Origin of the sequence: Microcoleus sp. w2-18bC1 (assembly GCF_036700365.1) — a bacterium.
Classification (GTDB): Bacteria; Cyanobacteriota; Cyanobacteriia; order Cyanobacteriales; family Microcoleaceae; genus Microcoleus.
The window spans coordinates 115,343-167,436 of record NZ_JAUBOS010000007.1 but is presented as its reverse complement, the minus strand read 5'-3'; the positions used below and the strand labels follow the sequence as shown (position 1 = coordinate 167,436).

At 45.5% G+C, this 52,094-nt stretch carries 50 protein-coding genes and 2 riboswitches (1 of these 52 cut by a window edge); of the genes, 34 read left to right on the top strand and 16 right to left on the bottom strand.

Going from position 1 to position 52,094, the window contains the following annotated elements:
• Positions 1-214: 214 nt before the first annotated feature.
• The 7 genes from QT979_RS07335 (at position 215) to QT979_RS07305 (ending at position 7,505) form a co-directional block, all read left to right on the top strand.
• Complete coding sequence (locus QT979_RS07335) at positions 215-2,023, top strand: HlyD family efflux transporter periplasmic adaptor subunit (protein ID WP_333308959.1); 1,809 nt, start codon at positions 215-217, stop codon at positions 2,021-2,023.
• Between the two features lie 60 nt (positions 2,024-2,083).
• Entirely contained in the window at positions 2,084-2,548 is a 465-nt protein-coding gene (locus QT979_RS07330) for a HetP family heterocyst commitment protein (RefSeq protein ID WP_333212837.1), read from the top strand.
• 404 nt (positions 2,549-2,952) lie between these two features.
• A complete protein-coding gene (locus tag QT979_RS07325) occupies positions 2,953-3,228 on the top strand; it encodes a hypothetical protein (RefSeq protein ID WP_333212835.1) in 276 nt (91 codons plus the stop codon).
• 610 nt (positions 3,229-3,838) lie between these two features.
• Positions 3,839-4,165, top strand: a complete 327-nt coding sequence (locus QT979_RS07320; protein WP_333308957.1) for a TonB-dependent receptor — start codon at positions 3,839-3,841, stop codon at positions 4,163-4,165.
• A gap of 498 nt (positions 4,166-4,663) precedes the next feature.
• On the top strand, positions 4,664-4,852 hold the full coding sequence (locus QT979_RS07315; RefSeq protein ID WP_333308955.1) for a hypothetical protein: 189 nt from the start codon (positions 4,664-4,666) through the stop codon (positions 4,850-4,852).
• A 684-nt stretch (positions 4,853-5,536) separates the two neighbouring features.
• The gene (locus tag QT979_RS07310) at positions 5,537-6,679 is read left to right on the top strand and encodes a hypothetical protein (protein ID WP_333308953.1); all 1,143 of its coding nucleotides are present in this window, start codon (positions 5,537-5,539) and stop codon (positions 6,677-6,679) included.
• A gap of 85 nt (positions 6,680-6,764) precedes the next feature.
• Positions 6,765-7,505, top strand: a complete 741-nt coding sequence (locus QT979_RS07305) for a peptidylprolyl isomerase (protein WP_333308951.1) — start codon at positions 6,765-6,767, stop codon at positions 7,503-7,505.
• 596 nt (positions 7,506-8,101) lie between these two features.
• On the opposite strand, the gene recQ is transcribed toward QT979_RS07305, so the two are convergent.
• Positions 8,102-10,297 (bottom strand): DNA helicase RecQ, encoded by a 2,196-nt coding sequence (gene recQ / locus QT979_RS07300; RefSeq protein ID WP_333308949.1) that lies wholly within the window; start codon positions 10,295-10,297, stop codon positions 8,102-8,104.
• 97 nt (positions 10,298-10,394) lie between these two features.
• Between recQ and QT979_RS07295 the strand changes: the two genes are divergently transcribed.
• Positions 10,395-10,679, top strand: coding sequence for a DUF427 domain-containing protein (locus QT979_RS07295; RefSeq protein WP_190738299.1), 285 nt, complete (start codon positions 10,395-10,397; stop codon positions 10,677-10,679).
• A gap of 332 nt (positions 10,680-11,011) precedes the next feature.
• On the opposite strand, the gene QT979_RS07290 is transcribed toward QT979_RS07295, so the two are convergent.
• Entirely contained in the window at positions 11,012-11,674 is a 663-nt protein-coding gene (locus tag QT979_RS07290; RefSeq protein WP_333308947.1) for an L-threonylcarbamoyladenylate synthase, read from the bottom strand.
• Positions 11,675-11,749: 75 nt separating this feature from the next.
• Here QT979_RS07290 and larC point away from each other — a divergent pair, with 75 nt between their 5' ends.
• Positions 11,750-13,234 carry a nickel pincer cofactor biosynthesis protein LarC gene (gene larC, locus QT979_RS07285; protein WP_333212821.1) on the top strand — a complete coding sequence of 495 codons (1,485 nt, stop codon included), beginning with the start codon at positions 11,750-11,752 and terminating at the stop codon, positions 13,232-13,234.
• Positions 13,235-13,597: 363 nt separating this feature from the next.
• Here larC and QT979_RS07280 read toward each other — a convergent pair whose 3' ends face one another.
• Positions 13,598-15,949 carry a PhoX family phosphatase gene (locus tag QT979_RS07280; RefSeq protein WP_333212819.1) on the bottom strand — a complete coding sequence of 784 codons (2,352 nt, stop codon included), beginning with the start codon at positions 15,947-15,949 and terminating at the stop codon, positions 13,598-13,600.
• A 174-nt stretch (positions 15,950-16,123) separates the two neighbouring features.
• The gene (locus tag QT979_RS07275; RefSeq protein WP_333308945.1) at positions 16,124-16,591 is read right to left on the bottom strand and encodes a hypothetical protein; all 468 of its coding nucleotides are present in this window, start codon (positions 16,589-16,591) and stop codon (positions 16,124-16,126) included.
• Positions 16,592-16,880: 289 nt separating this feature from the next.
• Here QT979_RS07275 and folK point away from each other — a divergent pair, with 289 nt between their 5' ends.
• From folK to QT979_RS07255, 4 genes are all read left to right on the top strand, one after another.
• A complete protein-coding gene (folK, locus tag QT979_RS07270; protein WP_333212817.1) occupies positions 16,881-17,369 on the top strand; it encodes a 2-amino-4-hydroxy-6-hydroxymethyldihydropteridine diphosphokinase in 489 nt (162 codons plus the stop codon).
• 163 nt (positions 17,370-17,532) lie between these two features.
• Positions 17,533-18,081: an NUDIX hydrolase gene (locus QT979_RS07265; RefSeq protein ID WP_333136399.1), complete on the top strand. Its 549-nt coding sequence runs from the start codon at positions 17,533-17,535 to the stop codon at positions 18,079-18,081.
• A 135-nt stretch (positions 18,082-18,216) separates the two neighbouring features.
• Positions 18,217-19,668 carry an FAD-binding domain-containing protein gene (locus QT979_RS07260; RefSeq protein WP_333308966.1) on the top strand — a complete coding sequence of 484 codons (1,452 nt, stop codon included), beginning with the start codon at positions 18,217-18,219 and terminating at the stop codon, positions 19,666-19,668.
• Between the two features lie 114 nt (positions 19,669-19,782).
• Positions 19,783-20,430, top strand: a complete 648-nt coding sequence (locus QT979_RS07255; protein WP_333308943.1) for a Uma2 family endonuclease — start codon at positions 19,783-19,785, stop codon at positions 20,428-20,430.
• A 102-nt stretch (positions 20,431-20,532) separates the two neighbouring features.
• Here the strand turns inward: QT979_RS07255 and QT979_RS07250 are convergent, their stop codons facing one another.
• Complete coding sequence (locus QT979_RS07250) at positions 20,533-20,982, bottom strand: hypothetical protein (protein ID WP_333085546.1); 450 nt, start codon at positions 20,980-20,982, stop codon at positions 20,533-20,535.
• A 97-nt stretch (positions 20,983-21,079) separates the two neighbouring features.
• On the opposite strand from QT979_RS07250, the gene QT979_RS07245 reads away from it, so the two are divergent.
• From QT979_RS07245 to QT979_RS07235, 3 genes are read left to right on the top strand one after another with little or no spacing between them, the layout of a single operon-like run.
• Positions 21,080-21,406, top strand: a complete 327-nt coding sequence (locus tag QT979_RS07245; protein WP_333212814.1) for a hypothetical protein — start codon at positions 21,080-21,082, stop codon at positions 21,404-21,406.
• 15 nt (positions 21,407-21,421) lie between these two features.
• Positions 21,422-23,554: a pentapeptide repeat-containing protein gene (locus QT979_RS07240; protein ID WP_333308941.1), complete on the top strand. Its 2,133-nt coding sequence runs from the start codon at positions 21,422-21,424 to the stop codon at positions 23,552-23,554.
• Between the two features lie 57 nt (positions 23,555-23,611).
• Positions 23,612-23,944 carry a DUF2834 domain-containing protein gene (locus QT979_RS07235; protein ID WP_333308939.1) on the top strand — a complete coding sequence of 111 codons (333 nt, stop codon included), beginning with the start codon at positions 23,612-23,614 and terminating at the stop codon, positions 23,942-23,944.
• Between the two features lie 439 nt (positions 23,945-24,383).
• Here the strand turns inward: QT979_RS07235 and QT979_RS07230 are convergent, their stop codons facing one another.
• The 3 genes from QT979_RS07230 to QT979_RS07220 form a co-directional block, all read right to left on the bottom strand.
• Entirely contained in the window at positions 24,384-25,958 is a 1,575-nt protein-coding gene (locus tag QT979_RS07230; RefSeq protein WP_333308937.1) for an FAD-dependent oxidoreductase, read from the bottom strand.
• A gap of 9 nt (positions 25,959-25,967) precedes the next feature.
• Positions 25,968-26,117 (bottom strand): hypothetical protein, encoded by a 150-nt coding sequence (locus tag QT979_RS07225; protein ID WP_333308935.1) that lies wholly within the window; start codon positions 26,115-26,117, stop codon positions 25,968-25,970.
• Between the two features lie 89 nt (positions 26,118-26,206).
• A complete protein-coding gene (locus tag QT979_RS07220) occupies positions 26,207-26,968 on the bottom strand; it encodes a Uma2 family endonuclease (RefSeq protein WP_333212804.1) in 762 nt (253 codons plus the stop codon).
• 174 nt (positions 26,969-27,142) lie between these two features.
• Positions 27,143-27,289, top strand: a riboswitch (cobalamin riboswitch).
• Positions 27,290-27,350: 61 nt separating this feature from the next.
• Between QT979_RS07220 and QT979_RS07215 the strand changes: the two genes are divergently transcribed.
• The 12 genes from QT979_RS07215 to QT979_RS07160 all read left to right on the top strand — a co-directional run bounded on the left by QT979_RS07215 (position 27,351) and on the right by QT979_RS07160 (position 39,889).
• Complete coding sequence (locus tag QT979_RS07215; protein WP_333308964.1) at positions 27,351-28,067, top strand: energy-coupling factor ABC transporter permease; 717 nt, start codon at positions 27,351-27,353, stop codon at positions 28,065-28,067.
• A gap of 6 nt (positions 28,068-28,073) precedes the next feature.
• The gene (locus tag QT979_RS07210; RefSeq protein ID WP_333212802.1) at positions 28,074-28,406 is read left to right on the top strand and encodes an energy-coupling factor ABC transporter substrate-binding protein; all 333 of its coding nucleotides are present in this window, start codon (positions 28,074-28,076) and stop codon (positions 28,404-28,406) included.
• The gene (gene cbiQ / locus QT979_RS07205; protein ID WP_333212800.1) at positions 28,403-29,203 is read left to right on the top strand and encodes a cobalt ECF transporter T component CbiQ; all 801 of its coding nucleotides are present in this window, start codon (positions 28,403-28,405) and stop codon (positions 29,201-29,203) included. Before QT979_RS07210 ends, cbiQ begins: the two co-directional genes overlap by 4 nt.
• Positions 29,204-29,446: 243 nt before the next feature.
• Positions 29,447-30,517 carry a DUF2207 domain-containing protein gene (locus QT979_RS07200; RefSeq protein WP_333308933.1) on the top strand — a complete coding sequence of 357 codons (1,071 nt, stop codon included), beginning with the start codon at positions 29,447-29,449 and terminating at the stop codon, positions 30,515-30,517.
• Positions 30,518-30,917: 400 nt separating this feature from the next.
• A complete protein-coding gene (locus QT979_RS07195) occupies positions 30,918-33,011 on the top strand; it encodes an SPFH domain-containing protein (protein ID WP_333212797.1) in 2,094 nt (697 codons plus the stop codon).
• A 337-nt stretch (positions 33,012-33,348) separates the two neighbouring features.
• Positions 33,349-34,194, top strand: a complete 846-nt coding sequence (locus QT979_RS07190) for a M48 family metalloprotease (RefSeq protein ID WP_333212795.1) — start codon at positions 33,349-33,351, stop codon at positions 34,192-34,194.
• 105 nt (positions 34,195-34,299) lie between these two features.
• Complete coding sequence (locus tag QT979_RS07185) at positions 34,300-34,686, top strand: DUF1523 family protein (RefSeq protein ID WP_333308931.1); 387 nt, start codon at positions 34,300-34,302, stop codon at positions 34,684-34,686.
• Positions 34,687-34,969: 283 nt separating this feature from the next.
• The gene (locus QT979_RS07180) at positions 34,970-36,418 is read left to right on the top strand and encodes an ABC transporter substrate-binding protein (protein WP_333308929.1); all 1,449 of its coding nucleotides are present in this window, start codon (positions 34,970-34,972) and stop codon (positions 36,416-36,418) included.
• Positions 36,419-36,666: 248 nt separating this feature from the next.
• On the top strand, positions 36,667-37,245 hold the full coding sequence (locus QT979_RS07175; protein WP_333308927.1) for a Uma2 family endonuclease: 579 nt from the start codon (positions 36,667-36,669) through the stop codon (positions 37,243-37,245).
• A gap of 38 nt (positions 37,246-37,283) precedes the next feature.
• A riboswitch (cobalamin riboswitch) is annotated at positions 37,284-37,428 on the top strand.
• 157 nt (positions 37,429-37,585) lie between these two features.
• Positions 37,586-38,026 (top strand): hypothetical protein, encoded by a 441-nt coding sequence (locus tag QT979_RS07170; protein ID WP_333308925.1) that lies wholly within the window; start codon positions 37,586-37,588, stop codon positions 38,024-38,026.
• Between the two features lie 19 nt (positions 38,027-38,045).
• Positions 38,046-38,912, top strand: coding sequence for a methyltransferase domain-containing protein (locus QT979_RS07165; RefSeq protein ID WP_333212784.1), 867 nt, complete (start codon positions 38,046-38,048; stop codon positions 38,910-38,912).
• A 128-nt stretch (positions 38,913-39,040) separates the two neighbouring features.
• A complete protein-coding gene (locus tag QT979_RS07160) occupies positions 39,041-39,889 on the top strand; it encodes an ABC transporter ATP-binding protein (protein WP_333212782.1) in 849 nt (282 codons plus the stop codon).
• A 3-nt stretch (positions 39,890-39,892) separates the two neighbouring features.
• On the opposite strand, the gene QT979_RS07155 is transcribed toward QT979_RS07160, so the two are convergent.
• The 3 genes from QT979_RS07155 to QT979_RS07145 all read right to left on the bottom strand — a co-directional run bounded on the left by QT979_RS07155 (position 39,893) and on the right by QT979_RS07145 (position 41,722).
• Positions 39,893-40,462 (bottom strand): dihydrofolate reductase family protein, encoded by a 570-nt coding sequence (locus QT979_RS07155; RefSeq protein WP_333308922.1) that lies wholly within the window; start codon positions 40,460-40,462, stop codon positions 39,893-39,895.
• A 78-nt stretch (positions 40,463-40,540) separates the two neighbouring features.
• Entirely contained in the window at positions 40,541-40,717 is a 177-nt protein-coding gene (locus tag QT979_RS07150; protein WP_333216521.1) for a hypothetical protein, read from the bottom strand.
• Positions 40,718-41,023: 306 nt separating this feature from the next.
• The gene (locus tag QT979_RS07145; RefSeq protein WP_445304756.1) at positions 41,024-41,722 is read right to left on the bottom strand and encodes a diacylglycerol/polyprenol kinase family protein; all 699 of its coding nucleotides are present in this window, start codon (positions 41,720-41,722) and stop codon (positions 41,024-41,026) included.
• Positions 41,723-41,892: 170 nt separating this feature from the next.
• Here QT979_RS07145 and QT979_RS07140 point away from each other — a divergent pair, with 170 nt between their 5' ends.
• From QT979_RS07140 to QT979_RS07125, 4 genes are read left to right on the top strand one after another with little or no spacing between them, the layout of a single operon-like run.
• On the top strand, positions 41,893-42,084 hold the full coding sequence (locus tag QT979_RS07140; RefSeq protein ID WP_333144515.1) for a hypothetical protein: 192 nt from the start codon (positions 41,893-41,895) through the stop codon (positions 42,082-42,084).
• A complete protein-coding gene (locus QT979_RS07135; protein WP_333308920.1) occupies positions 42,077-42,421 on the top strand; it encodes a type II toxin-antitoxin system PemK/MazF family toxin in 345 nt (114 codons plus the stop codon). The genes QT979_RS07140 and QT979_RS07135 overlap by 8 nt, the downstream gene beginning before the upstream one ends.
• 44 nt (positions 42,422-42,465) lie before the next feature.
• Positions 42,466-42,747, top strand: coding sequence for an antibiotic biosynthesis monooxygenase (locus QT979_RS07130; RefSeq protein WP_333216526.1), 282 nt, complete (start codon positions 42,466-42,468; stop codon positions 42,745-42,747).
• 53 nt (positions 42,748-42,800) lie between these two features.
• Positions 42,801-43,307 (top strand): DinB family protein, encoded by a 507-nt coding sequence (locus QT979_RS07125; protein ID WP_333308918.1) that lies wholly within the window; start codon positions 42,801-42,803, stop codon positions 43,305-43,307.
• Positions 43,308-43,768: 461 nt separating this feature from the next.
• Here the strand turns inward: QT979_RS07125 and bicA are convergent, their stop codons facing one another.
• The 3 genes from bicA to QT979_RS07110 all read right to left on the bottom strand — a co-directional run bounded on the left by bicA (position 43,769) and on the right by QT979_RS07110 (position 47,327).
• A complete protein-coding gene (gene bicA / locus QT979_RS07120; protein WP_333308917.1) occupies positions 43,769-45,442 on the bottom strand; it encodes a bicarbonate transporter BicA in 1,674 nt (557 codons plus the stop codon).
• 372 nt (positions 45,443-45,814) lie between these two features.
• Positions 45,815-46,762: a glycosyltransferase gene (locus QT979_RS07115; protein ID WP_333308962.1), complete on the bottom strand. Its 948-nt coding sequence runs from the start codon at positions 46,760-46,762 to the stop codon at positions 45,815-45,817.
• A 94-nt stretch (positions 46,763-46,856) separates the two neighbouring features.
• Positions 46,857-47,327, bottom strand: coding sequence for a tetratricopeptide repeat protein (locus QT979_RS07110; protein WP_333216533.1), 471 nt, complete (start codon positions 47,325-47,327; stop codon positions 46,857-46,859).
• A 76-nt stretch (positions 47,328-47,403) separates the two neighbouring features.
• Between QT979_RS07110 and QT979_RS07105 the strand changes: the two genes are divergently transcribed.
• Complete coding sequence (locus QT979_RS07105) at positions 47,404-48,747, top strand: glycosyltransferase family 4 protein (protein WP_333308915.1); 1,344 nt, start codon at positions 47,404-47,406, stop codon at positions 48,745-48,747.
• Between the two features lie 34 nt (positions 48,748-48,781).
• Positions 48,782-50,704, top strand: a complete 1,923-nt coding sequence (locus QT979_RS07100) for a hypothetical protein (protein ID WP_333216537.1) — start codon at positions 48,782-48,784, stop codon at positions 50,702-50,704.
• A gap of 409 nt (positions 50,705-51,113) precedes the next feature.
• Here the strand turns inward: QT979_RS07100 and QT979_RS07095 are convergent, their stop codons facing one another.
• Positions 51,114-51,320 carry a hypothetical protein gene (locus QT979_RS07095; RefSeq protein WP_333207029.1) on the bottom strand — a complete coding sequence of 69 codons (207 nt, stop codon included), beginning with the start codon at positions 51,318-51,320 and terminating at the stop codon, positions 51,114-51,116.
• A 260-nt stretch (positions 51,321-51,580) separates the two neighbouring features.
• Positions 51,581-52,094, bottom strand: partial view of a uracil phosphoribosyltransferase gene (upp, locus tag QT979_RS07090; RefSeq protein ID WP_333214988.1) — the 3' portion only. Its footprint extends 122 nt past the window's final position; 514 of the gene's 636 nt are visible here — the last part of the coding sequence; its start codon lies off the right edge, out of view — the gene reads right to left on this strand; the stop codon is at positions 51,581-51,583.

The following is a 52,094-nucleotide window of genomic DNA, read 5'->3' as shown; positions in this document are numbered from 1 at the left end:
TCATTAGTCATTAGTCATTAGTCATTAGTCATTAGTCATTAGTCATTAGTCATTAGTCATTAGTCATTAGTCATTAGCAACCAATACAAGACTAAATATCATTTTTACTGACTCCTGACTCCTGACTCCTGACTACTAATTTCTGACTCCTGACTTATAGCTCCTAACAACTGCCAACTGCCAACAGTCAACAGACTAATTTGGAGGAAATAAAATGTTTTCAGAAGATGCCAAAGAATTAGGTCACGCTCCTAACGAAATAGGTGAAGTCTATGGGGGCGTAGCTTCTAGGCAAGAAAACGAAACCAGAAAAAAAGACCGATCTTTAGAAGTTGTCGAATCTCAAAATCGCTCTTCTCAAACTCATGACGGTATCAATATTGCAAAATTACAGTTACGGCAGCCTGATGCCAATAATTGGTCTACTTCTTTGCACTCGGTACTCGACCAGCCACCAGTATCTTTTCCGCAGCGGTTGATATTAGGAGGAATGGTTTTTTCCGTAGCTTTTGGAACGTGGGCAACTTTGGGAAAAATTGACGAGGTTGGTCATGCTCAGGGCAAATTAGTTCCCAAAGGCGCTGTTTACAAAATTCACCCTACGGAGACGGGAAAAATTATTAACCTCGCTATCAAAGAAGGTCAAAAAATCAAAGCTGGACAATTATTGGCCGAATTAGACCCGTCGAATGCTCAGAGCGAGGTGGAGCGTCTTGATAAAATTCTGGACTCTTATCGGATTCAATTGGTGCAAGAGATGAGTTCGATCGAGAGAACTAAACTGGAAGTTGAAGCGAGCCAAGCTATTGCTGCTGCAGACCAGCGGGGGGCTGAAGCTGCGATCGCCCGTGCTCGCGCTTCAGCGGCCACCACGCAGTCTCAAATCGAGCAATTGCAAGCAGATTTAGTGTCTCAGCAAGCGCGTAAGCAACAGCTCAAACCTCTGGAAAAGAATGTGCAAGACTTGCTCTCGCAACTGAAAACAGATATTAACTCCCAGCAAGGGCGGCGCGATCAGGTGAAACCTTTGCAACGCAAGACTCAAGAATTGCTGGGTCAATTGCAAGCAAAAGTAGCCGCTCACAAAGAGCGGATCGCGCGTCTCAAACCTTTGGTAGATGAAGGAGCTCTGTCAAAAGACGTATTGTTTCAAGCTGAGGAAGCTCTGCGAGAAAGCGAAAATGCGGTGATTAGAAGCCAGTTGGGGGAGACAACTCAGGCTGACGATCGCGCCTTTGAAGTCGAGCAAACCGTTCGCGACAGGCAAAGTGCTGCCATTAGGAGTCAACTGTCTGATGCAACTGGGGTTAAGGAAAGGTTGTTTGAAGTCGAGCAAAATTTGCGCGATCGAACTAGCGCCATTTCTAGATCTCAAGGTGAATTAGCCCAACAACTGGCAGAAGTCGATCGACTGCAAGCCGAAGCCGCCAGCAAACAAGCCGCAGCGCGCCAAATGCAGTTAGAAAAAGAGCAAAAAATTCAGCAGTTGGAAATGCAATTAAATCAAGTCAAATCCAAAATTGCCGAAACCCAAACCCTGCTCGATCAAGCAAAAAATAAGCTCAAACAAAGATTTCTCTACGCACCCGTCAGCGGAGTGATTTCCGCACTCAACATTCACAACACCGGCGAAGTAGTTCAACCGGGTCAAACTATTGCAGAAATGACTCCGAATCACGCTCCGCTAGTGCTGGAAGTCAGTTTGCCGAACCGAGAAGCGGGATTTGTCAAAACCGGAATGCCGGTGCAAGTCAAATTCGATGCTTTTCCTTATCAAAATTACGGCGTGATTCCGGGAAAAGTTTTATCTATTTCGCCCGATGCCAAAACAGACGAGCGATTGGGTGTTTTTTACCGGGTGGAAGTGAGTATCGATCGAGACTCAGTGAAAGCCAAAAACCAAACCTGGAAACTCAAAGCTGGCCAAACAGCTACTGCGAAAATTGTCATTCGCCAGCGCAGCATAGCCGACATTTTGCTTGACCCTCTCAAGCAGCTACAAAAGGGCGGCATGAGTTTGTAGAACGTTAGTTAAGTGGTTGTTGTCCTTTGTCACTCTCTATACACAAAACAGGATAAAACAATGAATTCCCAATTTCACCATTCTGCCAATCATTCTCAAATTGGAATCAAACCAGAACAATTGGATGAGATAATTTCAGCCATCCTGGCAGGAAAGTATTCTTGGGCTTGTTTTTTACTTTTGCGGTGCACGGGTTACAATCCTCTGGACTATATCCCTTACCGTACTTCCAACCGCTTGCTTAAGGAAAACAGTCAAATCAGCAAGTCGAGTAAATCCGAAACTAAGCCTGCATTGGGGAAAATTGCGGATTTAGATTATGTGGAAGTGGTGAGGGAAAAACGAGCCGGAGTTCGAGGGGGTGATGCAATTCCGATGGGTAGCGAGTTGCACTCAGATACCGCAGGTTTTGTAGCTGAAGTCGCAGGCGCAGGTTCACATATCTCGGCGCCGGGGGTTGATGTTCACAATCAAGGATTTTGGGCTGGATGTAAGACGCGCTGGTTTAATTGGGCGGGTAAGTAATTTAGTCGATTGACCGACAACCCGATTGCGGGCGTTGGGTGTACCAATTTTTTGGTTGACTCACCGCGGGCGATCGGGTTTTTGAGTATCTAACATCCGCGCTTTCGATAAATCTGCCAAAATGGCAACCTTAGCCAAATTAATTACTTTATACTCAGAAACCCGATTTTAGCTATTGTGAATTTATCCTGCTTTGCGATCGAGTCTAATACAGTTATTCCTCTATTTCGGCAATGCCCGTCCTACTCAAGTTGATTGAGTAGCCTACCTTTTACGTTTTCAGTACCTGTCAAAATTAATCTGCCAAAATGGCAACACAGGTCTGATTAGCCTAGCTATATTAAATACAGAACAACCAAAGGTTGCTTCTAGCAAAAAACTCACAAGGAAAAAGGAGAAAAGCCATGATTATTTCCGATCTGAACTACTTGGAAACTGCTGAAACTTCTGATGTAGTTGGTGGTATCTTTTTCGGCCGCCTCAACTCCCGTGTCAAAGCCGAACTCGATGTTAAGGAACGTTTTGACGTTGACAAGATTTACACGCAATTTGTTGACATCAAGAACAATCTAGCGACAGCTCAATCTGAAGCTTTTGGGAAAAACACCTCGACCCAAATCTTTACTACTGTTGTAGAAGGTGAGTATTCTGCTTCCACTGGATTTTCTGCAGCTAGCTAGCATATAACTCCAATTCATCAAGTCACTTGGCAATTGGAATAAGTAGGTGGGCAGGAACAATTCTAACTATGTGGTTTCTAGTAGGGCTTCATTGCTCAAGCCCTACTAATAACTTAATACATAGACTTGAGGTTTTATTACAGAGTTGGGTTGATTCTGACCGCCTTACTTAGGTAATTTACGTAGTTGATTAATTTGCTTTTAAACAAGTAATCAACTGACGAGATCTATTTTCAAATAGAGCCGTAAGTGATTACCATTTACGACTTACAGATTTAGGATTTATCCAATTTTTTTATAATCAATAAAAATCGGTGTTCAACCCATGGCTGACTCTAAACTTGTTGTCAAACGCATAGTCTCACCCGATGGTAAAGTTATTGCTGAGGCGAAAAGCGTAATCGAAGCATCTGGCGATGATCGAGGTGAAATTAGTCAAAGCATTTCTGTAAAGGTTTCATCTGCTAATAGCTCCAGTGGTTACGCCAAATCGAGTTATAGTAGGTCTTCTTCATCGAGTTTTAGCAGCACTTCATCAACATCTAGTTGCTCTAGTATATCTTCAATTTAAAATGAATTGAGTCTGCTAAAAACTTCTCGTGATCCTGCCATGAAATATTGCTTAATCATCTCTGACTTAAGTTATTTAGAACCCATTAACGAAAGCGAAAGCACAGTTGTACAAGGTGGTAGCAATGTTTACGCTGATACATTCGCCACAACAACAGCCGAGCCTGGATATGCGATAGCTGTTGCAGGTGGACTAGCTATTGGTAATGAAACTTATACAAATGCTGTAACCAACACAACGGTTAAAGACTTGGGTAGTCTTGAGTATAGTAGAGCCAATTCAACAGCCAGAGCCTATGCAAGGACTGGAAACCAAAGTGCTTCATCTACACTTCGCAGTACTTCTATTTCATTTTTTGGGCGTTAATAGTCTCACCCGATAGGAAGATGATCGATAATACTGGGTTTCAGAAATCCTCTCAGGAGGATTAGGAATATCTAGTCTTAACCGACAAATATGGGAGTATAATTGGTGAGGAAAAAATTATATGCAGAGTGAGAAAATTGATAATTTTGAAACATTTAAGAAAATCAGAGAAAATTGAGATTCTGTATACGCCGCAGATCATCAGGCTCACTTCTTCTTATCCTGGATTTGGTTATCTGGATGGTTGCAGAGGGTTCATGAGCCGTGGTTCCTATTAGCTGCAAAACCAGATACCAAAAAAGATTCATCCTATGTTGCTTTTTTCCCTCTAAAAACTTTATTAGCCCACCAGGATGGAGGGGGCTTTGAAACTGAAATCTCCATGGCAGGAAATATTATAGCAGATTACACAGGACTTATTTGCCTGCCTGGTTATGAAGAAGAGGTAATTCCTGCTTTTGCTGCTTACATCCAGCAAAAGTTAGTACAGATACACGGATGTCTCTCTTCTTGAGTAATTTTTCTGCCGATAGTTTTGAACTCAGTCAACTCCGCATTCAAAGTGTGAATGAAGAAGAACCCGATATTTATCTTGCTCCTTATGTTTCATTACCAGATGACTGGGATCAATATCTGCAAAACTACGTCGGTGTCAATACCAGGGCGATCGCCCTGCACCTGCCATGAGTCCGCATCCCTTTGATCGCGATCATATTCAAATCGGCCAAATCCGTCGCCTTCCAGGCTGATGCAAGCCCCTCCAACCGCCGTTCCAAGTCCCCTCCCATCCGCTCAACCACAGTCATCAAACTGTTGCCAAACCCCGCTCTGTTAATCACAATTCAGGAACGGGAGCAGCGGTGTGTCATCGGTTCTCAACACCAGCAAGCGCGCGCCCGGATACAAAGAGTATAAAAATTGAAAACAGGCGTAAGTCTGATAATTTCAAACAAATCTGCCAAATTGGCAACATACCTCTAATTAGTCCAGATATATTTAGGCAAATCGAAATAAAACACGGTTTTTGCTCATCTTTAGCAGTCCGCCCTAATATTTTTTCAGTACGGGCGATTGCAAGGAAGGTGCAGTTTAAATTTATACAAGCCTTTTGAGAGTGATGGTGATGGCTAAATCAAATGCCATTGGCAATCAGTACCGATCGCCCAGATTGGTGTTGGTAACAGTGTTGTCCCGTCCTACTTTCGGAATAGACCAAGGTTCATTTATGAAAAACATTTCGGTCTTTAGTGTGAAGTCAAGAGCAATTGCTTCACACTTTTTAAAATTATACATTTGCATTCATTGAAATGCGGAGTGTCGGCGATCGTGCAAGTGCTTTTCGTGTTGATAGGTCAAAGGAGATAAATCGCGATGCCTCCATTAGATTTATTAGCTCCTGATCCCTTAAATAATATTGTTGGAAACAGCAATAGTTTAAACACCTTGTATTCGTTGGCGAATAACCCTGGTGGTGGCAGCAGCAGTTCCAACAAGTCTAGTTCCTTTGTAGATAGCAGCGGTGCAGGCAGTACCAGCAGCGCGACAGCAACTTCCCCGACGGGAAGTAGTACAAGTAGTGAGACTGCTTACGCTGTGGGGGCTACATCTAGCAGTGGCAGCGCGACAGCGAGTGCTTCCACAGTGGCGCCCCCAACTACTAACGCCACAGCGCCAGCACCTACGCCCACACCCATACTGTCAAATAATGACGGTGCAATGCTCACCCCGCTAACTGGCGGCACTTCTAGCAATTCAAGTCCTTCCAATTTCTCTCTAGACGGTACGGGTACTGGCGACGAGAGTACGACAATTTCTGATCCCACAAATAACAGTAACAGCAATAATTCGATCGCACTTCCCGGTAACAATGCCAACAGCAATGCTGAGACAACGCCGCCTCCTGAAATTACCGCCCCAGACAATAATCCTGCGGTATTAACTGTCACCTACGACAGTAACGGCGACGGATATTGGCGGGGCACCAGCGATAGAGATGTCATTACTTGCGGTAGCGGGAGTGATCAAATTTTCGCAGGAAGCGGCGACGATATTGTCCAAGCTAACAGAGGTGATGATGCGATCGATGGAGGCGATGGAAACGACACTTTGCGGGGAGGGAAAGGTCAAGATTTGCTGATTGGTGGCAACGGCGACGATTTTCTTTGTGGCGACTTCGGCACCGATACATTGATTGGAGGTAGCGGCGCTGATACCTTTGCATTTCAACCCGAAACAGCGAGTGCAGCAGCTAATCCATTTTTAGCCGATCGAGTCGTTGATTTCAATCCCGCTCAAGGCGATCAAATTGGGCTAATAGGGGGACTTTCGGTAACAGACTTGACACTCGTCGCGTTTGATACTGATGGTGACGGTACGATAGACGCCACTCTGCTCAAGTTTAGTTCCAATAATGGCGATCGAATTTTAGCTGTTGTTTTGGGAACAGTTAACGCAGCGGGTGCAACAACTTTGAGCAATGCTGATTTTATTAGTTTGCCAAATGACATCTTGTAGCTAACCGTTAACCGTTAACCCCAACTACCCCGCAGGAAGCGTCGGGGGATGAACTTAATAAAGTCATATAGGTGGAGAGAGAAAGATGAAGGACTTTTACGGGCCATTGATTGAAGCAAGTGAAATCATTGAACTACTCAGACAAGAGCAGCAAATAAAGACATTTAGTCAAAAGGTTTTGCAGAAAAAAGTTATTGAGAAAGCAGCCCTGGAACGGGGGTTAACTGTGACTCCCGACGAAATTCAAGCTGTGGGCGACCAACTCCGCCGCGAGAAGCGTTTGGAGAAAGCGGCGGATACGATTGCTTGGCTGGTCGATCAGATGATTTCGGTAGAAGATTTAGAAGCCGGAATTTGCGATCGGCTCCTCAGCCAAAAACTAGCCGAACACTTGTTCAGCAAAGAAGTAGAAAAGATTTTTATTCAAAACAAATTGCAATTCGACCAAATAATTCTTTATCAAATAGTTGTTGCAAACCCCCAGCTTGCTCAGGAACTATTTTATCAAATTCAAGAAGGAGAAATCAGCTTTTTTGATGCTGCTCATCTTTACGACATTGACGAAAATAGCCGGCATTTATGCGGTTGCAAAGGCAAGGTTGATCGGTGGGGTTTAAAACCAGACATAGCCGTCGCCGTATTTAGCGCTAAACCCGGAGAAGTAATTCGTCCAATTGAAACAGAGCTAGGATATCACTTGTTCCTGGTTGAAAAGTTTCTCCCGGCGGAATTAACCCCTGAACGGTATCAAGAAATATTGCACAATCTGTTTAACGAATGGTTAGCTAACGAAGTCAACTATTTATTGTACACTGCTAAAGTTTAGAAACTTACTTTCTCGCCCTCAAAAACCCCTCTATATAATTTTCCCAACACCAAATACCATGCTAAAATTTAGGGTGTTTATGGCTGCACAGAGACACTTAATATCGTTTCCGGCTGCATCAATATAATTCAATCATTGGAGCGGGGCGTAAGTGTAAAGAGTCTCCTGCGTGTGGATTTAAAGATTAATCTCTCTCACTCTACTACTTATATAAAAAGTGGTTTGACTAGGGTAGTTATACCTCAATAAGGTTCAGTTAAAAAGGTAATTTCTCGCCCTCCTCACTCACTAAAATTGAGAACAGAAGAAAGTCTCGACGATTGCTTCTTACCCTCGCAACGGCACGAACCATAGCGAACAATGAGACGGTTAGCCAACTCAAGCTTACTGACTTATAGCAATTTAAAAATTACTTTTGAAATTTGAGTTTTGCCAACCCCACATCTGCCAGCTAGCACAGCCAAATGGAAAAAATATATCGGTTAAAAACGCTACTTTAATATATTATCCCCAAAAGCTAATTTATTTATTATCATTTGTCCCTCCTATCTATTAATTATCTGCGCCCACCAGCGTTCATCAGCCTACATCGGCGGTTAAAAACCTACATAATTTTGCCGCCACCAAGCCCGCACAAACTTAATCTCCTCAAAAGTATAACGTTCTTCCAAAAAATCATAAATTGCTCTCAGTTTTTCATCTCCCATAACTTCAATAGCGTACACTATCGCCTGCTGGCGTTCCGATTCAACCAACAAATTTATATCAACTTCCCTGCCCATTTCCATCAATTCTATCAGATGCCCAGAAATAGTATTAGGACTCATCCCCCGCGCATTCGCTATTCCTTGAACTGTCAAACCTTGTCGGTATAATTCCCAGGTTTGCATCTGCGAATAAGACGCAACGTTGGAAAGATTGGGAAGATTAGCGACCTCAGAAGATGCAGCACTACTTGACAATCCTTGTTCTTGGCAAAAATTGCGAATTGCCTCCAAGAAAACTTTACCGTACTTATTTCGCTTGTTGCTACCAACGCCGTAAACTTCCTCGAACTCGGTGAGATTTTGTGGGCGTTTTTCTGCCATATCTCGCAAGCTTTTATCGGCAAAAACTACGTAAGGTGGTACAAATTGTTCGTCGGCAATTTGTTTGCGTAGTGTCCGCAGTATGGCAAATAAACCTTCTACTTCTACTGCCAAAGACCGAACTTTACCCTGTACTTCTCGCTGGGGTTCAATGGCGATTTCAACTATGCGCTGACGTTTCATGATTTCCCAACTTTTTTCATTCAGTTTCAAAATGGGAAACCCGTCTGTTCTTTCCTCTAAAAAACCTTGATTTAACAGCGAACGACTCAACTTTTTCCATTCCTCAGCACTTCTATCTTTGCCAATTCCGTAAGTAGAAAGTTGGTTGTGCTGGTATTGCAATATTTTTTGATTTTTTGAACCGCGCAGCACGTCAATAATGTGATTCATGCCGAATTTTTCTTGGCATCTGGCGACGCAAGATAGAAATTTCATTGCCTCAATCGTCCAATCTTCTACTGGTTTTTGGTTGCAACAGTTATCGCAAGTACCGCAGTTTCCGGGGAATGAATCGCCAAAATAACTTAACTGGATTGTGCGACGGCAATCGCTGGATTCTGCATAGTTGATTACTCGACGTAATTGTTGGCGGGCAATTCGTTGTTCTTGCGGATCTGGTTTTTGCTCGATGATGTATTCGATGGTTTTGACATCGCCGTAGCCGTAAAATAAGCTGCAATGGGCGGGTTCGTTGTCTCGGCCTGCGCGGCCGGATTCTTGATAGTATCCTTCGAGATTCTTGGGTAAGTCGTAGTGAATTACAAACCGCACGTCGGGTTTGTTAATGCCCATACCGAAAGCAACTGTGGCTACCATTACTTGCACGTCGTCGCGAATGAAGCGGGTTTGATTGGTTGTGCGATCGACATCGTTCATGCCGGCGTGGTAGGGTAAGGCTTGGATGCCGCTTTGTTGCAATTTATAGGCAACTTCGTCAACTTTTTTGCGGCTGAGGCAATAGATAATTCCCGAACCGCCTTTTTTTTGGATAATTTGCAAAACTTCGGCAAAACTGTGCTTAGTTTTGGGGCGAACTTCGTAGTATAAATTGGGACGGTTGAAACTGGCGACGTGGATGTAGGGATTTCGCAGAGTTAGCTGCTGGATAATGTCTTGGCGGACGCGCTCGGTGGCGGTGGCGGTTAGTCCCATAATGGGAATGTCGGGATATCGATCGCGCACTCGCTGCATTTGCCTGTATTCTGGTCGAAAGTCGTGCCCCCATTCCGAAACGCAGTGGGCTTCGTCGATCGCAAATGCCGAAATTCCTAACTTATTTGCTACTATATCTAAAAATGGTAAAAATCTCTCACCCAGCAAGCGTTCGGGTGCAACATAAAGCAATTTAATCTTACCTTCGAGAATCGCAGTTTCGCGCGATCGGGTTTCCTGACTGCTCAAAGTGCTGTTGAGAAAAGTCGCCCCAATTCCATTATCCTGCAAAGCTTCCACCTGGTCTTGCATCAGAGCAATTAACGGTGAAACAACCACTGTCAATCCCGGTTTCAACAGTGCCGGTAATTGAAAACACAAAGACTTGCCACCACCCGTCGGCATGACAATCATCATATCCCGTTTTTGTAAAGCAGCTTCGACAATTTCCTGCTGTCCCGGACGGAAAGAGTCATAGCCAAAAAAATGTTTAAGAGCTTGTTCCAGGGACAGTGGCACAGAAGATATTGGCGGATGAGACGCTGGCATTTGCAGTAGTTGGTTGTTGGCTTCTCAACTATTCTATGCCTTTTGAGCACAAATACAGTTACAATAATTGAGAATCTCAATTTAAGCAGAAAAACTGATGCCGAAAGCAATTTGGAATGGTGCCGTTTTGGCCGAGAGCGACAAGTGCGAAATTGTAGACAACAACTATTATTTCCCCGCCGATGCCATTAACCGTGAGTATTTCAAGGATAGCAGCACTCACACTACTTGTGGTTGGAAAGGTGTTGCTAGTTACTACAGTGTCGAAGTCGGCGGACAAGTTAATAAAGATGCTGCTTGGTACTATCCTACTCCAAAAGATGCTGCTAAAAATATTGCCGGATATATTGCTTTTTGGAAAGGAGTTAAGGTAGAGGCTTAGGTTTTCTCCGCAGGTTTGTTAGCTGGCGATTCCGACAGGCCGCCAGGGAATTAATTCCCTGGCTCATAGCTGAAGTCGTCTTAAGACGACTGTGGAAATTAGGGAGGAATAACATAAGTTGCGATGAGTTCAAATAGAAATAATATCTAATATCTACTGATAGCGATTGCTCCTCTGATAATTGTCAATCCTTTAAAATATAGGACAGAGCTTAATTAAATTCAATACCATAACCGCTATATTTAACAGTCCTCTTTGAGAGGACTTTCGCTATGAGACGGGGGTTTTGAACCCCCGGCGGACTGTTGGAGAAGCGAAAGCATCCTCAAATTTTAATCTTCCCAAACGGCGACAGCTTCCGAACCCAAACCACGGCGAACAACAATCGGTTCGCTTGCGGTCAAATCGAGAATGGTGGAAACTTGATATCCCGGATCGGAACCGTCATCGACAATGACATCTACTAACTTTGAAAAACAGTCAAAAAGTTCAGCTTTGCCAAAACTTTCTGCTTTTCCTGCTGGCACGGGTGCTGAACCTTCATCATCCGTGGTAATGTGAGCGGATGTTGAAATAATTGGATTTCCCAAGGCTTCCAACAGTGTAAAACAAAGCCGCTGGTCGGGCACGCGAATTCCAGTAGTTTTCCGTTTTGGGTTCATTACCAACCGTGGCACTAACTTGGTAGCTGGCAGCAAAAATGTATAAGGCCCCGGTATTAACCGCTTGATAATTCTGTATGCTTCATCGCTGACGGCAGCATAGTCGGTGATATTTGACAGAGAGGAACAGAGGAATGTTAAAGGCTTATCATTGGATAGTTGCTTGATTTGCCGGACTCGTTCTACCGCAGACTTGGAGTTGATATCGCAGCCGATCGCATAAACTGTATCTGTCGGATAAAGCATCACTGCCCCATCTTTCAGAGCTTTGTTAATTTTCTCTATCCGGTCTCTTTGGGGTGCAACTGGATGCACTTCGTAAATAGTTGCCATGTTAAGATATTGCAGGCTAAGTGGGCGCTCGAAATATCGAGTGAAACAATCAATGTTGAAAATTAATTGTTAACAATGAATAAAATAGCTTATTTTGACTGTCCAACCGGCATTGCTGGCGATATGTGCATTGGAGCTCTCATCCACGCTGGCGTTCCTTTAGACTACCTAATCGAAAAACTCAATTTGCTCGGCATTTCGACAGAGTACCAGTTGCGGACGGAATTAGTCCACCGGAATACTCAACAAGCCACTAAATTTTATGTCGATTTAGCTGCGGATTTGTCGTTAAAACCCAAAAATCCCGCTACCGAACTCGATCCCTCGGAAACCGAATCCCCGACTTTTGACGCCCGCCACCACCATCATCACGGGGAAGAACATTCTCACAGTCACGGCGAAGCAGATGCAGAAATTAGTCACACTCATCACCGCAATTTACCCGAAATTGAGCAAATCATCGTCTCTGCAAAATTGCCTCCGCGCGTGGAAGCTTGGAGTTTGGCCGTATTTGGCAAATTAGCAGAGGCAGAAGGTGCCGTACACGGTATCCCCGCAAGCGAGGTTCACTTTCACGAGGTGGGGGCAACCGATGCAATTATTGATATTGTCGCTACTTGTTTGGGTTTGGATTGGTTGGATATTCAGGAGTTTTACTTTTCGGCGATGCCGACTGGTGGCGGTACGGTGAAGGCTGCACACGGCAGATTAGCGGTGCCGACGCCGGCGGTGATGCGGTTGTGGGAAACGCACCGAGTGCCGGTTTACAGCAACGGGATCGATCGCGAATTGTGTACTCCTACGGGAACTGCGATCGCCTGTACTCTCGCCTCTGCTTTCGGCCCGCCACCGCCGATGCAAATTCAGGCGATCGGTTTGGGTGCAGGTTCTCGAAATCTGGCAATTCCTAATATTTTGCGCCTCTGGATTGGGGAGAAGTCAGAAAGAAGTTCGGCAACGGATTCTGTAACGGATGTAACGGATAGAAGAAATAGGGAAGAAGGAAGTTCGGCAACGGATTCTGTAACTGATAGAAGAAATAGGGAAGAAGGAAGAGAGAAGTTTTTAAACAATTCCCCATTCCCGATGCCCAATGCCCAATTCCCAATGCCCAATTCCATAGAAACTATTACGGTGTTGGAAACGCAAATTGATGATTTGAGTCCGCAGGCGATCGGCTATGTTTTTGATGCTTTGTTTGCCGCCGGAGCTCTGGATGTTTTCACTGCCCCAATTGTGATGAAAAAGTCGCGGCTGGGGGTTTTGTTAACTGCGATTTGTCATCCAGAATTTGAGGATGCTTGCGAAGCTGTGATCTTTCGCGAGACTACTACTCTGGGGATTAGGCGATCGACTCAACAAAGAACGATTTTGCACCGAGAAATCCAGACAGTTCAAACAGAATACGGCGAAGTTAAGATAAAAGTTGCGAAGTCTGGAGAAACGATTGTTAATGTACAGCCGGAATACGAAGATTGCGCGGAAATTGCCCGACTTAAAAATATTAGCTGGCGGGAAGTTCACCGCTTGGCGCTGCAAAGTTGGTACGATCGCACTTAATCAATTACAGTGGCTTACAAGAGGAATTTAGTCCCTGACAGGCTGACAACCCGTCAGACTCAGCAGGCTTGAGGAATATCTAAATCAGAGGAATCCAAACCTCTGATATCGGCTTTAAGATGGCGAGGTAAATTCAGCTTTTCCGTCAATTCAGACGTAGTTTAGTTTTTGGCTACTTAAACTAATATTTAAGCACACTAAGTACGCAACCCCCAAGAGTACCCGTCCCCATCACTTGGGGCAACCGCAGCAACATCTCAATAAGCTTTTATGAACAGGCAAGATGCCTGTTCCACAAAGAGTGAATTGTCTTGTGGAACAGGCATCTTGCCTGTTAAGCGAGAATGGTGCAAGATGTGAGATTTAAACAAACTGACCCGTTGGAGTCGATCGCACCCGACGAATTCCAATCACCGACGGCATAGGCGAACGACGCCGATCATTCTCAATATTACTCGGCCACAAACTCCCGCGAGAAACACTACGAGTCTGATTGAAAACAGCACCGTTCAAATCCAACATTTCAATTTGCCGACTGAGTACAGTACCATCATCGATCGGGCAATCTTCCCCCGGATGCTGCACCGCAAGCAATAGCGTATCTCCCACAAAAGTCGGCCCCGTCATTTCGCACCGATTCGGGCCGTAAGCAAACGGAATTACTGTTCCTGCATTCGGCCCAGAACTAGGAATATAAAACAGCCAATTGTTGCCGAAAACTCCAGTAAAATCTGACACATTTCCAGTCTTCTTGTGGTCGATCGTCGTTGGCTTTCCAGCCGCACCCACATCAAAACCGTTATGCGTGCTCGTAGACATATCAGTCACACCCCAAACATTGCCTTGAAGGTCAAAAGCCAAATTATCTACACTAGCAAATCCCGCCCCAGCTACCGAACCCGCTTCTCCACCTTGGGCCAAACGCTGCCAGCGGAAAGTCAAACCTGCACCGTCTGGACTGTCTTCAATTATTTTGTAAAGTCCTCCCGACTGCTGGGTGCTGTTGACGGCGCTACCGTATTTAGCAACAGTAAAAATGCGAGAATCTGGATAGCCGTCGCTTCCGGGTGCGGCGTCCGTATAAGCAATAAAAACTTCCTTAGTAGTAGGATTAACTTCCAAATCTTCCGGCCGCGCCGTCGGAGTGCCACCAATCAAATTAGCAGCTAAGAAAGCATCAACTAACACCGCACCTTGGCTGCTGTAGAAATTAGCCAGAGTTTTATTTTGGTAGCCCGGAATTGCATTTGCTTCATTGGTTGTATCTACTACAAAAGAACCGCCGTCTTCGGTTTGACCAGCAATTCCGGCGCGTTTGGGTAAGCGAGTATTTGCATCTCTTTGAGCTTTGCCAAAACTTGCTAATTCCGCCTCGCCAACTTTAGAAGGACGCACCGGATTGGTCGGGGTATTTAATGCCAGTGGCAGCCATCTTCCAGTACCGTTGCGGTTATATTGGGCAACGTACAAAACGCCGTCTTCAAACAATCGGCTGTTGGTTTTATCTGCGGGATTGGTGACAGTACCGTTGCTGACAAATTTCCAGGTGTGTCCGCCGCGCCGATCGTCCCCCATGTACCCTATTAACTTGCGGCCTGCTTCAGCGCGAATCCCGACGTTTTCGTGGCGGAAACGGCCCAACCATGTGTGCTTCCGGGGGCGGAAACTCGGATCTTGGGGATCGACTTCTACCATCCAGCCGTATTTTTCGCCGACTAAGCCGAATTCCTCACCGATAGTGCCCTTGGCGTAGCCCGTTTGGCCACCGTTGGGTTTGATGTTTTCCTGAACTCCGACGAAGAATAGTTCGCTACCTTGGAAGTTTTCTTCGGCGGAGAGGATTGTTCCCCAAGGGGTTGTGGCGCCGGAACAGTTGTAAGCTGTACCGATGATGCGGTTGCCGAGTCCGTCGGTGTTGACTTGCGCGAAGACTTGGGTGGCTGCGGGGCCCGTGCCCGTGAGGTACTCGTTATCCCCTTGTCTGGTTCCCCAGGAGGTGACATCTTTGTATTTGTCGGTACGCTGGCTGTTGATTCCTAGCCCTGAAAGTCCGTGAATGCGTCGGTTGAGGGGGTCGCCGGCGATCGCCCCAAATCTACCGTTAGACTGTTTGGTGATGCGAACGATCGAACCACCAAGATTGTACAGAAATTCGCCGAGGGTATCGCGATTTTTTACCGATAAGTCTATACCGAGGACGGCGCGATCGGTGGTGGGAAATGGTGCCAGATCAGACGGCGCTTCCGGCGTCACTTTCGACATCGGAAAGCCTACATACTCGTGGTTAACCCAAAGATAACCGTCGTCACTGCTGCCGCGAAGGCCTACGAAGCCGGTGTAGTCGTTGTTGTAGCCGAAATAGTCTGCTGGATTGGGGAAAACTCGATCGCCCCAGCGGAGAATCACATACCGTTCGTATTCCGGCGGTACAACCACATCGTCAACAACGTTGTAGCTGGTTAATTTAGTATTCTGCGAGGCCGCCATCACGGTTCCCTGTCCGTTTAAGCCCGTCGGCATAAAGCTAGACAATTCTTGATAAACCGGCAGCGGGTGGGGAAGTCTTAACGGAGTGAAAGAGAGCGGCCCTACCACAGCTTCGGTCGAGGTGGAATTGATGCCAAACAGTGTTTGAGTTAGTTGAGGGGCAAGCACAGTGGTAGCTGCGCTGCTGCCGAAGAAAATTAGCAGTTGTCGGCGAGTTATTTTAGACATAAATTCCTGTTCAGCCCAACTTCCCTAATCAGATGATTCTGTATGAAACTCTATCACTATTAAATTAAGGGAAGTTAACCTGAAGGTTAATTAAAGTGGAATTATATTTGGGTTAATAATTGGTTATTTGTTGTTTGCTACCAATGCCCAATGCCCCATGCCCGATGCCCGATTTCAATCATCTCGAAAACCCGGATCATTTTCTCGGAATGTCGATCGACTCGGCGCCGGTACATTAATCACTTGCGAGAACCCAGAATTTGGGGACGAAATATTGCCGTTTCGGAATCCCAGCAGCAATTGAGCATCGGCAAAATATCTAGTCCACTGTTCAATTCTCGCATCTTGTTGCCAGTCGTGGCGGGATACTCTCGATCGCAAAACTGGAACTCTTTGTCGGCTGCGATCGGCTGTAATGATGATTGTAACTTCTGTTAATGCCGGATTTTCTTGAAACTCGCGGGCGATCGACTCTTTCGCTAAATCTTCCGCCTGCTGCACTAAACTCGCAAAAGATTGACTGCCGTCCGAATCTAGGGTAAGGTAGCGCTCTTTTGTTTGAGCCAAACCTATTGATATACTTGCTGTTAAACTGATAATTGCTAGAATGACAGCCGACAATAAGCGTAGGTACAAATTCATTATGTTTGAAACTAAATACTAACACTTGTCAATGATAGTTAATAAAATTTAACACTTGGTTAATATTTGATTAAAATAATATTTTGTGTCCTCACATTTCCCTAAAAAAATGTCCTGTAGGCTCAATTTACCACCAAAAATTAGGCTTTTAGGGTCTGGTTTTACTCGAAATATTTGTCGGTAGTAAAGGATATCGCTCAAGCAGCCCCCGCATTACTCTTCTTCCTTCTTCCTTCTTCCTGACATCCGTTACATCCGTTACACAATCCGTTGCCGAACCTTCTTCTTTATGAAATCAACAAAATGTGCGATCGCCCTTGGTAGCAACTTAGGCGACTCCCTCGCCACACTCAAAAGCGCGATCGTAACCCTCAACAACACCCCAGGAATAGCAGTAAAATCTCATTCAAGCTGGTATCAAACCGCCCCCGTTGGCCCGCCGCAACCCGATTACATCAACGCTTGCGCCATCCTAGAAGTTGCTTTAGAACCCGAACAATTGCTAGCAAAATTATTAGAAATTGAAATAAAATTTAATCGAATTCGCCGAGAAAAATGGGGGCCAAGAACCCTAGACCTAGATTTGCTGCTGTACGACAATTTAGTCCTAGAAACTCCGACACTGACTCTACCTCATCCCCGGATGACCGAAAGAGCTTTTGTATTAGTACCTTTAGCAGAAATTGCTCCGGATTGGGTGCATCCGGTGACGAAAAATGCGATCGTCCAACTCCTGCAAACCGCAGACTGTTCCGGAGTGCAAAAATTTCCCTTGTAAAAATGGAGCAAAATTCACGGATCGTACCAGTAAAAAAATGCAACCGTAGGTAAGCTCCCAACTGTGATAATTATCAGTCATTCCCCATCTAAAATCTAAAATCCTATGATATCGCCTATGATGTCTTAAATCGGTGCACTCAAACATTATTCGCTTGTCGCTTATGTCGATCGGTCAAGAACTACCCCAACTCCTCAAACAACGCCTATTTTACCAAGGGCGCAAATTTAATTTTGACGTGGCTACCCTCCGTCTTCCCAACGGTTCCGAAGGCGAGTGGGAATGTATTCGCCACCCAGGCGGAGCACTGGCAGTTCCCGTCACACCCGAAGGTAAACTCGTCTTGGTGCGACAATACCGCTTTGCCACAAAAGGGCGAATTTTAGAATTTCCCGCTGGTACGGTAGAAATCAATGAAAGCCCCGCCGAAACTATCAAACGCGAAATCGAAGAAGAAACCGGATATCGCGCTGGAAAATGGCAGAACTTAGGGCAATTTTTTCTCGCCCCCGGTTATTCTGACGAAATCATTTATGCTTTCTTAGCCCAAGATTTGGAAAAACTGGAAAAGCCGCCAGCACAAGACGATGATGAAGACATTGAAACAGTTTTATTCACCCCTGAAGAATTAGAAAAAGCTATTTTAGCTGGGGAACCAATTGACGCAAAATCCATTTCTAGCTTTTTCTTAGCCCGTCCATTTTTGACTTAAATAGGACTGACAGACAAACCCGGTTTCTTATAAAAATCCTGCGTCAAACCGATAAAAGTTAACTTAGAAACCGGGTTGTTGAACCCGCTTGTGTCCAGGACTGTAAAATCTAAAATCTAAAATCGAATGTCCGATATATCCAATCTCATTTTATTTTGGCACCGCCGCGACTTGCGTATTTCTGACAACATCGGACTGGCAGCAGCGCGCCAGCAAAGCCCGAAAGTTGTCGGAATTTTTTGTCTCGATCGCAATATCCTAAATCGCGATGACGTAGCGCCAGCTAGAGTCACCTACATGATCGGCTGCTTGCAAAAACTCTCCTCGCGTTACAGGGAAGCAGGCAGCCAATTGCTGATAATTCAAGATGATCCGATCCTAGGAATACCAAGATTAGCAACAGCTATAAATGCTCAAGCAGTATTTTGGAACTGGGATGTAGAACCCTACGCAAAACAGCGCGATCAGTCCGTATCAAACGCCCTCCAACAAGCAGGAATTCAAGTTCAAAATTTCTGGGATCAACTGCTGCACGCCCCAGATGAAATTCGCAGCGGTACAGGGACTCCCTACACAGTTTATACACCATTTTGGAAAAAATGGAACAGTAAACCTAAAGCCCAACCAGTAGAGACACTGCCGATAACTTATCTGGAATTAATGACCGGCTTAACCGCCGAAGAACAAGCAATCGCCAACCAAGCAGGTGCAATGGAAACAGTGCCAACAGCGTTGAGTTTGGGATTTATTTGGGAAAATCCATTAGTAATAGAACCCGGAGAAGATGCAGCGCAACAAAAATTAGAAGAATTTTGCGATCGGGCAATTTACCAATATCAAGAACAGCGCAATTTCCCCGCCATTAACGGCACATCCCAACTCAGCGCAGCCCTCAAATTTGGTGCAATTGGCATCCGCACTGTTTGGCAAGCTACCCAGATAGTAATGGACACTTGCCGCAGCGAAGAAGCGTGTACAAGCATCCGCACTTGGCAACAGGAAATAGCGTGGCGGGAATTTTATCAACACGCCATGTATAATTTCCCAGAAGTAGCAGACGGCCCCTACCGTCAAGCATTCAAAGACTTTCCTTGGGAGAATGATGAAACACTTTTTCAAGCTTGGTGTAAAGGCAAAACAGGGTATCCTATTATCGATGCAGCAATGCGACAGTTAAACCAGACAGGTTGGATGCACAATCGCTGCCGCATGATAGTCGCCAGTTTCCTGACCAAAGATTTAATTATTAACTGGCAGTGGGGTGAAAAATACTTCATGCAAAAATTGATAGATGCCGACATTTCTGCTAATAACGGCGGCTGGCAGTGGAGCGCATCGAGCGGTATGGACCCGAAACCTTTGCGAATATTTAATCCCGCGAGTCAAGCTCAGAAATTTGACCCGGAGGGGGAATATATTCGGCACTGGGTTCCAGAATTGCGCCGTGTTGATACTAAAGTTTTGCTAACAGGAAATATTTCGTCTTTAGAACGCAGACTTCTTCATTATCCCTCTCCGATCGTAGATCACAACGAGCAGCAGCGCAAGTTTAAGGAACTGTACACGCAGCAAAAAAACGCAGATTAGACAGCTCGATTTTTGGCTATAGTTAACAGTAAATTAAGTTGAGATAGCGCTGTCAACCCCTCAACTTAAAAGATGGTATCAGTTATAATAAACTTAAATAAATCGGAGGTTGAAATGGTAACGCTGCAATTAAGACAAATCAGTGTACCCCCAGGACATAGAGTCCTGTTCAATGATGTCAACTGGCAGGAATTTGAAGCAATTTTAGAAGAGTTGGGAGAACACCGTGGGTCTAGAATAGCTTACAGTCAAGGAACTTTGGAGATTAGGATGCCACTACCAGAACATGAGAAAGCTAAAATCATTATTAGCTATTTAGTTAAAATTCTGTTTGAGGAACTAGAAATCGACTTTGAACCATTTGGTTCGACGACTTTCCCGCGAAAAAGTATGTTACAAGGAATTGAGCCTGATGAATGTTTTTACATTCAGAATCACGCTCTAATGATTGGCAAAAAGCGGATAGACTTAACTGTCGATCCGCCACCTGACTTAGCAATTGAAGTCGATCTAACTTCCAAAACTCAACTCGATGCTTACGAAGCTTTGGGAGTACCTGAAATCTGGCGCTATGAAAATAACAAGCTTCAGATTAATGTGCTTCAAGATGGGAAATATGTTGAATCGGAAATTAGTCCAACTTTTCCCAATCTGCCAATTATTGAAGCTATTTCTCAATATTGCGAACAAAGCCAAACAGTGGGCACGAGTCCAACTCTCAGATTGTTTCGGAAGTGGGTTAGAGAACAAATACAAAATTGATATGAAATGGCTATTCCACGCACGGGCTGTTAGAAATCCGGCTTATTTACGATCGCCAAAAAGCCATTTTCTCACAGCAAGCGTCCTAATTCCGTTGTATTTTTAATTTCGCTTTTGGGAAATAGAGAGAGAGTAAGGGTGTTGACCTTGAGCTCGATCGCCCACAAAAATAACATAAGTCCCCTTGTCCCCATAACCGGAAAATTCTACATTCCCCGCCGCAGCATTCGCCGGCAGGACGCAGAAACGCCCCCTCGGCCCCTGAATCATCAAACTCGGAGCTCCAGCGGTTTGTACTGCAATCCGCCAGTAAGGCAAATCCTGCGTTACTTCAATGACGTGGTTCGGCCCTTGAGAGACAAAACCGCAGTCGCCGCTATTGTTCGGGCCGCCGGAAACTCCAGAAACTCCCAGCGGTTCGGGAAATCCGGGAGCAATTTGTAGCGGTTGGCTCCGAACAGCACCCGCATCCGCTAAAATCATTGCCAAGGCTAGGGTCACGATCGAGCTAAACCACAGTTTGCCGCGATCGCCCAGGTAATGGATCTTCATGTTTCCTCACACAATGGCATTTGGTTCTAGTTCTTTGACGGTAGGGGATAATGGCGGTTCCAAACACATTAATCTAAAATAACTTCGGAATTTTTTTATGAATCCTCAAAATAATTTCAATTGGCAGCAAGCGTTGGGAGAACTAAAAGCTAAAGTAGAACGATCGCCACTCATCACACAAAATCCAGACAGCTATCAAGCCGTCGGAACCTTCTACAATCAATTACTGGACAATTTTCAAAGACTCCCCAAACCTGGGCAGGTGGCAGCCTTTGCCGTCGGAGCGATAATTGTCCTGACAGTCTTCAATAGCATCGTACAGCTAATTTCAGCGCTGATGACTCTTGCCGTTCTCGGAGTGCTAATCTACATAGCGTATAAATTGGCAATTTCCCCCCAGTCCTCAAATACTAACGACAAATAATAGGAATTTCTAAATATGGCTAACCCCACCGCGCCCAGCGGCATCAATCAACCCGATCCGTCTTGGCAAACACAATCCAAGCAAATGCCACTGCTGGTTCGCAGGTGCGGCGCTTGGGCTGTGGAAATTTCGTTAATTGCGGCCAGCGCCCTCGTTCCCTTCAGTATCGGGGCATTAGTCAACAATGAATCTCAAACCGTGCCGCTCAATTCCTCCATAGCAGCAGCATCCGAAACCGTCGCCCGTACCTTGGGCATACCCGTGCGCGATCGCAGCCCCAGAGTCGCACCCCTAACTAATCTATTCTGGTCAGGGGCACTGCTGGCACCGGCAGTTTTAGCGGGGTGGCAACTGTTTTTGCTCGCCAGAACAGGTCAAACTCTCCCCAAACGCTGGTTCGGCGTCAAAGTTGTCACAGCGTCGGGTACTCCTCCGGGTTTTGGACCCGTGCTAATTCGCGAAAGTTTGGGGCGCTGGGGAGTGCCTCTGGGCGTCGCTTACGCCATTTGGCGCTTGAGCGGTGCGTTTCCTGATTTGCTGATTTTAGGGGGGCTGAGCGGCTTGGCAGTGCTCGCAGACGGCGCGGTTGCATGGCGTTACAAACGGCAAGCGGGACACGATCGCCTCGCGAATACTTTGGTGGTCAATGCTCGATCAAATCAACTGTCTGCCGATCCTGTCAAGAGTCCAGATTGGACGGAGGAAGACGCGCAGATTGCGGCTTTGGTGGTGACTCCACAAAGCGGCCTGAAAACAAATGCCAGTTTGTGGAATTGGATGCGCCAACACCCAGGCACAACTTTAGTGATAGTTACCGTCGGCAGCGCGGGATTGATTTTAACTTTGTTTGTCGGCACTCTCATCTACACTCAAAGTCAAGCAAATTTGCGGGATTCCCGGCAGCGGAACGACGAATTATTTGTAGCTTTAGTCAGCAAATTGTCTCCCACATCGGCTAGCGGGGCATCGGGCAGGCGATCGGCTATTTTGGCTTTGGGGGCCGTGGAAGACTCCCGCGCCGTACCCCTGCTAGCGGATTTGCTAGCTCAAGAAGACAACCGCGCCATGCTGGACGCGATCCAGCAAGCTTTAGTCAGTAGCGGGCCGAAAGCTTTGCCTGAGTTGCAACGGTTGAATCAAGCCCTGAGTAACGATCTCGATTCCCTGCGCTTTGGCGGCAAGGCCCCGGAACGCGAGTTAGCGGCCGCCCGCCAGCGAACAGTACAAAGGGCGATCGGCAAAATTCTCACAGTGTATAGCAGCCAGCTCAACGGCGCGGATCTCAGCCGCACCGATTTAGCTCAAAGTCCTGCCGGCCCGTCTCAGTTTACTTTAGTTTTAAACAAAGTTGACTTGTCGGGAATTAAGTTGAGAAATGCCAATTTAACCAATGCCAGCTTGCAGGGAGCTCGCTTTTACGGCACCGGCGAAGACAGGCGTCCGGGTACATTTGACGATTGGATTTCTGACTTGAGTGGCGCTAATCTGGAAGGAGTAAATTTGGTCGGGGCGTCTTTGAACAGTGCTGTAATGAACCGCACTACTTTTGTGCGTGCTGTCATGAACAAAGCTAATTTGTCAAGCGGCAATTTGAATTCAGCTAATTTCAGCAGTGCTATTTTAATTGGAGCAAATTTACAGGAAGCACTGTTAAAAAATGCAAGTTTTACCGGGGCAGATATAGGAAGCGCGAATTTGTCGCGAGCGGATTTGTCAGGCGCGCGTTTGGCAAAAGTGAAGGCTCAAGGTGCTCAGTTGTCCTTGACAAATTTGTCTAAATCGGAATGGCAAGGTGCTGATTTGTCCGGTGCTGATTTGAGCGGCGCCAACTTACAAAAGGCAGATTTGACTTCGACTAAACTCGCCAACGTGAATTTAAAAGATGCTCAGTTGCAAGATGCGAATTTTCGGAATGCGGAGGTGAGTTCGGTTGATTTTAGGGGCGCGAATTTAGCTAGAGCAGATTTTAAAGGCGCTGTGTTTCTGGGTAAGGCAGCTTCGGATCAATTTATTCAAAATCCGACTGGTAGTAAATCCGGTCGATTCCTAGGAGTTGATTTTGCGGAAGCTAAAAATTTAGATAAAACTCAAATTGCTTACATTTGTTTGCAGGGGGGGATTCATCCGAAGTGCCCGCAGAAGAAGTAAGGATTGGTTGTTAGCGAGTAGGGTAATACAGTCGCTCAAAGAACAGGTAGGGTAATTATGAGCGTTAAGCGAACCATTTATCTCATCTTAGCAATTTTGGGGCTGGTGCTGCCTTGGTACTATAACTTGCAGTTTTTTAGCAATGCTGGCTTGCTGGACTTTGTAAAGGAGAGTTCGGCTAATCTGGCTGCGAAATCGGTAAGTTTAGATTTGTTTATCGCAACTGTAGCAGGAAGCACTTGGATGTACGCTGAGTCAAAACGATTGGATATAAGTTTTGTAGGGCTGTATATACTTCTGGGTGTGCTTGTTTCGTTTTCCTGTGCTTTCCCGCTTTTCTTGTTTGTGCGGGAAACCAAGCTGGAAAAATCAAGCGAAGTCTCAAGTTGAAAAGTTGTTTCACCGGTTAGTGCCGCGCAGCACAATAATTCGGTGCAGGCGATCGAGCTATTATATAATTTCCGGTAAAATCACCGTTATAGGTTTGTAGTGACGACGGAAGTGCTCAGAATTTTATGCGGATTAAATTCCTCACTACAAACCAACGTGATTGTTGTCGATCGAAGGGACATAATATTAATAGCAATTTCACTCATTTCTTGCTAAAAAATTTTGGGGTGAGTTTCGTTCCACCTGCCCAACCTACTACTGAATTGTTTATTGAAGTTGCTATTAAATCGTTCCCGGTTGCATCGGTATTTGTTCCAATTTCCAAACAGTCCGTTATCCCGAAAGCATAATTTTAGTCAACAGCCAACAGCTAACAGTCAACAGTCAACAGTCAACAGTCAACAGCCAACAGTCATGAGGAGTGCAACCGGAATTTATATTACGCAATAGCATCCGAACTGGCAAGATTCTCAAATTGCGCCAATAGCATTGCCTCACCATTATTTGGAACTCCAAAAATTTTAGGTAACTGGCCTGTTTCAGCGAGAACTTGTCTCACTTCTCGATTAGATACATCAGCTAGATTCTTGTTATTTAGAATGGCATTAACCGCAGCGATACCCACACCTTGACCCACTGCTGCATTGAATTCCACAATTCTGCCGACAGAACAAGCAAACCCTTCAAATCCAGAACACGGACTGACCACTGCCAAGTTAGGAACGTTTTTAATTAATGCGTGGCGGATGCCAATATTCAAGATAGGCTGTTTAAAACTCAGACTTTTCAACCATCCTACGCTAGTTGCTTTGTCGCGAATACCCGGAATGCCTCCGCGGACATCAAAATGATAGCTAAATGTTGCCAGGGCTTCATTAGCAGGTACGCCACCTAACAGCATTTGTGTGCCAGTTAAAGGTTCTACAACTCCCGTCACATTGCCGGCGTGTCTGATATAAAGTTCTGAGGCATAAGTAACAGAAGTAGCCCCCAAACTCCTCAGCCAACTTGTAATAAATAACATCTCTCTTTGCATATTAGCCGTGGGTTTGCTCCCGCTTCTCGCTAAGGCTTCTGCTTCGCTGGCGGTGACTGCAAATAACAGCGCATTCCACGAAAGTCTATCATTGGGAAGTATTGCTATATTTCCCTCATCTAAAATTACGCCAGTTTCAGGAAAAGATAGTTTTATTCCTCTAAAGGAGTGGTAAGCTACAGACAGAGCCGGGGAGCGAACATCGATGTGATCGTTTCCCGCCCACAGAGTTTTGAGATTGCCTCTAGTGTCGGTCATTTCCAGGCGGAGTTCTCCTGCTAGTTTGGCATCCTTGGCGGCAGCGTGCAGCAAAAATTTTTGACCCTCTGAATCTGCCAGGTTTGTGAAGCGTTTTAGATAAATATAATCGAATTCTTTCAGTGCTCTTGCACTGAGTCCTTGAGTTTCAAAAACGAGGGTGACAGGAAGTTCTGAGTTAGGCAGACCAAATGTTTCAAATCCCTTCAGCTTTCTCACACCGGCAGCTTGAGCTAATTCGGCATTGACAGTGGCATCAATAAATTGCTTGCCGGCATAAACTAGGCCTTGAGAGGTGGTTATACTGACAATTTTTTGACCTTCTTTACTGACTGATTTAATTTCTACTTTGCTGAGGAGATCAGCCCCAGCTTTTACCAGCATTTCTTTCAGCGCTGCACTGGCTTTGCGGGGGTCGAGTGCAATTGCTTTAACGCCGGATTTTTGTAAGAATTCTTTATAGATTGTCGCTGGTGAACCAAAGGTATCTAACTTTAAAGATTGTTGAAGTTCTTCACTAATCTGACTTCTATCTAAATAAGCAAGACCGCCTCTTACCAAATGCCCGCCAATTCCTTCTTGCAAGCTTGCTTTCGACATCAGTAGAATTCGCGGATAACGCTTTGTTCGGCGAAGATATTCTCTGGAGGCAGAGATAACAGCTAGAACTCCTGGAACTTCATCACCAAAACAGATGATATCGTAAGAACGCAGATTCATGACCATTATTTAATAACCTCTGTTGATTTTCATGTTTTCGAGCTCGATCGCAATGTTTGCCGTCCAACTCTCTGTTTTTCCAAAATCTAGCTCGATATTTCCTGATTTTTGCGATAAATATTCACACATTCCTGGAGGCAGCAACCGGGTTTTTTCCAAAAAATCCTCGGTTGAGGACGATCGAACTCTGTTGAAAAACCCGGTTTCTGAGCGTCTAGAGTCGGTCAGTCTGGTACTCTTGATTGCCATCAGGTCAGATTATCAGGATCTATCCCCAACTCCCGCAATCGCTGAGCTAGTCGATCGGAACGTTGGGCCAATCGATCGGCGCGCTGCGATTCCTGTTGGGCGCGCTGCGATTCCTGTTGGGCGCGCTGCGATTCCTGTTGGGCGCGCTGGACTGATTCTTTCACCTGTTCTTCAGGAGTCAGATAACGTTTTCCATCGGCATCATACCAATACAACCACTCTCTTGTCACTCCAGAATAACTTCCCCTTTCACAACCAATTCCCAAACCAATTTCAGGCATCCAAACTGGATGTCCTGGCTGTAACTCGTACTTCCCATTGACTAACTTGTGTACTTCCAAATGAGGTTTACGACGGCGGCGGGAAGAATAAATGACGTAATAAAGTACGCCTAAAGCTTGATAAGTGTCTAATTTTGTGCTGTATTCCTTGCGATAAGTTGGGGAAACAACTTCTAGGACGAAAAGTGGCATGACATTTTCATCCCACAGCACGTAACTAGGACGCAATTCTTCGTCGTAAAATCGTTCTACTCCTAAACTTAAGAAAGCATCTGGGACAATGGGCGGTTCGTCAGGGTGATGATAAATACCCATATCTATGCCAAAAAACCAGTCCATGCGTTCTGCCCAAAGTATGAGCAATATTGCTTTTAACAACCCTGGTATTAGTTCTTGTAGTTCGTTATCCACAGGCGTTTCATCTGAGTCTGGTAGTTCATCGGCTGAGGGCCAGTGCCTCGGAAATTTGTAATCTAACATGGCGGCTTTCCTCAAAACTCACTAATATTATACCGTTGATTTGTTTGGCAATAGTATTTATTGAACGAACCGCGAAGACGCCAAGGAAGAGAAGAGAAGATGATAGGTAATTTTGACTTATTTAATCTGAATGAATTTTTGTAAAAGATTTGCTGAGACTTACGCGATCGACTAAACTATGTCTAACCAGTCGGTTCTAATGGGGAGCAGCCGTTAGAGGAAACGGGGAAAGTTCGGTGCAAGTCCGGCGCTGTCCCGCAACTGTAATGAGAGTCTTGTCGCTTTCTAAGTCAGGATGCCCGCCGATGTGTTAATTTACATAGTCTCATCTGCGAGGTTCAGCGTGAAGGCCAGAAATCGGAAATTGGTCAGCTTGGGATTGATGGCTGGCTTGAGTTGTTATATTGTCTTGGGTTCAGCAACGCCCGCCGCAGCTATGCACATTTCGGAAGGTTTTTTGCCGGTGCAATGGGCTGCATTTTGGTGGATGGTGGCGTTGCCTTTTTTTGCAGTAGGTTTGCGATCGATTACTCGTATTACAAAAGAACACCCCGAACTTAAACTATTGTTGGCTTTGGCGGGTGCGTTTACTTTTGTGCTTTCTGCTTTAAAAATTCCCTCGGTAACGGGCAGTTGTTCTCACCCAACGGGTACCGGTTTGGGTGCAATTTTGTTCGGCCCTTCGGTGATGGCGGTACTGGGGGCTTTAGTTCTGCTTTTTCAAACGTTACTGTTAGCGCATGGTGGCTTGACAACGCTGGGAGCGAATATGTTTTCGATGGCGATTGTCGGCCCTTTTGCTGCGTATTTTATCTATCAATTGCTGTTGCGAACTGGTAGCCAGCGGGCGGCAATTTTTTGTGCTGCGGCTTTGGCAGATTTACTGACTTATGTGACGACTTCGATTCAATTAGCATTAGCTTTCCCAGCAGCTAGTGGCGGTTTTATGGCTTCGTTTCTCAAGTTTGCTGGCATCTTTGCTATCACTCAAGTACCTCTGGCTATCAGTGAGGGATTGCTGACTCTATTGGTCTGGAACTGGCTGCATTCTTACGGGAAGCCGGAGTTAGAAACTTTGAAATTATTGAGACAGGAGTGAGGCGCCGTGAGTCAAAAAACTACAAAAAATCACCAATCTACTTCGCGACAAAATTGGCTTTTGGCTGGCGCTGTGATTGTTCTGGCAGCGTTTCCTCTCGTTTTTGTGCGGGGTGAATATGGCGGTGCCGATGACCAAGCTAAGAAAGCAATCACCGAAATTAAACCGGGTTATAAACCTTGGTTCAATCACTTGTTTGAACCCGCTAGCAGCGAAATTTCAAGTCTATTGTTTGCGTCTCAAGCGGCGATCGGGGCTGGCGTAGTTGGGTACGTCATTGGGTTGTATAAAGGCCGATCGCAATCTCGGCAGCAGTCTGATCATAAATCGTCGGAATGAACCATCAGATTGATAGTCTGGCTTATACAAATCGCTTGCGGGGGTTGCCGCCATCTCACAAGTTATCCTTTGCGATCGCCCTTTTAATTCTGTCTCTAGTTTCTGGGGCGATGGTCCAATTGTCGATCAGCCTTTGGTTGGCAGTCTGGATCGTCGTCTATGCGGGTATTCCGGGGAAACTGTATTTGCGGTTGCTGTCGCTACCGTTGATGTTTTTGCTGACAAGTTTGCCTGCTTTGGCTATGGGTGCGGTTGCGGGCGATCGTATCCCTGCAATTGGGTGGGATATTTGGCAAGGTTGGGGGATTAGCGTCGGCACTTTTTATCTGTATGTGAGCCGCACTGGAATATACCAAGTGAGCTTGCTATTTGCCCGCGCCTTCGCATCCACAAGTTGTATGTATTTCATCCTCTTGACGGTTCCCTTTACCGAAATCTTGCAGATTCTTAGACAACTACGCTGTCCAGAGTTAGTCACAGAACTGCTATTACTAATGTATCGGTTTATTTTTAGCTTATTGGCGATCGCCGATGAACTTTGGATAGCACAAAACTCGCGCTGTGGCTACCGCACTTGGAAGCGGGGAATGCAGAGTTTAAGCATTTTAATCGGGCAATTGCTTCAGCGAACTTTGGAAAACTACCGTCAAGTTTCCTTGAGTTTAGCCTCGCGAGGCTTTAATGGAGAACTGCGCGTTTGGAATTCTTACCCTTACAAGCCTTCGCGAAGATATATATTTGAAGCTTTGTTTGGGTGTACAGTTTTAACTTGGTTAAACGTGCTATTACAACATTAAACTACTCGTTCCCAGGCTCTGCCTGGTAATGCAGAACCGGAGGCTCTGCCTCCAATTTCCCTTTCGCCACGTGAGGTAGAGCCTCTGGAAATTGGTTCCCAGGCAGAGCTTAGGAACCAGTCAAATTCCCTGCCGCCGGACTTAATATATGACTTTTATGAACATAATTAATGAATTTAATGAATTGACTTCAAAAGAAACCTGTTGAATTATTGTAGTCAACACTTATCTTGTGGAAATCCTATGATAAATCAACGACTCATCAAAAAAATAGTTTTTTTGTTAATGGCTTCATTAAGCCTCTTGTTGGTAACAGTGACTCATGCAGCCGCCCAACAACTACCCTTCTACTGGGATAACATCAACGTCATCATCGACGTTCAGACCAACGGAGATATGTTAGTTACCGAAACGCAAAAATATGTATTCACAGCAGACTACACCAATGAACGATATCGCTATATTCCTTTAGATAAAGTCGATGAAATTAAAGATGTGACCGTTACCGAAAATAATCAAAAAATCGCCAGTACGACCGGGATTGAAAACAATCAACTTTGGATTCGCTGGCAACATCAATTAAAAGCGCCAGAATCACATACTTTTGTTATAAAATATCGAGTAGTAGGTGGATTGCAGCTAGATGGTCAGGATACTCAAGTTTATTGGAAAGCCATTTCATCAGGTCGCAAAGCCCCAATTAATGCCGCAAAAGTTAGAGTAAAATTACCAGAAACTTTGTCAGGTAAAGTTCTGTTTTTTAGGAATTTTGGTACGCCAGCTATTCCTCGCAAAGTAGATGCTAAAACATTTGAGTTTGTGGCAAGTCAGCCTGTTCAACCGCTGCAAGAATTAGAAGTGCAGATTGCATTTCCCCAGCAAATTCTCAATGTACCTCAACCTCGCTGGCAACAAGCTGGCAATCAATCTCAATCTTCTTCGGAAGAACAAGTCTTTTTTGACTCTGAGCCTTTTGAATTTTTATTTATGTGCCTTCTTTGGGTGTCTGTTCCTATTTTAGTGATTTTATTAATGACCACAAATGAAATCAAGAATCGAAGCTGCCCTGAGTGCCAAACACTCAAACTCAAACGGACTTATAAAGTTTTGTTTAAGCCTACATATACCCGTGCAGGAAAGCAGGAAGTTACCTGCAAATGTCGAAACTGCTCTTACCATCACAAGTATGAAGTAGTAATGCCAATCTTGAGCAATGACAGTGATGGCGGTGGCGGTGGTGGTGGCGGTGGTGGCGGTGGTGGCGGTGGTGGCGGTGGTGGCGGTGGTGGCGGTGGTGGCGGTGGTGGTGGTTAATATCAACGGGGCTTACGCATCACAAGCAAAGAAACCGGGTTTTTACCGAATCTGCGGGTTATAACCAAGTATTCTCGCCAAAAACCCGGTTTCTGACTACCCGCGCGACCAGGACTATTGTTGATAATTTTCGTATTCTCGTTAGTTTAGCGGGCAGGAATTGAATAAGGGCGATCGCACTTTCTTACAGATTGTACGATCGCTTGTAAATATTGGATGGAAATTCTAGTCACTCATTTTGAGATGAACCAATCGCACTTCCTGCCCAATCATATTCCAAATATGACTTTTATGAACATAATTAATGAATTTAATGAATTGACGTTCAAAGAAATCTATTGAATAGTAATTGTAGTTAACAACTTTTCAGTACATTTGAGCTTAAAACAGGTTAAAAACTATGACTAAATTACGTTGGCTTCCCAAACTTCTACCCCTAGCAGTATCTTTCGCAACCGCGATCGCAGCAGCATCCGCTTTTGCCCCACCAACTTCCGCTCAAACCAATCCGCCGCCGCCAGCCCAGGAAGTTCAACCAGCCCAAGCAGAAGGATTTAGCATTCCGATTTGGATCTATCCCGTAGGAGCAATGTTCCTAGTTTTCATCTTTATACCCAAGATTGGCTGGACTTTGGGATTAATTGCGATCGGCGAACGAGAAGTGGGAATTGTTACTAAGAAATTCTCCCGCAAAAATTTGCCCTCCAATAGATTAATTGCTCTCGATGGCGAAGGAGGTTTGCAAGCAGATACCCTTCCTCCCGGCTGGCATTTTGGTTATTTTCCCTGGCAATATAGCATTCGCAAAGAACCAGTTGTTGTCGTTCCTCAAGATGAAATTGGTTTAATTATTGCCAATGACGGAGCCACCATTCCTTCCGATCGCATTTTAGGCAAAGTCGTCGATTGCGACAATTTTCAAAATGCCCGCAAATTCCTCACCGACGGTGGAGAAAAAGGACGGCAACTAGCCATCATCACCACTGGTACTTATCGGATCAATACGGCTGTATTTGAGGTGATTACTTCAGCTAATGCCGCTGCAAAGGGTATGGAACCTGCGGAACTTCAACTATACAAACTTGCTCCCGATCGCGTGGGAATTGCGAACGTGCTAGACGGGATTCCGATTGATGAAGGTGAAATTGCCGGGCCGATAATTCCCGGTCACGACAATTTCCAAAAAGCGCAATCTTTCATCAAAGGTGGCGGGCGCAGGGGCTTGCAAGAACAGGTGATTTTATCGGGTTCTTGGAATTTGAATCCTTGGTTTGTGCAAGTTGAACAGGTAAAAATGACCGAAGTGCCGATCGGCTATGTAGGTGTAGTAATTTCCTATGTAGGAAAATCGCAGCAAGACGTAAGCGGTGTGGCTTTTACCCACGGCAATCTTGTTAATAAAGGCGATAAAGGTGTGTGGATCGAACCGCTTTATCCAGGCAAACATCCGATCAATACAAAAGTGATGAAAGTAGAACTTGTTCCTACTACCGATGTTGTTTTAAACTTCACATCGCGGTTCAGCGGAGAACACGGCTACGACTCCAAGTTAAGTGCTTTGAAATTGCTTTCTTTTGACGGATTTACGTTTGAGTTAGAAGTTTTTCAAATCATTCATGTCGGTACTTTGGATGCACCGAGAGTGATTTCGCGGCAAGGTTCGATGCAGAATCTGATCGACCAAGTGCTGCGTCCAATTGTGGGCAATTATTTTCGCAATTCCTCTCAAGAATATACAATACTCGATTTCCTGATCGCGCGCAGCCAGCGCCAAGCAGAGGCGGCAGAACACGTTCGTCAAGCCCTGCGGGCCTACGACGTGCAAGCTGTGGACACGCTGATCGGTTTGATTTCGCCACCACCAGAGTTGATGCAAACATTGACCGATCGCAAAATTGCTCAAGAACAAGAAAAAACTTACGACGTACAGCGCATTTCAGAGTCGCAGCGTCAAGAATTGGTGCGCGCAACTGCGATCGCCAACATTCAAAATCAGGTGGTGGCGGCAGAACAAGGGGTGAAAATTGCCCAACTGAGTGCAACTGCTGCGATCGAACACGCAAGCGGTGAAGCAGAAGGAATTCGGCTGATGGGACAAGCAAAAGCGGATGCTTATCAAGTTGGTGTCAACGCTTTGGGTACGCAAAGTTACACGCTGCTGCAATTGATGCAAGCGGTTTCGGATGGTAGCGTTCGCGTTGTTCCCGATGTCACAGTCAATGGTAATGGCGGTAGTGGGGGTTTGTTGGACGGTTTGATGGCAATGTTGCTGCGGAACGAAAACAGTAAAAATGGAGAAAATGGAGCACAATCACCTGTAATTAATGTCAAAAAATCTAAGTCTGTTGTTGTGGAACCTGTGGCCGAATCACCAGTAGTAAATGTGCATTCGCTGGAGTCGCCGGAGTCTCCTAATCATTCACCAGTTGCTCAGTCTGTGGCTGTTGCTGAGATTGATATTGATTCGGCGTTTGGTGAATTGTTAGATATTTGAGCTGAGTGCAATTTGTAGAGAGGACGACTGTCCTCTCTGAAAGCTTTTTGTCAATAAGGACTCTTTGTCCTTTGACTGCGTAAGTCCTATATTTGCTTTTCTCGATATTGCAACAAATTTTCAAAATATGACTTTTATGAACTCGAAGTTCATGAGTTTTATGAAATAAATTAATGAATTATATGAATTGACTTTCACCGGTTGTTTGATTATGTTAACATTATTCACTTAAAAATGAGTAAATATCAAATCACGAAACAGACATTAAACACGCTATTTCTGCGATAAGTCGGGTATTTTGGGAGTTAAAAAAGTAGAAAACTTAGGAGTATCTGAGATGCTGAATCAAATTAAAACAGTTGCTTTGTTAGCTCTGCTGAGCGCTCTGTTAACTACCATTAGCTATGGAGTAATCGGCGGTACAGGTGGTGCGATTATAGGTATTGTCTTGACCGCTGCGATGAATTTCAGTGTGTGGTATTACTCAGATAAAATTGCGCTAGCAACTTACGGTGCTCGACCTGTAACTGCTAGCCGATCGCCGAAAATTTACAGCATGGTGGAAAGACTCTGCCAACGCGCGGGTTTGCCCGTGCCAGCAGTGTACGCGATCGCGACTCCGGCTGCCAATGCTTTTGCGACTGGTCGCGACCCGGAACACGCAGCGATCGCTTTTACTGATGGCATTCTGAATCTGCTGTCAGACGACGAACTCGAAGGGGTGATCGCGCACGAACTCAGCCACATCCAGAAGCGCGACACCCTGACGCAAGCGGTAGCAGCTACGGTTGCAGGTGCAATTTCGCTGTTAGCGCGGATGGCTAGCAATGCTATGTGGTTTGGAGTGGGAGGAGATGATCGCAGCGATCGCAATCCTTTCGGGTTGATTTTAACTGTCATCTTGGCTCCCATTGCTGCTACAGCAATTCAGTTAGCAATTTCGCGCACGCGGGAATTTTCTGCCGATACAAGTGCAGCAAAATTAACTGGAAACCCGCGCGCTTTAGCTAATGCTTTGCAACGCTTAGAAACCAGCGCACGACAAATACCAATTCAAAGCAATCCCGCTTTTGCACCGCTGTTAATTGTAAATTTTTCGGGTGGAGATTGGTATAGAAGTCTATTTTCTACTCACCCTTCCACACAGGCGCGAATTAAAAATTTGTTGAAGTTAGAACAATAATTGCCAAATTTTGAAGGGGACGTTCTGGAGAATATCATTGACTGACAGCACAAATTCAAGCTTGTCATGCAATCAAATCTCATTTTGAATTTATGAGGGTATTTTATGAACCGCAACAATTCTTTTCAACGCAGTAACACTAGAGCAAATTTTCTGTCTAATTTGTTTTTTCACAACTCATTGTTAATGTGGGTTGTTGTCTGCAACCTTCCTGTGGCAGTGTTAAACTACACCAACGTGCAAGAACAAGAGGTTCAAGTGATTGATTTGGAAAGTCTGCGCTCCGGCGAGTCCAGCGAACTCCGACTAATTCACACCAACTCCGGCGTGTTTAGGAATTCAGACACGTTTTGGTGGTTCAAATTCAACAGTTCCGACGTTCAAAGTAAGCTCATTCAAGCAAAACAATCTGGTAAAAAAGTGCGGATCAAAACTGTTGGTACCCGCATCCCTTTGTTTTCCCAATATCCGAATATATTGGAAATTTATTGAACTGTTCGGATTGTCTGGTAACACTCATTTTCAACCCGACATACTAACTACTGACTGTTTCAGAAATTTAGGTTCAGATTGTCCCGCCTCTAAATTTTACAGCTAACGCGCGATGAAACTCTTGTGGGCTGGGCATCCTGCCCGCCCTAAAAATAAAAATATGACTTTTATGAACTTAATTAGTGAATTTAATGAATTGACTTTAACAAAAATATCTTGAATACTGATTGTTGTTAACAGCTTTTCTGTAGAGTCTGTATAAATTATATCAGGAGAAAAAGTTATGTCCCAAGAGACTAACCAAAGAAAAAGCCCCCCGCCCATCTTTTTTATTGTTGCTCTCGGCTTAATTGCGTTTGGCGGGTACAAGTTCCTTCCCGGTTTATTGGCATCCAAAAGTTCAGATATATCTACTTCTACTTTTACACCTACATCTGGTGCAAGCCCATCGGGTGCGAGTCCATCGGGAACGATCGCACCCGGAACGATCGCCAATCGTATCAGTTTAGGAAATCAGATATTGGTGACATCCCAAACCACACCAGATAAACAAGCAGGCGTTGAAGCTTTTAAGAACGGAGATTACTCAATTGCGATTCAGAATTTTCAGGCTTCGCTGAAACAAAATCGCAACGACCCGGAAACCATTATCTATTTGAATAATGCCACAGCCAGCAATAGTTCTGCCGTAAAAATTGCTGTCAGCGTCCCCATTGGTAGCAACCCCAATGTCGCGCAAGAAATCCTCCGAGGTGTCGCCCAAGCTCAGGATGAAGTCAATAATAGCGGTGGCATCAACGGTGCAAAACTGCAAGTAGAAATTGTCAACGATGACAACAGTCCAGAGGTGGTCAGAGATGTTGCAAAAGCATTAACAAACGATGCAAGTATACTAGCAGTAATTGGACACAATGCTAGTAACGCATCTCTCGAAGCTGCTCCGATATATCAGCAAGAAAAACTGGTAATGGTGACACCGACGAGCTTTGCCAATAATCTATCAGGATTTGGTAGCTACATCTTTCGGACAGTACCCAATATTAGCGTCATGGCTGCTCCCCTAGCAGAATATGCAGTCAAAACAGCAGGCAAAACTAATATTGCTATTTGTTACGACTCCCAAGCACCGGATAATATATCATTTAAAGATGAATTTGTGGCAGCTCTTACTGCTGCTGGCGGCAAATTAGTTCCCACTGTTTGCGACTTTTCAATACCCTCTTTTAATCCCAACATTGCGATCGCCGATGCTGTCAGCAAAGGAGCACAAGGATTGATGGTAGCCCCCCACGTCGATCGCATTGACCGTGCCATCTCTCTGGCACGCATCAATCAAGGCAAATTGCCACTCTACGGCAGCACAACAATGTACACCTTTCAAAGTTTAAAAGATGGGCAAAAGGACGTTGACGGGCTTGTTTTGCCTGTTCCATGGCATCCTGAAACTAATCCCGGTAGCACTTTTCCACAAAATGCCAGCCGCCGTTGGGGAGGAGTAGTAAATTGGCGAACCGCAATGAGTTTTGATGCGACTCAAACTGTCATCGCAGGCTTGCGGCAAAGCAATACGCGGGAAGGGTTGCAACAAGCACTCAGAAATCCGAGTTTTTCGACACCGGGAGCAAGCGAAGAAGTGATGTTTTTGCCCACGGGCGATCGGGCTGGTAAGCCGATTTTAGTGCAAGTTAAACAAGGAGGAAGCACTGGCTATAACTTTGTCCCGCTGCGGTAAGTGGGTTAAGTGCGATCGCACGGGCGGGCTCTTCGGCCCAACCCCTACTCCCCACAACAAAATTCAATCTTTGTGGAACAGGCATCTTGCCTGTTCCTGATGCCAAACTCACGCCCCACAAAAAAATTCCCTCTTTGTGGAACAGGCATCTTGCCTGTTTCTTAGCATGATTAAATTCTCCTTTTATGTTGAATTTGCATAATTTTTAAGATAAACTGAAATGAGTAGATTAAAGGAGAGCGTTGTGTATGATCGCGCAAGTTGAAACCAAAACCTACACCGCTGAGGAATATCTAGAATTAGAAATCAATTCTCTGGATCGGCATGAATTTATCAATGGGGAGATTGTTCTGATGGCTGGCGGCACACCGGATCACAATGAAATTACCACTAATTTAGTTGTTGCGCTGAAACTGGCGTTAAAAGGGAAACCCTATCGGACTTTTAGTTCGGATCAGCGGCTTTGGGTTCCGCAGCTTAATAATTATACTTACCCGGATGTGATGGTGGTAGCGCGCCCGATCGAGTTGCAATCTGGACGGACGGATACAATTACCAATCCGCTGCTAATTGCTGAGGTGCTGTCTAAAGGTACCAAAGCTTATGACCGCGATGAAAAGTTTGCTGCTTATCGCAGTATTCCTAGTTTTCAGGAGTATTTATTAATCGACCAATCTCGGCTACAGGTCGAGCAATATTCTAAAACTGATGCGAATAAGTGGATATTTTCGGAATATAGCTGTATGGGCGATCGGCTGAGTTTAACATCTGTTGCTGTGGAAATTTCGCTTGCCGATTTGTATGAAAATATTGAGTTTGGTGAATAGGCGGACGGTTTTTTGTCAAATGTTCCAAATAGTGGTAATATCCCCGTAGATCGATCGGCTCTGATGAAAAACACACATCAGACGCAAGGGGGAAAGTTCGGTGCGAATCCGGCGCTGTCCCGCAACTGTAATGAGATCATTGCATCTCTGAGTCAGGATGCCCGCCGATTTGTTTACAATCATGTTTTTCATCTGCGAGGTATGGATGATGGTGAGTTTATTATTTTTTTTATTATTGGATTGGGGTTTTTTAACCGCAGATATAAGCAGATGAACACAGATGAACGCTGATGTAATTGGATCTGTGTTCTGAAGCGTATATTATTTTAATGGAAAACAAATGCGAATTGAAGATAGTGTTTGGCAGGGTAGCTTTGGCTACTGGCAAAACTTGTTTATTCACCAAAATATTTTGCCGATCGGGCATACTGCTTGGAATGGTTTTTTGCATCGAGGACGAGGCTTGGTTGCTTGCAAAATCAATACTCCCATTAATGGCGCGGTGGATTGGAGCGTAGATACTATAAAGTACGATTTGCAATTTATTTCCGACTTGGAGGCAACCGTTTATTTACAGCAACTAGAAATAGAGGAAAATACTGTTTCCAATCTGCTGCAAATCATTGCTAGTTATGAACCCAAGGAAGCAATTATTTTTTTGTCGCTCGCCAGCGGTCACATTGATATCAATTTGTTGCAAAAGTTGGCAATTTCTCCTGTTGAGTGCTATGAACAAGTATGCAAGCGCTGGGAAGAATTTCAACTCTGCCCTAAATCCTAAAACTTACTAAATTTTCCGAATGCCGCAGCCAAAATCAATCGAAATTTCCAAAGTAACTCGCTACCAAAATGCAGCGCTTAATTACTATTTGGGTCTGACAGATTCGCCCTACCTTCACTACGGCTATTGGGAAACCCTACCTGTGCCCGCTGACGAACTAACGATCGCACGATTGCGCCTCGCTCAGCAAGCTTATACTGTAAAACTGTTAGATGCTATTCCCAACGGCACTCATACGATACTGGATGTGGGCTGCGGGATTGGTGGCAATGCGGCTTATTTGCTTGATCGAGGTTTTGCAGTGGAAGGGCTCGCACCCGATCCATTCCAACAACAGCGCTTTCTTAAGTGTACGGGCGATCGGGCAATCTTCCACCTCACGAGGTTTGAAGACTTCAAAGCAACCCATTTCTACGATCTTATTCTCTTTAGCGAAAGTAGCCAGTATATGTCGGCTGTTGATATTGCTAACGGTGCCGCCAAAATCCTCAATCAGGGTGGTTACGTTTTGCTGGCTGATATGCTGCGATCTGATGCTAATTATAAAGAGGGAATGTTCTCTAATTGTCATGTGGTTACGGAACTTCATGCAGCATTAAAGCAGGCTGGATTCACTTTAGTAAAAACTGAGGATATTTCCGCTCATATTTTGCCAACAATCGATTTGTATGTCGATACTTTCCGCAGATATGGACTGAATACAATGATCTATGTTGCAGATTTAATTGCGATAACAGTTCCACCCCTCCACAAATTCCTGCGCTGGATATTTCGTCGCTGGTTCAAGAAGCTGGTGGTTGAAGGATTGGAGGCGGGTCAACTTTTTGAGCAGCATCTCTGTTATGAAATTCAACTTTGGCAGTTGTCAAAATCTGATGAAGGGTGACACAAATACAATGGAGATTGGTCTCGGTAATCGGTAATCGGTAATCGGTAATTGGAGGCACAGCCTCCGGGTATTTATTCCCAGGCAGAGCCTGGGAACAAGGCTATAAAAAATAAAAAATAACGAATATGTCTGAATGGATTCTCGAATTCGATCGCACTTCCTACTCCTATCCCTGCGGTTCGCGAGTGGCAATTCAGGGTTTAAATCTAAAAGTCCCCGCTGGCAAACGGTGTGGGCTGATCGGTCAAAATGGCTGTGGCAAAACCACCTTTTTTCTGTTAGCAAATGGCTTGTATCAACCGCAACAGGGAATCATTAGCTGGCAAGGTGAACCCTTTCGCTACGATCGCAAATCTTTGATGCAACTGCGCCAACAAATCGGACTCGTCTTTCAAAATCCCGAACATCAATTAGTAGCTTCGACGGTAGAAGAAGATATTTCCTATGGATTGTACAATTTAGGCTTAAGAGAATCCGAAATTGCTCAACAGGTGCAGCAAGCGATCGAGCAATTCGATCTAAGCGAACTCGCCCGCGAACCTATTCACAATCTCAGTTTGGGCCAGAAAAAGCGGGTTTCCATCGCCGATATCATGGTTCTGGAGCCGAAACTGCTGCTGCTAGATGAACCTACCGCCTATCTCGATCCGCGTCACACCCGACAACTGATCGGTTTACTTCAACAAATTCACAGCGCTGGAACTACTATCCTTTTAGCAAGTCACGACCTCGATTTCATCTACCGCTGGGCTGATTGGGTGTTTGTAATGGATCGAGGAAAATTGATTTTAGAAGGAACACCGGAAACCGTTTTTGCTCAGCGGGATGTCTTGGAACAATTGCAGCTTGGTGTACCACTGGCGATCGAGCTAATGGAGCAAATAAAGGCGATCGTTGAGAGAGATGGTAGCTCAAAAGTCTTTACTTTTGAGCAGTGGCAACAACAGATTTTACAAGCGCGTCGGCTGCTTTAAAGATTAAGCAGTTGTGTCATCCGCCCGCACAGGAACTTCATAGCGCAACTCCGCAAAGGCTTCTCCATGAACCTTCGCGGATAAAAGTCTTAGCGGGGGTGTTGTGATCGTGCGCGGTAGCAACGGTGCTCCGCTACCAAGTGTCACCGATGCAATTGACACAATTACCTCATCAAGCAACCCACGATCGTAAAATTGACCGACCAGATCGCCACCTCCTACAAGCCAAATATTCTTATTTCCTGCCGCCGCGATCATCTCTTGATGGACAGGTAAGACATCCCCTTGCACAAATCGAATATCTGCACCCTCGATCGCAGGCATAGTCCGAGAGGTAAATACCCAAGCCGGTTGTTCATAAGGCCATGCTTGGGGACGATCGGCACCTTCATCCATCTGATGGGTCAGAATCCATTCATAAGTAGTTGCTCCCATTGCTACTGCCCCTACTTCGCGGATGAAATTAGGATAGCTGTCTCCCGCCTCGCCGAACTGAAACAACCAATCGAGAGAGTTGTGTGAATCAGCAATAAAACCATCTAAGCTGGCGGAGGTGTAATATTGAGTTTTCATTAAAAATAACCTCTAAAATGCCTTTACGGATTAAAAGACAAAACGCATTCTATTGTAGAGCGTTCAAGCGTGCCTTGTCTATAATTTAAAAAAGTGAAAGATAGCGATCGCACTCTTCACCTTATTTGGTGAGGAGATGAACGAGTGACGAGGTGCGATCGTCACCCTAATGGCTAGCAGCTTGGTGTATTGGTGGCGATCGAGCTTATGGAGCAAATCAGGGCGATGTTTCCCCCAGACTAAGCTGTTGTGCATCTAATTTGACAGTCAATTTTTCTACAATTATTGTGGAACGGGCATCCTTCCCGTCTCTGGATTCAATTTAAATGCGTAGCAGCTTATCTCTCAAAAATCCCCGCTTTCGAGCAATGGCAACAATAAATTTTACAAGCACCTCGGTTGCTTTAACGAGACTTAGATAATTGATAATTGGCGTTGCTGATTCACGGGATGAATCACCTTTGAGCGGCAGTTACAAAACTTACCCTCAAGCGGGTTTATAGCAATTGAGAAATCTTGAATTCATACCTCTATTCAGGAACGCCTGGGGGTAAGTTCAGATTACACATTACCAATTAAAAATTGATTTAGGAAAAAAGCGAGCGCCCCACTGCCAATCGGCACAGTGAGATTGTCAATTCCCAGCTTGGAAACCGACTCCAAAGTAGCAGCAACTAAAGCTACGACAGCCGACACAGCCCAAGTTTGCCAAATATTGCCTTGAACCGCCAGCAAAATCAAACTACTAATAGCAAAACTCACCAAATACATAGTTGCAGAACCTTCCCAACTCTTCTGAATTCCCCAAACTCGATAAATATGTTTGCCGTATTTCTGCCCGATGACAGCAGCCAATCCGTCGCCCCAAGTCATGACTAAAATGCCCAAAGCAGCGTATTCCTGACGTTGCAGCGGCCAAAACCAAGCCACGAGAACGCTGATACTAACAGCATAGAAAAAAGTCCCCCAACTCTTGCGGTTGATACTGTTAAGACTCGGCAAAATCGGAACTTGGTAAGAAATTAGGGCGATCGCGCCTGCTAAAACCCCCGCCGAAATCCCCACCCAACCGGGTATTTCCAGCCACCACGCTAGCAAAATCACATTTCCAGTACCGATGTGAACAACCTTCCGCGATACCTCAGCATCGACAGAAGTAAAGCGATTTAACCCCTCAGCTACCAATAAAATCAAGCCCAGCCAGACTCCCACGAGGGAAATTTGCAGCCACACAGTCGGAATTTCAGAAAATATAGACACGATATTTAGGAAAAACTTAGATCGGGCACTGTTTACTACTTTAGTGGAAAGCGCGATCAATGTTAGAACCCCGCAGCCTTAAAGTGCTGCGGGGAGCCGGCTGTTATGTTTTTTGAGGTTGGTCTACTTAAAACCTGTGCTATGCTATAAGCAAGTCTAGGAAAAAAGCTATGACTATTTTAGTAGAAGAACTTTTGAATACCTTTGAGCGATTAACAGACTCAGAGCGGTTAGATTTGGTATTGGAAATTTTGAAACGGACTGTTTATTTAGACTTTCCGCCCCTATCTGATGACGATTTAGTTCTAAATGCTGAGGGACTTTTCCTAGAGCTAGATGAGGAAGAATCCGTATATGAATAGTCCAGAGCGTGGTGAAATCTGGTTAGTCGATCTCGGTTATACTGCGAAAGTCAGACCATGTTTGGTCGTGAGTATTCCTGCTCTAAATCAAGACCGGGCCTTAGCCACTCTAGTGCCACATACAACAAGTCTACGCGGTTCAAGATTTGAGGTGAAAGTCAAAAATAAGTTCCTCCGAGAAGGAGTATTTGACGTACAAAATATGATTACAATTCCTCATGCAAAGCTTCTACGCAAATTGGGAATTCTGACATCCGAGAAAATGCTCGAAGTAGAAAAGGTAATACTTTTGTGGTTGGGATTTAAAGAGGAAAATGCTGAGGAAGAGGAGGAGTAAACCGAACCATTGAAGTTTTGAAATTATCCGAGAAGCTGATTACTATGCAGTATGTCTTAATTATTCATGAAGTAGAAAATTATGAAGCTTGGAAACAGGTATTCGATCGGGCTGAAAGCATCCGAAAAGAAGCTGGCGAGCGCTCCTATCAGGTCTTGAAGTATGACAATGAACCCAACAAAATCGTTCATTTCTCCGCGTGGACATCAACAACAGATGCCAGAGCGTTCTTTGAGTCGCCTGCACTGGTTAAAATTAGAGAGGAAGCGGGAGTTAAAGCTCCTGAATTTATTTATCTAGACCAATTAGAGTCAGGAGTCTTGTGAAAGACATATTTGTATAATGTAAGTTGTTCAAACTAGGTGGTGAAGTTTTGAGTATGTACGACGGTAGCTACTACCAGCTAATGGCCGAGTACAATTGCTGGATGAACCAAAATATATATTCTGTCTGCTCGGCAATTCCTGATGAACAGCGCAAACAGGATATGGGTGCTTTTTTCAAATCGATTCATGGCACTCTGAATCACTTACTGTATGGTGACAAAGCATGGATGGGGCGTTTCACTCTTAACCCATTTTCGGGTACCGTTATCGGGCAAGAACTGTATGCTGAATTTGAGGTTTTGAGAGCCGAACGGGAGACAATGGATCGGCAAATTATAGAATGGTCTAGACACCTTAATTCTGACTGGTTGAGTCAACCCTTTGAGTACACAAGCAATGTAGATAATAAATGCCGCGTGCTACCGACGTGGGTTTTGGTGACACATATGTTCAATCATCAAACTCACCATAGAGGGCAAATTACCACACTACTCAAACAACTTGGCTACGACCCAGGCATTACAGATATTCCGTGGCTACCCGCTATATCAATCGGATAATTTCTGGTTGTAAAGCGACACGCCAGAAGACTCGGCGGTTAAAACCTCGTCTAAACTTGCCTCTGATCCCACCAGAGGGGACTGACGAAAATCAAGAATTGATATCAATTCCGGTTGCACTCAGACCTGATTGTTGACCGAAAGCATCCAGGATACAAGCCCCCGGATTCATCCGTCCAGAAATAAAAAACGTGTATCCGATAAACAAACCCCCGAATTTATCCGTGGGGTCAAGGCTTCAATCTAAAATCTAAAATCTAAAATCTAAAATCTAAAATCGATTGACTGTTGGCTGTTGGCTGTTGACTAAAATTATGCTTTCGGGACAACTGACTGTTTCGACATTTGAACAATACTGATGCAACCGGAAACGATATGAAAGGGGCGATCGAGCCATAAAAATAGCAGGAGAAACTGGCACTCCTGCTAAACCACTACTATTTTGGCGAATTCGCGCCTTGTTACACCGGCACTCCCAAGGGAATACCTTTGTTGTCCACCACAGCGACGGCTTGTCGCAAGGCTGCGGTACGATCGCTCAGGAAATGCTCTGGCGCGATCAGATCCAACAATCCCAACTTCTGCAAGCGCTGCTGAATTTTCGTGCTCGCACCGACAATGTAAACCTGCAAACCCTTATCACAGGCATCGCGGATCGCATTTTCGATCGCCAGCGAAGCCGTCACCCCCAGCATCGGCACAGCACTCAAATCCATCACCAAAGCATCCGCATCCTTCATAGCATTGTGTTCGCGGGAAATCGCCTTCGACAACCCAAAAATCATCGGGCCGCTCAAGCAGAACAGCAACACGCGCCCCTTACCCTGATCCAAGAGTTGCTTCTCCTCCTGACTGAGGAGAACCTCATCATCCGTATCGGAAATTAGCTTCACTCCTGCAGACTGCAAACTACTCAACCGTTCGATAGTCAGGATATTGGCAATAAAGACGCCCACACCCACCGCCACAATCAGATCCACAAACACAGTCAAAAACAGCACCCCGTACATGATCAGGGAACCCTTAACAGATACTTTGTGCGATCTTTTCAGGAAACTCCAGTCAAGGATATCAATCCCCACCTTCAGCGCAATCCCCGCCAACACCGCCATCGGAATCGGTTCAGTTAACTTCGCCGCCCCCAAAACCACCACCAGCAACACCAACGCCCGAGTTAAACCCGACAACGCCGAAGTCGCGCCTGTTTGGATATTGACCACAGTTCCCATCGTTGCCCCGGCGCCCGGTAAGCCACCGCAGATCCCCGACACGATATTGCCAATTCCTTGACCGATCAACTCCTTATCGGACTTGTGCTCGGTCCGCGTCAGACTGTCCGCCACCACCGCTGTCAGCAAGGTATCGATACAGCCCAGCATCCCCAGCATCACCGCATCCACAAACATCACCGTGATTTGACCGGGGGAAAAAGTCGGCAATTGCAAGGGGGGCAGTCCCACCGGAATTGACCCAATCCGGCGAATATCGGTGCCCTGAAACACAGTCATGGAAATTACCGTGCCGACAATCAGCGCTATCAATTGCGGGGGCACAATTTTCTTCAGCTTTTTGGGCATCAGGAAAATAATTGCCACCGTCAAGGCACCGAGAATTGCTTCCGGCGGATTTACGTTGGCCAGCAACTGCGGAATTGCCATAAAAGTGCCCAAAACACCGCCCTTGGGAGGGGCTTGACCCAGAAACGGTGCAATTTGCAGAATGATCAAAATCACGCCAATTCCCGACATAAAGCCGGAAATCACGCTGTAGGGCATCAGGGTGATGTATTTCCCTAGCTTGAAAATACCAAAGATGATTTGAAACAGCCCCGCCAGCATCACAACGGTAAATGCCATTGCTAGCCCTTGTTCGGGATTGCTGGCGGTAAGGGATGCGACGATCGCAGTCATCACCACAGTCATCGGCCCGGTGGGTTCAGAAATCAGTGTTGGGGTGCCACCAAACAGCGCCGCAAAGAAGCCAACGCAAATGGCACCGTACAGTCCCCCGATCGGCCCGACTCCCGAAGCGACCCCGAAGGCGAGGGCAAGGGGCAGCGAGACGATGGCAGCCGTGACACCGCCGAAGATGTCGCCCTTGAGATTATTAAAACGAATCTGATTAGTTATTGACATGAGTGGTGCATTAATAAACTAGACAGAATTTAACAATGCTGACTTTGATTCCTTAACCCCAGTGTCAGGGCAAAAGTTTTTCCTAATCCCCTGACAGATAGCACAAGCAGGGCAGACCCAAGGAAAGGTCTGTAGTCGTGCCCGATCGATGTCAAACTCGTAAATACTTAATTTTTCAGTATTTCTTAATTTCTTAATTTAATGTAAAACGTGTCATATCGAATTTTTATTTTTTGCAAACTCTCGGAACAATCCCCGGCAAGTTCTTGCTCTAGCACAATCTGATCAAATCTCAAGGCCAGACAAAACCCCGTACTCTAATTAAAATTAATATATTATCCGCGGCTGATAATGAATAATTATTATTGATGGTTATTTCATCAACTCTCGCACAAGCTCAAACGCCCTGGGACGCAACTCGACGGGCAGCAACGACAATCCCAAACCCGCCCACATTTTCGTCGCAGAAACCGACTTTCCAGCTCGCACCATCAGGCGTCCTTTTGCAGTTTCACCCACCTCAATCAGTCGCAAACCTAGCGCTAATTGAGTTTCTGTAATCCTTTTGAGCCTGACAGTTTCCAACTTCTCCGACTCAAACTCGTAGCCTGTCAAATAGCGCAATTTATCGCTTAAATACGGAATTGCCCGATCGACTCCTTGCTGTCCTGCGTGAAATCGATACTCCATCAACAGCTCCGGCAAGTAATAGCACTTTTTGCCCGCAATCGCAAGTCTCACCAACAAATCGTTATCTTCGCAATTTTGCAAATTCGGCCGCAGAAATCCGACTTCTTCCAGCGCGCGGCGGCGAAACAAAGTCGCCCCTATTTGCAAACTCTGTCTCAGAAACACTGCTTCGAGCAAATCTTCAATAATTCCAGCCGACAACTCGGTGCGCCCCCACCGCTGCGAATTGAGTTTCGTCTGGTTTTCATCCATATAATTGTTAATGTCGATCACCCAGTGATCTGTACTGACAAAATCGATGCTGGGGTCTTTATCTAAAATAGCCGATGTCCGCTCTAAAAATTGCGCGCTCAGGCGATCGTCATCGTCAAACTTGATAAAATATTTGCCCCTTGCTGCCGCAAAGCCCGATCGCATATTATTACTCTTGCCGATATTCTGCGGGTGGCGAATGTAGCGAATCCCGCGATCGACAAATTCCGACATCAACAGAGGAGTGCTGTCAGTAGAACCGTCATCACAGATAATTAATTCAAAATCTGTATAAGTTTGATCTAGCACGCTGGCGATCGCACTAGCCAGCAGATGCACTCGATTGTAAGTAGGAATGCAAACGCTAATTTTCGGCACTACGACTATTTTCAATTTTAGATTGTGGAAAAAATTCGCACTTCAGTCCAGGGAAATAAACCACCAATGCCCAATGCCCAATGCCCTATGTATTTTAATTTAAACGAGCCGTACATTCGAGAATTAACTTTTGATTCACCAAAGCAAAAGGTTGAATTTCCAAAGCGCGACGAAAAGCTTGAATAGCATTTAGGTATTCTCCCAAGGCAGCGTAGCACAAACCCAGACCGTGCAACGCCCCAAAATGTACCGGGTTCAGTTTGAGGACAATTTCGCAGTCCTCGATCGACTTTTTATAATTTCCTTGAGTATAGTGAAGTACGGCGCGTCGGTTCCAAGCTTCCGCAAAATCCGGCGCTTCCGCAATCAATTTCGTCAGCAAATCCAAAGCGTGGTGAACATCGCCTGCATCCAGCGAAACTTGCGATCGCCTGAGAATTTGCATCCCATACTCACCCTTCTGGTTAAACCAAGTGCGCCAGAGTTCTGTAGTTGCCCGATCGCGCACGATTTCGTCCGGCTTTTTCAAGTCTTCGAGCAGCGCCTTAACAGATAATTCGTCCATAGGTGCGAAGATTGTTAAAAAGATTTTATCAATTAATTTTATCGCGCAAGCGGCAACTTTATTTATTCCACATCCCATGAAGATTTTGATGCTTTCCTCGACTTTTCCCTATCCGCCAAGCCGCGGAGGAACTCAGGTAAGGACGTTTAATTTATTACAATACTTGAGCCAGCGGCATGAGGTAATTCTCGGCACTGTACGATCGCCCGATGTCACCAATGCACAAATCGACGCATTGCGCCAGCAAGTTGCAGAATTGGCAGTTTTTCCCCATCCGCAGACACCCCCCCAACCCCCCCTTGCTAAGGGGGGGCTAAGACTCCAGCAGGAGACTGAGGAAGGATTTTTACCTCCCCCCCTTAATAAGGGGGGGACTGAGGGGGGGTTCTCTGAAATAATAGGAAAATTCCACAGATTCAGTCGATTTTTGTTGTCCGGGACACCTCCAAACGTACTCTCAAGCTACTCCCAAGCAATGCAGAATTGGGCAGACGAATTGGTAACAGCAGGCAAATGCGATACTGTCACCTGCGAACACAGCGTTAACGAGATTTACGTGCGTCCAGAATGGCGGCAAAAACTGTTGACAGTAGCAAACATTCACAGTTCCGTTTGGGGAACTTGCAGGGAAATGTTAGCAACCGGCACCTCCGAAAAACCCCTGCGCGATCGACTAAATTTACCCCTACTCGCCCGCTACGAAAAACGCTACTGTGCCAAATTCTCCCGCATTGTCGCGACAACATCCACAGACAGAGAGCAACTCCTCGAATTACTGTTGCCTCCGGTTCGAGTGCGAGGAAAACAAGATTTTTTTGTACCTCCCATAGATGTAATTCCTAACGGCGTGGATTTAACTCAATTTCCCTATCGATCGATCGATCCGGGAGGACACACCTTAATTTTTGCAGGCGCAATGAACAATTTGCCCAATATTGACGCGGCGAGGTTTCTCAGTTTGCAAATAATGCCGCCTTTGCAGCAGCGGTATCCCGATGCTACCCTCATCCTAGTCGGGGCTTCGCCAGTCCCGGAAGTGATCGCCTTGGGGGAACTTCCGGGAATTCAAGTAGTAGGTCGGGTGCAAAGGGTGGCAGAATATTTGCATCAAGCTGCTGTTTGTGTGGTGCCAATGCGGATTGGTTTTGGGATTAAAAATAAAACTTTGGAGGCGATGGCTGCGGGAACTCCCGTGGTTGCTAGCGATCGAGGTTTGGAGGGTTTAGTCGTCGATGGCGGCCCACAACCGACAAGGGCCTTGCGGGCGAACGAAGTTCACGAGTATGTTGAGGCGATCGCCAGTTTGTTTGAAAATCAGCAGCTAAGACAGGAGATCTCTGTCAACGCTCGATCGCTCGTTGACAGCCAATACACTTGGGATATCATAGGTCGGCAGTACGATCGGCTATTGCAATTTTAAACTCTAAATTCTAAAATCTAAATTCTAAAATGGCATGATGGAACACAAAATTAACCCCTCAAAAAATCGAGCCAAACCCCCAGAAAATCCCAAAGTTGCTCCTCCCCCGACAAGACGCCGTCGCCAAACCCGACGCCCCAAAAATCTTCAAGAGTCCCAGCGTCCAATACCTACTCCCCGAACTCGCGCCAGATATCCCTGGAAAAGACTGATAACTAATTTGACAGCCCTCAGCGTCTTGTGTGGCTGTGCAGCTTTAATGGGAGGCGGCGCTTGGCTGAGTTATCAGCTAATTGTCGATCCCAATGGCAACAAGTTGATCTCTCAGTTTGTGCCGGAATGGTCGCGCCTGCCTACAGGTAGTAGAGATTCGATCCAAACTCTCGATCAAATCAAAGCCAGCATCCGCAAATTGGGATTCGTAACCGGAGAAGCCCTGCCGCTTCCCGTCGATCAATCCCGCGATAATTCTATTTCCGATTTGCTATTGCCGGTAATGGTAGAAAGAACTGTTAAGGCTTCTACTGTTTGCAAAAATCCTTGTCGTCAAATTGTCGAACTTCGGGTGTACAAGCGGGTGCAGCTTCCCGATCGCAGTTCCGATAAAGAGCAGTATTTTCAGCTAGCAAGTTCTGTGAATCTAGAAGGCCCTGCGGAATCTTTTGTCATTGCTTCTTTAGCTGACTCTACATCTAACAATCAAGCCTCCAATCAGTCCCTACCCCTAACAGAACTGCGGCGATTTGACGGAAAGCCCCCCGCCTCCGGCATTTGGTTTAATGTCAGTGGTCAACTAAAGCAGGGCGAAAAGAAAATTCCCTACGGACAAGTCGTTCGCTACAACCCCAGCCAAAATCATTTAATGCCGCTGTTGGAGTGGGCCAGTGCGGCTGGACAACCGCCGAATTGGCAGCAAATTGTTAAGGGCGAAAACCCGCAGTTGGCGATCGACCAAACAGTTGGTTTAGAGCCACAATTTACCCTTTATCAAATTGGCCCGCGCAAATTTTTGCCCAACCCAGTTCAGTTAACCGCGATTTCTTTAGAAGAATTTGCCTTCAATGACGAGACTTACAAAAATGGGCTGCGACTTGCCAAAAGCGGTCTGTGGTCTCCAGCATTAAATGTCATGCGTGTGGCGAAGGGGAAAGCTGGCAAAAATTGGCCGGCTGTCGCGCAAGCTCAGCTAGAAACGATCGAATTTCACGCTAAAATTACTCGTGCTCAGGCGATCGCATCTTGGGCCAGTCCCGGTCAACAAGTTCTCGCAGAATTGATCGACGGCCGCTGGAGTGAAGCTTTGCAAGTATTTGAAGCCGATCCGAGTAACAGTCACGAAATAGCCACCACCCTCAAAAATGACAGCGGGCGGATCTGGAACCGCATCGATGCAGCCTTGAGAGTAAATGCCGCTGACGCCGATGTCAAGGCTTGGGGCGCCCTGATTGTAGCGTCTCAAGACGGAACTCGTGAGGCGATGAATTGGCTCGACCAGCAATCAGATACTGACAGCGAAACAAGAACTCGAATTCGGAATTTGGTCAACAAACTTCAGGAAGCAGTTTCTCAGGCGGAAAGTTTAGAAGACCACAAGAGTCAAATTATGGGTTCTGCTACTTTAATTAACAGTGTCAATCCCGCTGAGTGGCTGGAACCAGAACCGAACAATGAGTTAAAATTGGCAGGAGAACAAGTTTGGTATCAGGTGCAGGTAGCGAGTTTTTACGACGGTAGCCGCTGGGTTAATTCACCATTTTCTGATGTAGAAGTGAGCTCTTTTCCTGCTACCCAAGTCAAGTGGCTCTGGGGGCGGCTAGGATTACAGGCTGACCCCAAGATTAAAATTGAGGTAGCGATGGCTAACGGTCAACAAAGAGTTGCTGTGGGAACGGTGAAAGCAGTGCAGATTCAAGACGGAAGTCTGCGCTTGCTGGCGGCGGTTGACAAGCGATCGTAATCTGGTCGAAAGCATTCGGCAGATATAGCCATCCTCGCATCATTTGTGAATTTCTTACTCCCTCCCCTTGATAAGGGGAGGGTTGGGGTGGGGTAAAAAATTTACGACTCCTGCAAGGATTGCTATAGAACACTCCCGGAGACACTCTTGACACAAAGAAACCGGGGTTTTTTACCATTTCTGCCGATCGCAACAGAAGTATTTTCGTAAAAAAACCCGGCTTCCTTCCACCTGTACGTCCAAAACTAGGAAAAAGGAAAATTATTTCTTTTGCCCCTCCCGCAACTACGAAAGCAGCGCAATCTCAAAACTCTTACCCTTACTCCTCTCGAACTCGGACAACAATGCAGACAAAAATTTTGTTAATTTAATTAATTAACACAACCTGTGCATAAAAAACCCAGAGATGTCAAATCGCGCCCTTTTTAGAGAGTGCTGCAATCATCTGCCGTTTCACTGCTTTAGCCCAAAGCTCAAACTCCAAACTGTTGATATTCTGAATTTTCACTTCCTCAACAGGCTGAGTTGGGGCTTCTTTCTGTGCTGTAGTCTCCATTGTTTTTTCCCTCGTCAAAAAAATGTTAGTAGTCGATCGCAAACGGTTAGCATCATACATCTATTTTAATAACTAATTCTGGCAATTAATTACACTAAAGGCATAGAATTTAACCATCAAATGCAGTAAATACATCTAGATTATGCAATTTACGAATTTAATGTAAGAAAGCCCTACAACCATTGTTATATATAGGCTTTTCCTGACATTAAAATTTTACAATTTACATTGTATGGCACTATCAAACCAATGATTATGTTAGTAAACTTATTTTTAAATGAATGTATTGGCATATACAGCAGAAAATAATTTGATTGAATTCACATAGTGCCGTAAAGTCGATCGCCCGCATCTCCCAGTCCAGGTACAATATAGCCGTGCTCGTCCAAACACTCGTCAACAGCAGCCGTATAAATCTGCACGTCAGGGTGTTGTTCGTGAAAGTGCCCCACTCCCTCCGGCGCTGCCAGCAAGCACAAAAATTTAATAGACTTCGGATTAACTTCTTTCAGCCTATCCACTGCCGCCACTGCTGAATTACCAGTAGCCAGCATCGGATCGACAATTAAAACATCTCGCTGTTCGATATCCTGGGGAACTTTGAAATAATATTCAATCACCATCCGAGTTGTCGGATCGCGGTACAAACCAATATGTCCTACCCTCGCAGACGGAATCAGCTCTAAAATACTATCTAACAGTCCCTGACCAGCGCGCATAATCGAAATAATCACAATTTTCTTTTCTGCAGCCAGCACAGGTGCATTCATTTTGGCGATCGGCGTTTCTATTAGTTCGTATTTTAGCGGCAAATCTCTCGTCACTTCATAGGCT

Bases quoted from the DNA above. Each gene is read 5' to 3' on its own strand.
- QT979_RS07335 (WP_333308959.1), top strand. From the start codon at position 215: ATGTTTTCAGAAGATGCCAAAGAATTAGGTCACGCTCCTAACGAAATA.
- QT979_RS07330 (WP_333212837.1), top strand. From the start codon at position 2,084: ATGAATTCCCAATTTCACCATTCTGCCAATCATTCTCAAATTGGAATC.
- QT979_RS07325 (WP_333212835.1), top strand. From the start codon at position 2,953: ATGATTATTTCCGATCTGAACTACTTGGAAACTGCTGAAACTTCTGAT.
- QT979_RS07320 (WP_333308957.1), top strand. From the start codon at position 3,839: ATGAAATATTGCTTAATCATCTCTGACTTAAGTTATTTAGAACCCATT.
- QT979_RS07315 (WP_333308955.1), top strand. From the start codon at position 4,664: ATGTCTCTCTTCTTGAGTAATTTTTCTGCCGATAGTTTTGAACTCAGT.
- QT979_RS07310 (WP_333308953.1), top strand. From the start codon at position 5,537: ATGCCTCCATTAGATTTATTAGCTCCTGATCCCTTAAATAATATTGTT.
- QT979_RS07305 (WP_333308951.1), top strand. From the start codon at position 6,765: ATGAAGGACTTTTACGGGCCATTGATTGAAGCAAGTGAAATCATTGAA.
- recQ (WP_333308949.1), bottom strand. From the start codon at position 10,297: ATGCCAGCGTCTCATCCGCCAATATCTTCTGTGCCACTGTCCCTGGAA.
- QT979_RS07295 (WP_190738299.1), top strand. From the start codon at position 10,395: ATGCCGAAAGCAATTTGGAATGGTGCCGTTTTGGCCGAGAGCGACAAG.
- QT979_RS07290 (WP_333308947.1), bottom strand. From the start codon at position 11,674: ATGGCAACTATTTACGAAGTGCATCCAGTTGCACCCCAAAGAGACCGG.
- larC (WP_333212821.1), top strand. From the start codon at position 11,750: ATGAATAAAATAGCTTATTTTGACTGTCCAACCGGCATTGCTGGCGAT.
- QT979_RS07280 (WP_333212819.1), bottom strand. From the start codon at position 15,949: ATGTCTAAAATAACTCGCCGACAACTGCTAATTTTCTTCGGCAGCAGC.
- QT979_RS07275 (WP_333308945.1), bottom strand. From the start codon at position 16,591: ATGAATTTGTACCTACGCTTATTGTCGGCTGTCATTCTAGCAATTATC.
- folK (WP_333212817.1), top strand. From the start codon at position 16,881: ATGAAATCAACAAAATGTGCGATCGCCCTTGGTAGCAACTTAGGCGAC.
- QT979_RS07265 (WP_333136399.1), top strand. From the start codon at position 17,533: ATGTCGATCGGTCAAGAACTACCCCAACTCCTCAAACAACGCCTATTT.
- QT979_RS07255 (WP_333308943.1), top strand. From the start codon at position 19,783: ATGGTAACGCTGCAATTAAGACAAATCAGTGTACCCCCAGGACATAGA.
- QT979_RS07250 (WP_333085546.1), bottom strand. From the start codon at position 20,982: ATGAAGATCCATTACCTGGGCGATCGCGGCAAACTGTGGTTTAGCTCG.
- QT979_RS07245 (WP_333212814.1), top strand. From the start codon at position 21,080: ATGAATCCTCAAAATAATTTCAATTGGCAGCAAGCGTTGGGAGAACTA.
- QT979_RS07240 (WP_333308941.1), top strand. From the start codon at position 21,422: ATGGCTAACCCCACCGCGCCCAGCGGCATCAATCAACCCGATCCGTCT.
- QT979_RS07235 (WP_333308939.1), top strand. From the start codon at position 23,612: ATGAGCGTTAAGCGAACCATTTATCTCATCTTAGCAATTTTGGGGCTG.
- QT979_RS07230 (WP_333308937.1), bottom strand. From the start codon at position 25,958: ATGAATCTGCGTTCTTACGATATCATCTGTTTTGGTGATGAAGTTCCA.
- QT979_RS07220 (WP_333212804.1), bottom strand. From the start codon at position 26,968: ATGTTAGATTACAAATTTCCGAGGCACTGGCCCTCAGCCGATGAACTA.
- QT979_RS07215 (WP_333308964.1), top strand. From the start codon at position 27,351: ATGGCTGGCTTGAGTTGTTATATTGTCTTGGGTTCAGCAACGCCCGCC.
- cbiQ (WP_333212800.1), top strand. From the start codon at position 28,403: ATGAACCATCAGATTGATAGTCTGGCTTATACAAATCGCTTGCGGGGG.
- QT979_RS07200 (WP_333308933.1), top strand. From the start codon at position 29,447: ATGATAAATCAACGACTCATCAAAAAAATAGTTTTTTTGTTAATGGCT.
- QT979_RS07195 (WP_333212797.1), top strand. From the start codon at position 30,918: ATGACTAAATTACGTTGGCTTCCCAAACTTCTACCCCTAGCAGTATCT.
- QT979_RS07190 (WP_333212795.1), top strand. From the start codon at position 33,349: ATGCTGAATCAAATTAAAACAGTTGCTTTGTTAGCTCTGCTGAGCGCT.
- QT979_RS07185 (WP_333308931.1), top strand. From the start codon at position 34,300: ATGAACCGCAACAATTCTTTTCAACGCAGTAACACTAGAGCAAATTTT.
- QT979_RS07180 (WP_333308929.1), top strand. From the start codon at position 34,970: ATGTCCCAAGAGACTAACCAAAGAAAAAGCCCCCCGCCCATCTTTTTT.
- QT979_RS07175 (WP_333308927.1), top strand. From the start codon at position 36,667: ATGATCGCGCAAGTTGAAACCAAAACCTACACCGCTGAGGAATATCTA.
- QT979_RS07170 (WP_333308925.1), top strand. From the start codon at position 37,586: ATGCGAATTGAAGATAGTGTTTGGCAGGGTAGCTTTGGCTACTGGCAA.
- QT979_RS07165 (WP_333212784.1), top strand. From the start codon at position 38,046: ATGCCGCAGCCAAAATCAATCGAAATTTCCAAAGTAACTCGCTACCAA.
- QT979_RS07160 (WP_333212782.1), top strand. From the start codon at position 39,041: ATGTCTGAATGGATTCTCGAATTCGATCGCACTTCCTACTCCTATCCC.
- QT979_RS07155 (WP_333308922.1), bottom strand. From the start codon at position 40,462: ATGAAAACTCAATATTACACCTCCGCCAGCTTAGATGGTTTTATTGCT.
- QT979_RS07150 (WP_333216521.1), bottom strand. From the start codon at position 40,717: ATGCACAACAGCTTAGTCTGGGGGAAACATCGCCCTGATTTGCTCCAT.
- QT979_RS07140 (WP_333144515.1), top strand. From the start codon at position 41,893: ATGACTATTTTAGTAGAAGAACTTTTGAATACCTTTGAGCGATTAACA.
- QT979_RS07135 (WP_333308920.1), top strand. From the start codon at position 42,077: ATGAATAGTCCAGAGCGTGGTGAAATCTGGTTAGTCGATCTCGGTTAT.
- QT979_RS07130 (WP_333216526.1), top strand. From the start codon at position 42,466: ATGCAGTATGTCTTAATTATTCATGAAGTAGAAAATTATGAAGCTTGG.
- QT979_RS07125 (WP_333308918.1), top strand. From the start codon at position 42,801: ATGTACGACGGTAGCTACTACCAGCTAATGGCCGAGTACAATTGCTGG.
- bicA (WP_333308917.1), bottom strand. From the start codon at position 45,442: ATGTCAATAACTAATCAGATTCGTTTTAATAATCTCAAGGGCGACATC.
- QT979_RS07110 (WP_333216533.1), bottom strand. From the start codon at position 47,327: ATGGACGAATTATCTGTTAAGGCGCTGCTCGAAGACTTGAAAAAGCCG.
- QT979_RS07105 (WP_333308915.1), top strand. From the start codon at position 47,404: ATGAAGATTTTGATGCTTTCCTCGACTTTTCCCTATCCGCCAAGCCGC.
- QT979_RS07100 (WP_333216537.1), top strand. From the start codon at position 48,782: ATGATGGAACACAAAATTAACCCCTCAAAAAATCGAGCCAAACCCCCA.
- QT979_RS07095 (WP_333207029.1), bottom strand. From the start codon at position 51,320: ATGTATGATGCTAACCGTTTGCGATCGACTACTAACATTTTTTTGACG.